A 56,405-nucleotide genomic window follows, 5' to 3' on the forward strand; every position below is an offset into this window, starting at 1 on the left:
GCGCGGGAGTGCGCGTCGTTGAAGCCCCACACATCCGTTACCGGCCCGCGGGCAAAGACGACCGGATCGATGCCCGCACCGCCGCGACCGCGGTTCTCCCGATGGATATTGAACGCCTCGCGGACCGCAAAGCCGGGCCGGAGCGCGACGCGATCCAGATCCTCCTCACTGCCCGCACCGACATGACCCGGGAACGCACCCAAGCAATCAACGCACTCAACGCGCTGACGCGCCGCTTCGATCTCGGCATCGACACCCGCCGCGCCCTGACCGCCACCCAAATCACCCGCATCGCGGCCTGGCGCACCCGCAGCAGCGACGCGATCGATACCCGCACCGCCCGCGCGGAAGCCATCCGTCTCGCGACCCGCATCCGCGCACTCACCACCGACATCAACCGGAACAAGACCGAGCTCGCTGGCTGGACCACGACCCTCGCCCCGCAACTGATCGCCGAACCCGGCATCGGACCCGTCAGCGCGGCCCAGTTCCTCGCGTCCTGGTCACACCCCGGCCGCATCCACTCCGAAGCCGCGTTCGCCCGCCTCGCCGGAGTCGCCCCGAAACCCGCATCCAGCGGCAACAAAACCCAACACCGCCTCGACCGCGGCGGCGACAGACGCCTCAACGCGGCCCTGCACCGCGTCATCATCACCCGATGGCGATCACACCCCGAAACCCTCACCTACGCCGCCCGCCGCCGAGCAGACGGAGACACCGACCGCAACATCCGACGCAGCCTCAAACGACTCCTCGCCCGACACATCTACCGCCTCCTCGAAAACGGTTGACAAACATAGAAGCTTCGGGCGAAACCGGGCACCAAAAATACCTAGAAGCGAACCATCGCCTGCATGACGATCCAACCGATGATGGCGATCGCGACGATGAGAACAGACGCCCAATTGACGCCACGACGCAGACGACGACCACCAGAGGCGACACCCTTCGGCCCGAGATAAGGGTTCGGCGGACGAGAACCAGAAGGAACGGCATGCGCTGCCTGCGCGACCGTCACGCCCATCGCGGCACCGACGTTCGGCTGGTACCCCGCACCACCCGAGGCATCGCCCGGCACCGCACCAGAACCAGGCACCCCGGCAAACGAAGCCGGACCCGTGATTCCTTCCAGACGCAACCGATCATCACGCCAGCGCTCCCACTGATCGACCTTCGTCAGGAACGAATCGATCACCGAATACATCCACGCCCACATGCGCGGTTCGAGCGTCACGAGATTGCGCTTCGAATAGAAATACACCCAGTCATCGATGATCTCGACATCAAGCTCGGCGGCATTGTCAATGAAGCGCACCATGACATCCGGCGTGAACAGATACAGCGCATCACGCTCGTACCCCGACGGGCAGTACAGCCGGAAATACCGGTTGAAATCACCCTCGAGACTGAGACTCTGATCCTTGTCGAAATGAATCGGGAGATTGGAACCAAAGAATCCGTTGTTGCCCTCGGCATCAAGCACGATATGCGGTAGTAGATTCTCCAAACGCACCGCGATGTAACCCCAGTGGTGCGTTTGCTGCGACTTACCCGACCCGGTCGTGTACTGATAGTTGCCGAACTCCACGGGCCGCACCGCCGTCGTACGTAACACACTCGTGTGTAAGCGACCACTGCCGACATCGAACAGCATGCCGTTGTACTTACTCGTGTGCTTGCCGACGAAAGCCAGGCCATTCGCCTTCGCGAACGCCCACAGATGCAACGACTGGTTAAAGTTTGCGCTGTAGACGAGCCACGAAATCGTGCCCACGACCACCGCGCCGACCAACGCGAACACAATCATCGAAACCACGGCACCGCCGCCATGGCTCATCACACCGCCGAGCATGAGGCCCGCGAAGCCACCGAACAACAGCCCGCCAACACCCCACAGCAGCGCATTATTCGTCGGTGCTTCCGGCGTCTTACGGAATTCTGCGGTCCATTCCGGGCTGATCGGGCCGGTCAAAAGTTCTGGATGCAACGGGCCGCGAGCCCAGCGTTGATCACGTGTCATGTGTGTCCCCCTACGATCCGATCGTAGTCACCCACCTGAAAATCAGCCGTTGATTGTGTCCGCGTCGGCCGTCAATAAAGCCCCGGCCGGCAACTCCCACGCTTCCAACCGCTCATCGGCAAGGAGCGCCGCAATCAGCTCAGCACTGCCCCCGACGACCGTCGAATCCCAATCAATTTCACTCACCACGATCCACGCCTCATCGGCCGGCCACAGCAGCGCCGGGCTGTGCGTGCGCGACGTGTGATGCGGATCCTGCCAGAGCACCGACTCCTGCCACGTCGGGTACGCAAACACTCCGGGGGACGCAGAAAACAACACGTACTCCCGGCCCGGCAACTCCAGCCGTGGCCCCCGCGACACATCGTCGGCGACGATTCCCGGTTGCCACACCTCCTTGCCGTACGGATTGTTCATCATCGACTTGCGAATGCGCGACAAAAACGACGCGTGCGGCGTCTCACCACCCGAAGCGCTATCGATCGGACGCAAAGACCCGACCAAATCGCCCCACCCCGCCCACACCGCCGCGAAACCCGAACGCGGAGTCGAGGTGTGCTCGACCGCCGTCTGCACGATCGCCGCGAGCAGTTCCGGCTCCAAGAATCCTTGTTCGCCACCCGTGTATTCGGCCCCATTCGGCCCCAACGCGTCCTGATACGGTTCCGCAGCCGTCGTCAACGCATGCCACTGCGCCAAAGCGTGCATCGTGGTTCCGAACGCCTCGGCCGTCTTCTCCCACGAAACGCGAGAGTCAACAAATTGCGCAATCACGCGGCGAGAGTCGTCATCCGACATCCGAGCGATGTCGTCGGCAGACGGAACCACGCCACCGGGCAGCGTACGCCGGGTGGCGGGATGAAAAATGCGGGCGTACGCCTCGAAATCCCGGGGAACGACCATGTGCATGGAGTGATCCTGCGTCCAGTCATCGCTGAGACGCGCCGCGATCCAGTCGGCCACCGCAACATCACTCTGCCAGTGCATGGCAACACTCTAGTGATGCAGGATGCGCAAAAAGATATCGCTTCGGCGTCTTTGCTAGCCATGCGCCCGAGCGACCGGTAGGTTCAGTAGTCACTCGAGAAGGTGCGTGAAAAGGCGCATCAGGAGGGATTCACAGCAGAATGCAAAAATCACGAGGACGCCTAGCGGCGGTCATCGCGGGCGTAGCTGTCATGACTCTCGCACTGGGCGCATGTGCCCAGTCTGAGCGCGATGACACGGGTGGCTCGAACGGTGACGGCGGCGACAGCGGCATTGACAGCACGTTTGTTTTCGGTGCATCGAGCGACCCGGCCACCCTGGACCCGGCGTTCGCACAGGACGGCGAAACCTTCCGTGTCGCACGTCAGATCTTCGAAGGTCTTGTCGGCACCAAGCCCGGCACGGCAGACGCCGCCCCCCTGCTCGCAGAGAGCTGGGAGACCGCAGAAGACGGTCTGAGCACCACGTTCAAGCTGAAGGAGGGCGTCAAGTTCCACGACGGCGAACCCTTCAACGCAGAAGCCGTGTGTGCAAACTTTGACCGCTGGTACAACTGGGAGGGCTTGGCAGCGTCCGAGGCTCTCGGCTACTACTACAACAAGCTCTACAAGGGCTACGCATCCGACCCGTCGACCGCGGTCTACGAGTCGTGCGAACCCGATGGTGACTACTCGGTGACCGTGAACCTGGCGAAGCCCTTCGCCGGATTCGTGCCGTCGCTGAGCCTGCCCGCCTTCTCGATGCAGTCGCCGAAGGCGCTGGAAGAGTTCGGCGCTGACGACGTGGGAGGCACCGCTGAGGCGCCGACGATGTCGGAATACGGCAAGGGACACCCGGTCGGAACCGGTCCGTTCAAGTTCGAATCGTGGTCGCCGGGTGAGAACGTCACCCTGACCGCTAACGAGGACTACTGGGGCGACAAGGGTCAGATCGAAGAGATCATCTTCCGCGTGATCGACGACCCGACGGCTCGCCGTCAGGCACTCGAGTCGGGTTCCATCGACGGTTACGACCTCGTTGGCCCCGCAGACTCGAAGGCTCTCGAAGACGCCGGCTACAAGATGGTTTCGCGCCCGCCATTCACCATCCTCTACCTGGCGTTCAACCAGGCGATTCCTGAGCTGCAGAACCCGAAGGTTCGCGAGGCTATCTCCTACGCGATCGACAAGGACGCCCTGATCTCGCAGGTTCTGCCTGAGGGAACACAGAAGGCAACGCAGTTCATGCCGCCGGTTGTCAACGGCTACAACGAAGACATCACGACGTACGACTACGACCCCGAGAAGGCGAAGGCGCTGCTGGCAGAGGCCGGCTACACCGAAGCCAACCCGCTGAAGCTTGACTTCAACTACCCGGTCAACATCTCGCGTCCGTACATGCCAGACCCCGAGCAGATCTTCACGGTTCTGTCGACGCAGCTGAACGAGGTCGGAATCCAGACCACGCCGATTTCGAACGAGTGGGTTGACTACCTCGACCTCACCACCGGAACCAGCAACCACGGAATCCACCTCCTCGGTTGGACGGGTGACTACAACGACACCGACAACTTCGTCGGCGTCTTCTTCGGTCAGAAGGGTAACGAGTGGGGCTTCGACAACCCCGAGCTGTTCGCTGCCCTCGACAAGGCACGTGGCATCGCTGACCTTGACGAGCAGACCGCTCTGTACAAGGACATCAACGAGCAGGTTGCTCTGTTCATCCCGGGTGTGCCGCTGGCTCACCCCGCTCCGACGCTCGCATTCAGCGACCGTGTTGAGAGCTTCCCGGCAAGCCCGGTCAACGACGAGGTCTTCAACGAAATCGTCCTGACCAAGTAAGTCGGAGTGGTGGGGAGGTTCACGCCTCCCCACCACTAATCTCACAACACGGGAGTTTGCGTGCTGCGAACCATTGGAAAGAGGATCCTTCTCCTCGTCCCCACTCTTTTCGGATTAAGCCTTCTATTGTTTTTCTGGGTCCGCGCCCTTCCGGGCGGACCAGCCGTTGCCCTTCTCGGTGAGAAGGCAACACCCGAAGCTGTTGAGCGGATTAACGCGCTGTACGGCTTCGACCGCCCCATTTACGAGCAGTACTTCACGTGGATGGGTCGCCTCCTGCAGGGAGACTTCGGTAACTCCATCAAGACCGGTCGCCCGGTGCTTGAAGAGTTCTTCAACCGCTTCCCCGCCACCATTGAACTTTCCATCCTTGCCCTGATCTTCGCGGTCGGCATCGGTGTTCCGCTCGGTTACTGGGCTGCACGCCGCCACGGCAAGTGGAGCGACCACGCTGCTGTGGTCTTCAGCCTCATCGGCATCACCATTCCAGTGTTCTTCCTCGCGTTCATGCTGAAGTACGTTTTCGCTGTTCAGCTGGGTTGGCTGCCGAGTGACGGCCGCCAGAACCCGCGTATTGACGCGACACACGTCACCGGCTTCTACGTGTGGGACGGCATAATCACCGCGGAGTTTGACGCCGCGTGGGATGCGTTTGCGCACCTGATCCTGCCGGCTGTCGCCCTCGGAACCATTCCGCTCGCCATCATCGTGCGCATCACCCGCGCTTCGGTGCTGGAAGTGCAGAACGCCGATTACGTTCGCACGGGTCGCGCGAAGGGTATCTCGACGTCGACGCTGCGCGGACGCTTCATCATGCGCAACGCGATGCTCCCGGTCGTCACCACGATCGGTCTGCAGACGGGTCTACTGATCTCCGGCGCTGTCTTGACGGAGACGGTGTTTGCCTTCCCTGGTATTGGTTCCTTCCTCGCCACGGCCATCTTCACCAGAGACTTCCCCGTGCTCCAGGGCTTCATCATCTTCATCGCCATCGCTTACGCGCTCATCAACCTGCTTGTTGATATCTCGTACAGCCTGATCGACCCGCGCGTGCGCGTTCAGTAAGGAGGCTGACATGACTAACGCACTCCCCCCGCACCCGCAGCCTGAAGCGTCGACCGGCCTGCCCGAAACGGCCGTTGTTTCCACGACCGACAAGGAACGCACGGGCGGCTTCTGGCAAGACACCTTCCGTCGCTTGCGTCGCAACCCGGTCGCCTGGATCGGCGCCGCGATCGTCTTGATCTTCGTGATCATTGCGGCGCTCGCGCCGTGGATAGCGCCCTACCCCGAGACGGCACTACCCGGCGCGAAGCACATCACGCCGACGCACATCCCGGGTCCGGGCGAGCTCCCCGAGTTCCCGCTCGGCCTCGACCGCTTCGGTGGCGACGTGCTCTCCAAACTCATTTGGGGTGCACGAGCATCGCTCATGATCGGTGTCATCTCGACCGCATTCGGTCTGCTCGGCGGCCTGCTGCTCGGCTTCTTGGCCGGCATGTTCGGTGGCTGGGTCGACAACGTGCTGATGCGCTTCGTCGACATTCTGCTGTCGGTTCCGAACCTGCTGCTCGCTGTCTCGATCGCCGCTATCCTCGGCCAGAGCCAGTTCGCGGTCATGATCGCTATCGGTGCCAGCCAGGTGCCGATCTTCGCGCGCCTGCTTCGTGCGTCGATGCTGCAACAGCGTTCGAGTGACTACGTGCTGTCGGCACAGACGCTCGGTCTCGGCCGGGGCCGCATCACGATGAGCCACGTGCTGCCGAACTCGATCGGACCGGTCATCGTGCAGGGCACCCTGTCGCTGGCCACCGCCGTTATCGACGCCGCAGCGCTGAGCTTTCTCGGTCTTGGTGGCGGTCGCCCGGAGACGGCTGAATGGGGTCGCATGCTGACCTACGCTCAGGCCGAACTCGCGATCGCACCGCAGCTCGCGTTCTTGCCCGGTATCTGTATCGCCGTCACGGCGCTCGGCTTCACCCTGTTCGGTGAATCCCTGCGTGAGGCCATGGACCCCCGCACCCGCGCGCGATAGAAAGTACTCACATGACTACCAATGAAGAATCGCGCACGCCGCTGTTGACGGTGCGAGACCTCGCGGTTGATTTCCAGACCACCGACGGCGTCGTGCACGCGGTCGAAGGTGTCGACATCGACGTGTATCCCGGTGAGACGGTCGCCATCGTGGGCGAGTCCGGCTCGGGTAAGTCGACGACGGCGATGGCCGTCATCGGCTTGCTCGCGAAGGGCGGAACCGTTGCCAAGGGCAGCATTACGTTCGACGGTCGTGAGCTGGTCGGGTTGAGCGAAAACGAGCTCCGCAAGGTGCGCGGCAATCAGATCGGCATGGTTCCGCAAGACCCGATGTCGAACCTGAATCCGGTCGCCAAGATTGGCACACAGATCGCTGAGACCCTGCTCGCGCACGGTCAGGCGACGCGCCAGAACGTGAACCAGCGTGTTGTCGAAACGCTCACCGCCGCGGGCCTGCCCGACGCCGAGCGCCGTGCAAAGCAGTACCCGCACGAGTTCTCCGGCGGTATGCGCCAGCGCGCGCTCATCGCGATCGGCCTGGCCTGCCAGCCGCGTTTGCTCATTGCCGATGAGCCGACGAGCGCGCTGGATGTGACCGTGCAGCGCACGATTCTGGATCAGATTGCGACGATGACGCAGGAGATCGGAACCAGTGTGCTGCTGATTACGCACGACCTCGGGTTGGCAGCAGAACGCGCCGCCCGCGTCGTCGTGATGCACCGCGGACGCGTTGTCGAGCAGGGACCGGCGCAGGAGATTCTGAACAACCCGCAGCACCCGTACACGCAGGCGCTTGTGAAGGCCGCGCCGTCGGTCGCCGCGGCGCGGTTGCAACCGCAGGCGTTCGTTACCGAGCGTGCCGCTGATGAAACAGGTGCACCAGTCGACAACATTGTCGAGATCGAGGGCCTCACGAAGGTCTACCCGAAGCGCGGCAGCAAGGAAGACTTCTACGCCGTTAAGGACGTATCGCTATCGATTCCGCGCGGCGAGACCGTCGCGATCGTGGGCGAGTCGGGGTCGGGCAAGACCACGACCGCACGCATGCTGCTCAAGGTGATCGAACCGACCGCCGGTGTGATGCGCTTCGACGGCCAGGACGTCGCTCACCTGAGGGGCAAGGAGCTGCGGTCGTTTAGGCAGAAGGTGCAGCCGATCTTCCAGGATCCGTACTCAAGCCTGAACCCGATGTTCACGATTGAGCGCATCATCGCTGAGCCGCTGGAGTTCTACAAGCGCGGCAACTCGTCACAGCGCCGGGCCAAGGTACGCGAGCTCATGGACGCGGTGGCGCTGCCGACCTCGATGCTGCACCGCTATCCGTCGGAGCTTTCCGGTGGTCAGCGTCAGCGCGTCGCGATCGCGCGGTCGCTTGCCCTCGACCCCGAACTCATCGTGTGTGATGAGCCGGTGTCAGCGCTTGACGTGCTCGTGCAAGACCAAATTCTGCGACTGCTCGGCGACCTGCAGCGCGAACGCGGACTCAGCTACCTGTTCATTTCGCACGACCTCGCCGTCGTGCGCCTGATCAGTGACTACGTGTGCGTCATGAAGGACGGCGAACTGGTTGAAGCGGCCTCGTCGGAGGAGATCTTCACCAACCCGCGCGATCCCTACACGCGTCGCCTGCTCGCATCGATCCCCGGCAACGAGCTCAAGATCGCGTAGTGCACTCGCCCCGACCCCTCCGGTCGGGGCGTTTCACTAAACCAGTCGAAAACCCGCGCCCCGCACGGTCTCAATGCGGTCGGTGCCGATCTTCTGGCGCAAGTACCCGACATACACATCGGCGACGTTCGAGCCCGGGTCAAAGTCGTAGCCCCACACGCGGCTCAGCAGCTGTTCGCGGCTGAGCACTTGCCCTGCGTGCCGAATGAACTCCTCGGCGAGCGCGAATTCGCGCGCCGACAGTTCGACCGACGTCTCCCCCACGTGCACGCGGCGGGTGCGAACGTCGAGCGACAAATCTCGGTGCGAGAGCTCTTGCGAGACGACCTGATCCTGGTTCCGCATGCGCAGTCGAATGCGTGCCAGCAGTTCGTCGAACCGGAACGGCTTGCCCAGGTAGTCGTCGGCGCCCGCCTCGAGCCCCGCGACCGTGTCGTTGAGGTCAACGCGGGCCGTCAGCATGATCACCGGAATGCGGTTGCCAGAACCACGCAGCTCGTCGAGCACCGCGAAGCCGTCTTTGCCCGGCATGTTGATGTCGAGCACGAGCAGGTCAAACTCGCCGGTCTGCGCGAGCGCGAGAGCATCGGAACCATTGGTCGCGACCTGCGTCGCGAAGCCTGCGGCCCGCAGGCCCTTGCTGATGAAGCCAGAAATTCGCTCTTCGTCATCGGCGATGAGAATCGACGCCATGGGCGGGAGTCCTTTCGGGGTGGGTGAGGCGAGGCAGGGAGAGGTAAAAGAGGGAGCCGGGTCCGTTCGGTGGGTCGGTCACGCCCGCCGTGCCGCCATGGGCACGCGCGATGACATCGACAATGTTGAGGCCGAGGCCACTGCCGCCAGCCTCCGAGCGGTAGAAGCGCTCAAAGATCGTCTCGCGGTTCTCGAGAGGCACACCGGAACCATGGTCACGCACCCAGAGATAGACGGTGTCATCCTGCACGGTGCTGCCCATTTCGAGCTGGCCGCCGCCGTGCGTCACGCCATTTTGTGCGAGCTGGAGCAGCGCCTGCGTAATGCGTGCCGGGTCGACCGGGAAGACGACGTCGGCGATGGGGCCCGCCGTCACGGTTGCGCCCTCGATGCCCTCGGCCTTGCGGATGATCTGGTGCATGAGGTCGCTGGCGTCCACCGCAACGGGTGAAATCGGGGCGGGGCCATGCAAGCGCGCAGCCGACGCGAGATCCTGCACGAGCTGCGCCATGCGGTCGAGCTCGTCGATCGCGAGGTCTTGCGTGTCACGCACGTCGGCCGGGTCGAGGGGATCCATCACTTCGAGATACCCGCGCACGATCGTCATCGGGGTTTTCAGCTCATGACCAACGTCGCTCACGAGCTGCCGCTGCGAGTCCATCGCAGCGTCCAGCCGATCGAGCATCGCGTTCATGGTTCCGGCCAGTTCTGACACATCATCCCGGCCGTGCACCGGCAGTCGCTCGCTCAGCGACCGCGCTGAAATGCGCTCCGCGGTGCGGCGCATGTGACGCAATGGTCGCAGCAGTCGCCCGGCGACGACCCACGCGGTGACCGCCGTCAGCGCCAACACGATGCTCGCAGTCACGACGTAGAGCACGGCCAGTTCGTTGAGCTCTTCGAGCTCGGCATTCACGTCGTACACCATCGTGAACAGCACGGTTTCGGGCGGAGGTGAGCCGGCCAGCGTGATCGGAATACCGACATACCGCCACGTGACTCCCTCTTCGGCGTACGTGCCACGGCGGGGTTCGCTATTGATCGTGGTTGTCAGGTGGTCGACGAATCCCGGGGCGTCGAGTAGGTCAACATCGAGCGGAACACCCGGAACCAGCGCAATACGGTCATTAACAATGCCCGCGGCACCCGTGTTGTCGTCGGGGCTCATCCGCTGCACGACGGCTTCGAGAGCCGCCGTCGCACTTGCCCAGGTTCCGTTCGGACCCTGCTCAACGATGAAGCGCGCCGACTCGAGATTCGCCTCGAGACGTTCGTCAATCTGCGTGAGAACCTTGCCGTGCTCGACAATGTAGAGCGTCGCGCCGACAGCCATGAGCCCGACAGCTGCGACGAGGGTGATCGTCGCGACGATGCGGGTGCGCACCGAGACGATGCGCCGGCGCTTGGCTGTCGTGCTCACACAGCCAGTATGGCGACTTTGCCGAGGTCAGTGTTGGGGAGCATAAGAGAGTTCTTATTCTTATGCCGCGCTTATTCGGGCGTGGTCAACTGGTGTCATGACACATGTGAGTGCCGAAGCCGCGTTGTTGCGCGACGCGCTGGAGACTGACTCCGAAGAGGAGTTCTCGCGCGAACCACTGGGCAACGGAACCGTGGCGGGCTTTCGCGTGACTGAGGGCGACCGCACGTTGGCCGTTTATGTCGATACCTCCGGCATTGCCGTGGAGGCAGAAACGGGGCTCGCGCAAGAGGGCGTCGGCCGTATCTGGACGCACCCCGCCGACCCACACCTGCCAGCCCTCGCAGCCGCAGCTTTTGGTTCCGCCGCGCAAACGTTGCTGGCACGCCTCGACATTGCAGGCGTTGAAGCGCCGGAAATGGTGGCGTATCGCCCCGGGCGCCGAGCGGTGCTGAAGGTTCAGACCGCCGAGGGCATGCTGTGGATCAAGATCGTGCGGCCACGCCACGTGGAACGAATCGTCGCGGCGCATCGCGCCCTGCGTGATTCAGGTGTGGCCGTGCCGAAGGTGCGGGCGTGGTCGCCGACTGGGCTGTTGGTGATTGACCAGGCCGAGGGCACTCCCGCGACGCATGCTGACTGGACTCCCGCCGGGCTGGTTGACGCCGTTGAGCGCGTGCGTGTGGCCATCGGCGCGACCCCGACCGATCAGCGCACCCGCAGTGCCGCGCTGACGCGAGTTGATTGGTATGCCGATCGGCTGGCATCGTTGGACGCTGTGTTTGGTGAACGGGCGTCAGCGCTGCGCGCGGTGTTGGCGACGACGCCAGCGTCTCGCGAGACCACGGTGCATGGCGACCTGCACTTCGGACAGCTGTTTATGAACGCGGATGCTTCGGAGATCACCGGTCTCATCGACGTCGACACCCTCGGCCGCGGCGATGCGGCGGAAGACCCGGCAGCATTCGTGTCGCACGCGGTGGCGTCGTGGGCGCTCGCGGTAGATTCTGCGCCGAGTGCCGTGCGGCGTCTGGCCGATCTGGTTGCCACGGCGGGTGAGCGCTGGGGCCGTGACCCCGCGGTGGCCGGGCGCACGGCTGCCCAACTGCTCGGACACACCACGATTGCCCTCGAGAGCGGGCATCGTGAGCGCGCCGAACGGTTGCTGGTCGAGGCCGAGGCGTGGACGAGTCGCGTAGGAATATAAGAACACTCTCAAGAATGACTTTTGCGCGGCTTACACCGGGCGGGCATGCTGGGTACAGCTCGAACAAGGGGATGAAACGATGGCAGCGAAAAAGTGGGTCATGTACGGCGTGAGCGGTGTGCTCGGGCTGGGCGTGCTCGCCGGCGCTGCGTCGCTCGCGGCATCCGCGATGGAACTCCACACCAACGACGGCAACGTCCTTGATGGCGGTGGCGTCGACGCCGGAACCATTGTCACGGTTGATAAGAATGGTTCGACGCAGTCTCCGAAGCCGACGCCTTCTGTAACGCCGTCGCCGTCCGTGACACCGGCGCCCGGCGCGGGCACGGGCGGTCCGGCCCCCGCTCCCCCCGCACCAGCGCCCCCGGCACCGGCACCCGCGCCCCCGGCACCGGCGCCCGCGCCCCCGGCACCCGCGCCGGTTCCAGTCGACCCGGCCAGCCCGATTTCGGTACCGTCCGCCGACAGCGTCGACTAGGTGACAAGACCCCGGTTCGCCGGGGTCTTTTCTTTTGCCGCGAAGCTCCACAGGGGTGGATTTCGATGAATCTCACAGTTTCTTGCATAAGTTTTCACGCCCGTGGGATGTGATAGATCCCCGTGATTCCGCGGAATTTCGGGCCCGATACGCGTCTACCTAAGGTCTCAGATGGAAACATAAGGCGCGTCTCACGATCACCTATGATCGCGCTTAGACCCAGCGGGGAGAGTGGAATCACACAGCAAGGGACAGGGCTGAAAAGCCCGCAAGCAAGGAGATAGACAATGAACAAGAAGAAGTGGATCGCCTACGGCGTCACGGGCATCATCGGACTCGGCCTGATCGCCGGCGGCGCCAGCGCAACGGCAGCATCGATGAGCCTGAACGACGATGACGGTCAGCAGATTCCTGGCGTTGACGTTCCCCAGGGCAAGTCAGTTCTCGATGGCGCGGTTTCCCTGCGCGTCACCGACGGTGCGGCTTCGGTTGTCACCGCGATCAGCGCATCGGTATCGGCCACCGTCTCGGCCGCAACGGCCGCATCGGTTGCAACGCCGTCGCCCGTGACCGCCGTTTCGGCCCCGCAGGTTTCCGCCCCGACGGTTGCCTCGCAGGTTTCGGCTCCGACCGTAGCGTCAGCACCGGCGCCGTCGCCCGTTTCGGCCCCCACGGTTGCTTCGGTCGCGTCCGCACCCGCACCGTCGACCGTTTCGGCGCCGTCGCCCGTTTCGGCACCGTCGCCCGTTTCGGCACCGTCGCCCGTTTCGGCACCGTCGGTAGCAACCCCGGCATCGGCCCCGTCGGTTCCGTCGGCTGCTTCCAACTGAAACGTCAAAACCGTCACCTTCGGGTGGCGGTTTTGTCGTTAACGCTACAAACCGAAAACCCCGCCGGTATCGATGGCCATCATCACAAGGCCAAACAGCGCATAGGCGAAAAGAGTCGAACCACCAACCACAGCCACCACGGATACCGCGCCTTCAGGCGGCGTCCCTCGTACGCGACGACGCGACGGTCGGGCGCGAGGGAACTCTCGACTGTCGAAGCGCCACGCGATCGCGCCAATGCTCCCACTGATCGAGCTTCTCCCCCAGCGCGTTGATCGTGGTTCCGACGGCCTGCCAGCGTTCCGGATCAGCCTCCAACGAGCGCTTCGGTGAGTACAGATAGATCTCGTCGTCGATGATCTCGACGTCCCAATCGTTCGGGCAGTACAGCGAACGTCTCATTGAAGTCGCCCTCGAGGCGCAGCTGCTGTTCGCGATCGAACTGTGCGCCGAGCCGGCCGTTCAAACCGAGGCCATCGTTGCTCTTCGCGTCGAGCACGATGTGCGGCAAGCGCCGATTGAGGCTCAGCGTCACGAAGTCGGTCATCGTGACCGAGCGGTTGGCTCATCGTCCATCATCACGACGCCGATCACGATGCCCAGAGAGCTCGCGATCAGCGCTGATCCGGCATGCAGAACGTGATGCCAACCCGCACCCGGCAATACCTCGCGCGGCACGGTGCGCTTCGCCACCGTCGCGTACGCCCGCACATCACGCCGGTTCAGCCGCGCCGTCAGCGGTGTCGTATCAAACGGAATCTTCAACAACCCCACGATTACCGCCTGCCCCACACGCTACTCAAGTTCCGCTCCGTGCACCTTCCCATGGCTCCGGATAGCCGTCACGAGAGGAGGTAGGTAACGCGAGAGGAGGTGATTTCTCGCATAATCACCTCCCCCGGCGACAGATACCTCCCCCGTGACACAAACCCCGTGGTTCCGTCCCCAGAAACACCAAAAAATGGTTCCGGAACCATGGGCTGTGACCGGGGGAAAGTTACGCTCCGAGAGTTTGCTAGACTGTACAGGTTGTCTGGGCACTTCTGCGCCCGGGCACGTGCAACACACCCTCCTGCTGTGGGGAAAGTCCTCATAGCCGTTCAAGTCCGAAGGAGGTGGGATAGTGACGCACCAGTACGAACTCATGGTGATCCTTCACCCGGAGATCGACGAGCGCACGGTAGCCCCCAACCTCGACAAGTTCCTCAAGGTCATCACCGAAGCCGGTGGCACCATCGAGAACGTCGACATCTGGGGCAAGCGCCGTTTCGCATACGAGATCCAGAAGAAGAACGAGGGCATCTACGCCGTCGTCAACTTCACCGCTACGAGCGAAGCAACCAACGAGCTCGACCGCCAGCTGAAGCTGAGCGAACTCATCATGCGCACGAAGGTTCTGCGCGCTGAAGAGGCCATTGCACTCGTTGCTGCCGAGGCAAAGCGCGCCGAAGAGAAGGCCGCTCGCAAGCCCAAGGCCGCTAAGAAGGACGCGTAACGACGATGGCCGGCGAAACCGTCATCACCGTCGTGGGCAACCTCACGGCAGACCCCGAACTGCGTTACACGCAGAACGGCCTGCCCGTGGCAAACTTCACGATCGCCTCAACTCCGCGTACTTTCGATCGCCAGGCGAACGAATGGAAGGACGGCGATGCGCTGTTCTTGCGCGCGAGTGTATGGCGTGAATTCGCCGAGCACGTTGCCGGATCGCTGACCAAGGGCATGCGCGTTATCGCGTCTGGCCGTCTGCGTCAGCGTTCGTACCAGGACAAAGAAGGCAACAACCGCACCGCTATTGAGCTTGAGGTCGATGAAATCGGCCCCTCGCTGCGCTACGCAACGGCACAGGTAACCCGTGCTGCCAGCGGCGGCGCAGGCTCTAACTTCGGCGGCGGCGCACCCCGTCAGCAGGTAGCAGAGGAGCCGTGGGCAACCCCGGGCTCTGCCGGAGCTGACGCATGGAGCGCACCTGGCGCCTACGGCGACGACACCCCGTTCTGATCTACGCGATCATCACAAACTGACTAAGGATAACCATGGCTGGAAAGTCGAGCGGCGACCGCCGCAAGCCGCGGAAGGGCGCTAAGAACGCCGCTCCCGCGAAGGCAATCCGCGTTGGCGTCATTGACTACAAGGACGTTGCAACGCTTCGCAAGTTCATCTCGGAACGCGGCAAGATCCGCGCCCGTCGTATCACCGGTGTTTCGGTACAGGAGCAGCGTCTGATTGCTAAGGCAATCAAGAACGCACGCGAAATGGCGCTCCTGCCCTACGCTGGCGCTGGCCGGTAAGGGGTACGAAGATGGCAAAGCTGATTCTGACGCATGAAGTCACCGGGCTCGGAAGCGCCGGCGACGTAATCGAGGTTAAGAACGGGTACGCCCGTAACTACCTCGTTCCCCAGGGCTTCGCCGTGGCATGGACCAAGGGTGGCGAGAAGCAGGTCGCATCGATCCGTGCTGCTCGTGACGCTCGTGCGATCCACAACCACGAAGAGGCTGTCGCACTGAAGAACGGTCTTGAGGGCACGAAGGTTCGCCTCACCGTCAAGACGGGCGGCGAAGGCCGCCTCTTCGGTTCGGTTAAGCCGGCCGATGTTGCCGACGCAGTCAAGGCTGCTGGTCTCGGTGACCTCGACAAGCGCAAGATCACCATCCCGGTGGCCATCAAGGTCGTCGGCGAGCACGAGGCTATCGTCCGCCTTCAGGACGAGCTCTCGGCAACGATCAAGCTCCAGGTTGTCGCAGCCAAGTAAGGCTCGATAATCAGGCCGCTCTCCTTCGGGAGGGCGGCCTTTTGCTTTTGGTGGTAACTTTCCTTCGCGTACTGAACCATGGGTGCGAGAGTCTGGGAGGGTGGACGCGTCGACATCGCACCTCGGCATGAATAGCGCTCGCAACGCACGCAGCACACATCACCAAACGCAGCACGCATCATTCAAGGGGACAAATTGACTCGCACCAGCTTCATTCGTAATCTGCTCAGCGTCGTGGCGGTGACGGCTACGGCGGTGCTCGCGCTGAGTGCCTGCACCGCGAGCACCCCAGAGCCGAAGCCGACGACCTCGAAGACGACAGATGCCGCTCCCCCGGCAACAATTCCATCCACGCCCGTGGGTGAACGCATGCAGACGATCGTCGACCTGCTCAACCAGGAGGCGGATCTCGCCGAGGCTGACCTCGAGGGCCTGTTCGACAGCACGTTCACCGACGCGGTGCCGCTACCCGACGTCGTGCAACTGCTCAACGTGCAGATTCGCCCGGCGCAACCCATCGTCATCACCGCATATGAAGGTTCCGAGACGCAGGCCGTCGCACAAGCGAGCGGATCCGTCGGTGAGCCGTTCGCGATCCAACTCTCCCTCACGAGCGAGGGTCTCATCGATGGGTTTGCGCTGACGCCAGCGACCATGCCCGACCCCGCACAGAGCCTCGGCGAGGTGCAGGAGCGCCTCGATGCCCTCGACTTGCAGTACACCGTCACCCGTACCGACCCTGATGGCACCAGCGCCGTGCTGCTCGAAAAGGACGCTGACAAGGCTGCCCCGATGGCATCGATGTTCAAGCTCTACGTGCTGCTCGCGGTGCACCAGCAGGTTGCGGCGCAGAAGCTCTCGTGGGACAACACGCTCGGCGTCACCGACGAGCTGCGGAGCCTCCCCAGCGGCGAACTCCAGAACGAACCGACCGGCACCGAGGTCACCGTGCGCGACGCCGCGATCAAGATGATCTCGATCAGCGACAACACCGCGACCGACATGCTCATCGATCGTGTGAGCCGCGGCGCGGTCGAAGCTGCCGTTGTGAAGGCCGGACACCACGACCCCGACGCGCTGCGCCCCTTCCTCATGACGCGTGAGATGTTCATGCTCGCGTTCGGGTCTGACGATGCCGTGCAACAGCAGTGGGCCGCGGCGTCGGTTGACGAGCGCCGCGCCATACTTGAGAACCTCACGATCGATCTCGACTCGATTGACCTTGCGAACATCTCAACTGACCCGTTCTGGCAGGAGGGCCTCGACTGGTTCGCGACGCCCAACGACGTGGCGGCAGTTCACGCCGCGCTCGCCAAGATTGACGACCCCGCCGTCGTCGAGGCTCTCACCACGAACCCCGGCGTCATGGTTGACGCTGCAACGTGGCCGCAGGTCGCTTTCAAGGGCGGATCATCGATGGGTGTGGTGTCTGGAAGTTGGCACGCTGTCGCAGACGACGGAACCACGCTGACGGTGGTCGTGATGGCCTCGGGTGACGACGCTGAAGCGGTGGCGATGGGACAGATCGAGCTGTTTTCCCTGGTGACCGATATTTTCACCCTCGTCGGCACTGAGTAACACCCGAACCGCGAACAGACAACGCGTTAACAAACAACGACAGACGCGTGATTGGGAAAGAAATTGTAGGGGCTCGACAGAGTCTTCGTACAGAGGTTTTGAACCACACTTTGTGAGATTTGTCCACCGAATTGTGCACACCCGGGCGCGTCGCTCCACAACCTTAAATGTGAAGTTGAAGGGGATAGATTTCAGGGGCTGTGGATTCATTAAATCCCAGGTCGCAAAGAATAAATAGGGAAACGTTAGAAAAGTTATCCCCAGTTATCCCCAGGGGTTATCAACAAAATCGCCCGAGTTCTTCCCAACCTCTCCACAGAGTTATCCACAGGTGGACATGCGGGCCTTTTGACGGGTCGCCGCGGGAGACATAGCGTGGAGGCTCAGCCCCCTCACCCGTGCGCGCGTGATGCTCTCAGAGCCGCAATGTCGGAGGTTCGTGGTGGACTGCGATCCAGAGAAATCAGCGGCACATCTCTGGGTCATTGCGTTGTTGTGCCGCAATGAAAGGGGAGTGCTCCGTGTCGATTGCAGACATCTCAGACGAGCGCATGGGCGGTCGTCGAGAGGCTGAACGCACACCCCCGCACGACCTTCTGGCCGAGCAGTCGACCCTCGGTGGCATGCTCCTGTCCAAAGATGCCGTGGCCGACGTTATCGAGTCGCTGCGAGGCACCGACTTCTACGTGCCTAAGCACGAGGTCATTTACGAAGCGATCCTCTCGCTGTACTCGCACGGCGAGCCGACCGACGTTGTCGCCGTCACCGATGAGCTCATCAAGACGGGTTCGCTCCAGCGCGCCGGCGGTGCTGACTACCTGCACACGCTGACCTCGATTGTTCCGACCGCCGCCAACGCCGGGTACTACGCCGGCATCGTGAGCGAGCGCGCGCAGCTGCGCCGCCTCGTCGACGCGGGCACGCGCATCGTGCAGTTGGGTTACCAGGGTGAGGGCGACGTCACCGAGCTGGTGAACTCCGCACAGGCCGAGATCTACAACGTCACCGGCGCGCAGACCGCCGAAGACTACGTACAGCTTGAAGTTGCCGTTGACGCCGCGCTTGAAGAGATTGAGGCCGCCCGCGGCCGAGATGGCTCGATGACGGGTGTGCCGACGGGCTTCCGCGGCCTCGATGAGCTCACGAACGGCCTGCACGGCGGTCAGATGATCGTAGTCGCGGCTCGTCCGGCTATGGGTAAGTCGACGCTCGCGCTCGACTTCGCCCGTGCCGCGTCGATCAAGCACAACATGCCGTCGATCTTCTTCTCGCTCGAAATGGGTCGCGCCGAGATCGCGATGCGCCTGCTGAGTGCCGAGGGTGGCATTCCGCTGCAGTCGATTCGTAAGGGTCAGCTCGACCAGCGCGACTGGACGACCGTTGCGGCGACCCGTGGCCGCATTAGCGAAGCTCCGCTCTACATTGATGACAGCCCCAACATGTCGCTCGTTGAGATTCGCGCGAAATGCCGTCGACTCAAGCAGCGCGAGGGTCTGCGCATGGTCATCATCGACTACCTCCAGCTCATGTCGAGCGGTAAGCGCGTCGAGTCGCGTCAGCAAGAGGTCTCGGAGTTCTCGCGTGCCCTCAAGCTCCTCGCGAAGGAGCTGCAGGTTCCGGTGATCGCGCTTTCGCAGCTAAACCGTGGCCCGGAGCAGCGTCAAGACAAGAAGCCCGCGATCAGCGACCTGCGTGAATCGGGCTCGATTGAGCAGGACGCCGACATGGTCATCCTGCTGCACCGTGAAAACGCGTACGACAAGGATGTTCGTCCGGGCGAGGCTGACCTCATCGTGGCCAAGCACCGTAACGGTCCGACGGCGACGATCGAGGTCGCGTTCCAGGGTCACTACTCGCGCTTCACCGATATGGCCGGCGGCGACCCCGGCTACGGCGGTGGGGGAGCACCAGCACCCTATGGTTCCGACGCTCCGCCGCCCTACGACGCTCCGCCTCCGTACGACGCCCCGCCGCCTTACGGCGCATAACGACGAAACCGCCCACCGGTGTGTGGGCGGTTTCGCGTTTTGTGGGGGCGGAACCAGGGGAGCGGAACCAGGGGCAGAGGAGCTCCGCCGGGGGCTTTGACAGCATCGTTGTCGAGGGCTGCCGGTGTCCGGCCTGGCCGCCCGTGGCACTCTTGGTACGGTCGAGTATGCGCAACCGTACGCCCTGGAGCTCGCTGCCCTCGACCGTCACACGGTGGGTCGAAACGGAGCTGGGAGGGAGAGTCGTCGCGACCAAGGCGCAGACGAACGGGTTCTCCTCGGGGTCCGCCGACCGAGTGGTGACCGACAACGGGCGCCGGGTCTTCGTGAAGACGATGTCACGCAGTCGCAATGCGGACACATTGGAGCTTCACCGAAGAGAAGCGACAATCATGCGGATTCTCCCGACTGAGGTTCGGGCGCCGGCCCTGCTCGGAGTCTTCGATGACGGCGAGTGGATCGCCCTGATGCTGCAGGACATTGAAGGCGTGCATCCCGGCGGGAAGCACGGTGCAGACATACCCGCGGTGCTCGACGCGATCGCGGAGCTTCCGGAGGATACGGGCCGGCTGGGCACCCTCCCGCGGCTTCGTGACGAGCTGGCCGAAGACTTCAGCGGCTGGAGTCGCATCGTCGCCGACGGTGCGGATGCGACCCTGCCGTCGCTTGCCATCACGCTGCGCGACCGCATGGTTGAGGCCGCGGTCGGAGCGGCCGACGCTGTGGTCGGCGATCATCTGGTTCACCTGGATTGCCGCGCTGACAACATCCTGATTGATGGAGCGGGTGCGGTATGGCTCATCGATTGGCCGTGGGCGTCGATCGGTGCGCGGTGGTTCGACGGCGTCACCTACCTCCTCGATGTCGTGATGCGAGGAGAGCCCGTCGACGTCGACGAGTACCTGTGCCACTCGCTCTTCGAGACCCTGCGGGACGAGCAATTGGATGCCGTCCTCGCCGCCCTCGTAGGCACCTTCTATAACAACGCCCGACAGCCAGCACCCCCAAGCATGCCTACGCTCCGCGCGTTCCAGCGAGCCGAAGCGGACGCCGCCGTGGCCTGGCTCGCCCGCCGCTGGGCATAGCGTGGACAACAAGCCTCGCTTTCCAGCGGGGCGCCTGTGGACATGTCTCGTTTGAGATCGCAGTCCAGGCCTCGCCCGCGTGGACATCTCAGAGCGGTCGCTGCACCGAGCGATGAGCGCTTAGGATTTGGCTCAACGAGGGTTGCACCTGCGGAGGTTCGCGATGACGCAGGATGCCGAGTGGACGATCGAGCGTCATCGCGACCGCCGCTGACCTGGATGACGAGTTCATCGGCTGGCTCGGTGAAGCATATGCCGTCGGTGAAGGCCTACACTTGCGCTGACGATCGCATTCCAGCGGATACCGCAATACTCTCGTCTGGAGTGCCCGGGTGCGAGCGAGCTGCGGCGCCGAGCGCGTCGAAGACTTCTCGAGGTGAGACATGATGACACTGATCGATAACGCTGTCTACGTGAATGGGCAGCGCACGCCGAATCCAGCTGACCTGGACGAAACGTTCGAGCTGATGCGCGAACGCCAGGGCATGGCGTGGATCGGCCTGTACCGACCCACCCATGACGAGATTCGCCAACTTTCCACCGAGTTTTCGCTGCACGCGCTGGCCGTTGAAGATGCTCTCGCTGGACACCAGCGCGCCAAGCTTGAACGCTATGGCGATACGCAGTTCGTGGTGCTGCGCCCGGCCCGCTACCTCGACGATGTCGAAGAGGTCGAGTTCGGTGAACTGCACGTTTTCGTGGGCCCCGACTTTGTCGTGACGATCCGTCACGCTGAATCGCCGAATCTCGCGAAGGTGCGCAAGCGCCTCGAAGCGACGCCCGACCTACTCGCGATGGGCCCTGACGCCGTGCTGTACGCGATTCTCGATGAGGTCGTCGACGAGTACGCGCCCGTCATCGCGGGCCTCGAGAACGACATCGACGAAATTGAAGACGAACTCTTCGCCGGTGACGCCAACGTCTCGCTGCGTATCTACAAGCTGCTGCGTGAGGTCATCAATTTTCAACGCGCCACCCAGCCGCTCGTGCTGATGCTCGAAAACCTGCTCCGTGGTTCCGACCGGTATCAAGGGCGCGTCGAACTGCATCGCTCACTGCGCGACGTGCTCGACCACGTACTACGCATTGTGGAGCGCGCAGATGCGTTCCGCGCAATTCTCGAAAATGGACTGACCGTGCAGGCCGCGCTCGTTGCACAGCGGCAGAACGAGGAGATGCAGCGCCTCACTGAGCACAGTGTTGCGCAGGCCGAAGACATGAAGCGCATTTCGTCGTGGGCAGCCATCCTGTTCGCGCCGACGCTAATCGGCGGCATCTACGGTATGAACTTTGATGAGATGCCCGAACTGCACTGGGCGTGGGGCTATCCGTTCGCGATCGGGCTGATGGCCGCGCTCGGCGTCGGCCTCTACGTCGTTTTCAAGAAGAAGCGCTGGTTGTAAGACGAAACCGCCCGCCGCTCTCAGAGCTCGCGGGCGGTTCGCAATAAACGTCAGTGCTTGGCGTTCGCCTCGATGAACGCGCGCAGCGCGGCTTCGTCGTTGGGAATGTCGGTCGTGTGCTGGGGGAGTGCCAGCAGGGCCTGGTGCTCGGGCGACACAACGGGTGCCTCGCCGAGGGCCTCGGTGACGGTCGCGGCGAACTTCTCCGGCAGGGCGGTCTCGAGCACGAGCATCGGCACGTCCGGCTCGACGAAGGGGGCGGCAACGTAAACGCCGTCGGCGGTGTGCGGGTCGATCACGACGCCGGTGCCTTCGTGCGTCGCACGCATCGTGTGCAGACGGTTCTGGTGCGTCGAGGTTCCGCTGATGATTCCGTACTCCGCGCTGAAGCGAGCCAACTCGCTCGACAGGTCGAAGGTTCCGGTCTCGTCCAGTTCGCGCCACAGCGCAGCGGTGCGCTCCGGGTCGCGGTCGACGACTTCGTAGATGAAGCGCTCGAGGTTGGAGGCCTTCGAAACGTCCATCGACGGGCTCGACGTTGCGGGCGTCTGGTCGGCCGAACGCGGGCGGTAAACGCCGGTCGAGAAGAACTCGTGCAGCACGTTGTTTTCGTTCGTCGCGAGCACGAGCTTGCGGATCGGAACGCCCATGCTGCGCGCGTAGTGGCCCGAGAGGATGTTGCCAAAGTTGCCAGACGGAACCGCGAACGACACTTCGAAACCGCCGGGATCAGCAACGTCGTCGGTCGCACGCAGCCACGCCCACACGTAGTACGCGATCTGCGCCGAGATGCGGCCGAAGTTGATCGAGTTCACGGCGCCGATGTGGTGCGTGCGCTTGAAGTCGAGGTCTTGATTGACGAGCTTCACGAGGTGCTGGCAGTCGTCGAAGTTGCCCTCGACGGCCAGGTTGTGGATGTTGTCGTCGAGCAGCGAGTACATCTGCGCACGCTGGAAGTCGCTCATGCGCCCCTGCGGCGACAGGATGATGGCCGACAGCGTCGAGCGGCCACGAATCGCGTATTCGGCGGCGGATCCGGTGTCACCCGACGTCGCGCCAACGATGTTGAGCACGTCGGAGCGCTCCGTCAGCACGTAGTCAAGCGCGCCACCCAAGAACTGCATCGCGAGGTCTTTGAACGCGAGCGTCGGGCCCTCAGAGAGTCCGACCAGCGTCATTCCGCCGTTGATCGGCTTGAGCGGCACAATCTCCGCGGTGCGGAACTTTTCGTCGTTGTACGACTCGTGCGCAATGCGTGAGAGCTCGGCGGCCGGCACGTCGGTCGCGAACAGGCCGATAATCGTCGCAGCAAGCTCCGGGTAGGTGAGGGCGCGCAACTCTTCGAGACGCTCGCCAATCTGGGGCAGCGTCTCGGGCACCGCGAGTCCGCCGTCTGATGCCAGACCCTCCACAATGACGTCTTGGTACTGGCCCATGGCCGTTCCGCGTGTCGATACGTACTGCACAGCGCCGCCTTACTTTGACCGATTTCGGTGAAATCAGCCTACCGAGTGCCGGTGAGTGTGGTGAGCCAGGTTTCAGAGGGTGACACGGGGGAGTGGAACCAGGAGTGCGGGATCTTGGGGCGGTACCTGGGGGATGGTTCCGACGTGGGAGTGCCGCCCGGGTAGTCTGTTCGCACGATGAATCGCCTCGACCGCAACCCCAACGATCCGCCGACGCCGCGGGAGATTCGCGCTCGCCGCATTGGAGCGGTGGCGCTCGTGTTCAGCACCGTGGGCATGGTGATTGCGGTCCTGTTGCTCGCGTTCGCCCGATGGATCATCGCGGTTGACGGCCCGAATGCCGAAGTTTTCCGCGGACTCGGCATCGCCCTCATCTCGCTGGCCGTGCTGATGGTGTCGTTCGTTGCGATCGTGCTCGCCGTCGCACTCGACAACGTCGTTGTTCGTCGCATCGGCACAGTCATCGCCGTGGTCGCGACCATCAGCGGCGCCGCAGCCCTCCTCGGCTACTGAGCTGCTGGTTCCGCTCTCAGAAGCGGAACCACTGGTTCCGTCGCCTACGAAATGGTGCCGACGAGCCCCGTGAGAAGCGAAATCACCATGGCGATCACGAAGGCGTTGAAGAAAAAGCTGACGATCGTGTGCGTGCGCACGGCGGCGAGGCTCGCGGAGGTTTTTGGGGTCGCCGCGGTCATCGCGCCGACAGACGAAATCATGACTGCCATCGAGGTGAAGTCGACGAAGCGCGGCTCTTCGTCGATGTCGAACTTGAGGGTTTGACCGGCGGCGTGCAGGCGCAGGTAGCGGAGTGCGAACGTGATGACGATCGACATCCATGCGGCGCCGACCGTGACGAGCACGAGCGGAACCGTCCACCACGCGCCGTCGATGAGAACCGTCGCGCCGGCGGCGACGGCAAGAGACGTGACGGCGCTCGCGAGAGCCCAGTCACCCGGGCTACCGAAGCCGAGCATGCGCGACATGAGCGTGACGCCCGACCTCTCCTGACGGTGGGCGATGCGCATCAGCACTCTTTGTGGGGTGCTGGCGTAGAGGCGATACGTCCAGATCGAGTAGCTCGCGATGAAAATTGTGAGGCCGATGCACATGAGCGTGAAGCTGTAGCGCGTCGTGAACTCGCCGCCGGTTGCGAACTGCCAAATGACGGCCGCGCCGACCACGACGAGCGCGAGAACGAGCGACACATTGCCGCGGAACGTGTCGCTATAGGAGCGGGAGCGCAGCTTGAGGCGTGACGCGAGGCTCATGCGACGCGAAACGCAATGGTTCCGACGCCGGCGATGCTGCCGATGACCGTCTCGCCGCGCTCGACGGGGCCGACGCCCGCGGGGGTGCCGGTGAGGATGATGTCACCCGGCAACAGCGTAATGGCGTGCGAGAGGGCGGAGATCACCTCGGCGACGTTCCAGATTTGCTGGTTGAGGTCGCCGTCTTGACGGGTTGTGCCGTCGACTGCGACGGTGATGCGGCCTTCGCTTGGGTGGCCAATGTCGGAGACCGGTGCGATGGTAGAAATCGGGGCGGATTCGTCGAAACCCTTCGACATATCCCACGGGCGACGTAGCGCCTTCGCGTCATCCTGCATATCGCGGCGGGTGAGGTCGACGGCGACGCCATACCCGTAGACGCGGTTGAGGGCTTCGTCGGGGGTGACGGCGGCGGCGCTCGTGCCGATGGCGACCGCGAGTTCGATCTCGTGGTGCAGGTTCGCGGTCTGCGCCGGGTAGGCGACGACGGCTGTGGAACCATCGGGGCACGCGACAACAGCTTCTGCGGGTTTCATAAAGAAGAAGGGCGGTTCGCGATCGGGGTCATGACCCATTTCACGTGCGTGATCAGCGTAGTTGCGCCCCACGCAGTACACCCGGCGCACCGGAAAACGGTCGCTCGTTCCGGCAACGGGCAGCGAGCGCGGCTCGGGCGCGTCAATCACGTAAGCCATGCGTCTATCTTGGCACCGCGCGCCTAGGAAACCAGCCCCGTGGTTCCGGTGCCTACTTACTGACCCAGCCCGTGGTTCCGGAGCCTAGCGACCGAACGTGAACTCAACCATGAGTTCGTCGGCGAGGTCTTCGAGCTTGGCCTGGAGGCCGTCGGCCTCGGCGTCGTCGAGGAGTACCGTCGCGGTGGCGGTGAAGAGGTTGCCGCCAGCCATCGGAGCCTCGACGACGTCGCTCGAGAGGGTCTCGATGCTCGCGCCAGCGCTACTGATGACGTCGGTGATTTGGCGCACGATGCCGGGGCGGTCGGTACCGACGAAGTCGATTGTGAGGCGGCTGGTCGACGGGATGGTCGTCGTGACGCCACGCTGCACGGTGATTGCGAGCTGATTGCTTTCGAGAGCCGTGGTGAGGCCATCAGCCTTGTCGTCAGCGACATCGACGAGCACGATGCCGGCGAATTTGCCGCCGAGCTGCGCCATCTCCGACGTCGCCCAGTTGCCGCCGTGGTTCGCGATGATTTCCGACAGGTCGGCCACCAGGCCCGAGCGGTCGTCGCCGATTACAGTCAAAACAAGTGTCGTCACATTCGTGAGTCTAGGAGCGCCCGCGGCAAATAGACACCCCCATTTTGGGTGTCGGTGGCGCGTGTTAGCGTGAATTCTCCGATCGACGATGACCCAGGAGCACTCTGTGACGCAGACGCCGCAAGAACAGTTCGATAACGCCCTCCGCGCGGGTGGTCTTGATGCCGCGGCGGTTGCGGCTCTGGCAACGCGTGGGTTGGAGTTGCGGCTCATTCCGACGCCTGCTCGTGCTGGCGATGTGCCTGCTGAGAGCGCCGATATTGAGAAGCTGCCTGATTTTCCCGCGGTTTCTGACTGGTATCGCAGTGTTTCGCGAGGATTCCTCGACCCCGAGCCCGATGAGAAGGGCCTGTCCGCGCGCTTCGCCGCCGCGGTTTCCCGCCGCAATATCGGAGTCTTCGATGCCGCGACAGCGCAGCCGCAGTTGCCGATCGGAACCTTCGGCTCGTTTGTGACGGAGCTGACGGTTCCGGGTGAGGTTACGATTCCGGCATTCGCGATCACGGCAGTGACGGTGGCGGCAACGCACCGGCGGCGCGGCATTGCGCGGGCCATGATGGAGGGAGAACTGCGTGCCGCGGTGGCTGTTGGGCTACCGGTGGCGGTGCTGACGGTGAGCGAATCGTCGATCTATCAGCGATACGGGTTTGCGCCGTCGGCGCCGGCCGCGACGTGGGTCATTGACCGCAAGCGCGCCGGATTCACGGGGCCCGCGACGCTGGGGCGCGTTGACTATGTTTCGCGCGAGCAGTTTCGTGAGCTGGCGCCGAAGTTGCACGACCGCATCCGGTTGTCGTCGCCGGGCGAGATCATTCCGACGCCGATGCACTGGGACCGATTCGCGGGCACGTTGCCGGGCTCGAAGAACGCCGATGCGTTGCGCTTCGTGCAGTATCGCGATGCCGCTGGCGACGTGCAAGGTCTCGTCGTTTACTCGTTGCGCGAGCACGATACTGACTACTCGAAGACCGGGTTCGACGTGTCATTGATGATGACGGCGAACGACGAAGCGTACGCCGCCATGTGGCGGTACATTTTCGAGCACGACCTCATCGGCGATATCACGATGCCACTGCGCAGCGTTGATGAGCCGGTGCGGTGGATGCTTGCCGACCAGCGCGCCGCAACCGTCACGGTTGTCGATCACCAGTACGTACGCATTTTGGATGTTGCCGCGGCCCTCGAATCGCGAGCCTATGGTTCCGCTGGCCGTGTGGTGTTTGAAGTGACCGATCCGCTGGGTATTGACGCCGGGCGCTTCGCGCTCGCGGTAGACGAGTCAGGGCGCGGTGTGGTGACGCGCGATGTGTCGGATGAGGCCGATGCGACGCTGTCGGCCGTTGAGCTGTCGGCACTGTTGATCGGTGGCACCTCGGCTCAGACCCTCGTGTCGGCGGGGCGTCTGTCGGTGACTTCGGTCGGTGTTGCGGCGCAGCTTGACGCGATGTTCCTTACGGCCACCGAGCCGCGGTTGAGTTTCTGGTACTGACGCGGTTGAGCTTCTGGTACTGATTTGTTCGTCCGTCTTCGTCGTTTGTTTTTCAGTGTGCGCGCATGCGCCACAATGAGACATGGCTACCTATACCCACGGGCATCACGAATCGGTACTGCGTTCGCACAACAACCGCAACATCGCGAACTCGGCCGTCTATCTCAAGCCATACCTTGACCCTGGTGCCCGACTTCTCGATGTTGGGGCGGGTCCCGGAACCATCACGATCGACTTCGCGGCGCACGTTGAGCACGTGACGGCAACGGAGGTTGGCGAGGCAGAACTCGCGCTTTCGAAGGGGCTCGCTGAGCACCAGGGCGTGCGGAACATCGACTTCGCCGTCGAAGACGTGCACGCGTTGAGCTTTGCCGATGACACGTTCGACATCGTGCACACGCACCAAGTGCTGCAGCATGTGGCTGATCCGGTCCAGGCGCTCCGCGAAATGCGGCGCGTGACGAAGCCGGGCGGTGTCGTTGCCGCGCGGGACGCTGACTATGCCGGGTTCATTTGGTTTCCGCTCGCGCCGGAGCTCGACGACTGGTTGCACCTGTACCGCGAGGCGGCTCTGGCGAACGGTGGCGCGCCCGACGCCGGGCGTCGACTCCTGTCGTGGGCGCGCGCCGCCGGGTTCGAAGAGGTGAAAGCGACGGCTTCGACCTGGTGTTATGCGACTCCGGAAGAGCGCGAATGGTGGGGCGGCATGTGGGCCGACCGGATTCTTGAATCCGCCCTCGCCCGCCAACTCGTCGACAGCGGACTTGCCGATCGCGCGCGCCTCGAGTCGATCAGTGCGGCCTGGCTGCGGTGGTCGGAGGCCAGCGACGGCTGGTACCTCATTCCCCACGGCGAGATCATCTGCCGGGCGTAGGTTTCGGGAGCGCCTGTTGAGCGGGGTCGCGACGACCCGAGACGAAACGGGTTGACGCTGCCGAATCGGCCGGGGATGGACGGCCATTAGATCGGGTTTCAAACACCCAGGAAACATCCAGGTAAATGGCCTCAGACCGGCCATTTTTCGGGTCTGAATGTCGGTGGTTGGTGAGATGCTTTGGGCATGAACACGACAGGGCAGTCACCGGTATCGCGAGTCCGCGATGCCATCGGTGCGCTGTCGAATGTTGTGAAGGATTTTCACGCATCTGAGTGCGTTTCCCTTGTCGATGATGCGGAGCTTATTGGGTTGTTGACGGCGGCGGGCGAGGCATTGCGCAGCGCCGAGTCGCTCGTCGTCGTCGGCGAGTGTGAGGTGCAGCAGCGGTCGGCCACGGCCGACGTCGCCGAGCGTTTGTCGACCCGGCTTGGGTGTGCGTCGGCGAGCGAGGTCGTGCAACAAACCACGCGGGTGAGCTCGGCGATTGCGCGGTCGATGTTGCGGGTGGCGGAAGCGACGAAGCGAGCACGGTCGATCACGACCGGTGCACTCCTCGAAGCACCATTGCCGGCACTGCGTCAGACGATTCTCGATGGGGAGATCGGAGCCGGTGCGGCCGCCAGTATTGTTGGCGCGATTCGCCCGCCGGGCCGCTCATTTGACGCTGAGCTTGTTGCGCTCGCTGACACGGCTCTCGCGGCGGCCGCCCGCGGATACGAATTTGACCCGGAAACGGGGGAGACGTCGACCGAAGCAACGATGCCGGCGACCGCTGACACGTTGCGGATGCACGCGAATGTCTGGGCAAACGTGATCGACGCCGACGGCGCTGAACCCGTTGAGCACGCGGCACTTCGTAAGCGCGGCGTCACGCTCGGGGCGGTGAAAGACGGACTCGTGGAACTCCGCGGACACCTCCTGCCCGAAGGGGCCGAGCAGATCCAACGTTTCTTCGACGCGATGGGTACGCCCCGTGACACGAAAGCGTCTCGCGTGATTTTCCGACCCAGCGACGAACTCACCCGCGACGAACGGGCCGGCGACGAACTAACCCGTGATGAACGCGCGGGCATGGGCGGAAGCGCTGGGGCTGATGGGAGCGTTAACGGCGCAGACCGGCTGGGTGCCGCAGGCGGTCCTGGCGGCTCGGATGCGCCGGGTGGGCCAGGCGATGCCGCTGCCGCGGCTGAGCAGCGTGCGCGTGATGCGTATTGCGGTTGTGAAGACCCGTCCCGGTGTTCGTGTGCGCCGCTCGAGGTGGCCGATTCCCGCACCGCGGCGCAAAAACGACATGACGCGTTCGTTACCGCGTTCATGGTCGCCGCGGCGAGTGAAGATGCGCCCACGATCGGCGGCGCCGCGCCCACGCTCGTCGTGATGGTTGATGATGAATCCCTCGCATCCGGCACCGGAACCGCGTTTCTGCCATCGACGGCAGCGAGCGTTCCGCTGGAAGCGGCTCACCACGCTGGTTGTGCGGGCACGACGCAGCGCGTGAGCATCACCGGTGACGGCCGCATTACCCATATCTCCACCGAGAACCGTATTTTCAACGCCCATCAGCGTCGCGCGATCGCGCTGCGTGATGGTGGATGCGTGATTCCGGGCTGTACAACCCCGGCGGCGTGGTGTGAAATCCACCACGTCAACGAACACGCCAACGGTGGCGCCACGCACACTGACAACGGGGTCATGCTGTGCTGGTTCCATCATCGGTATCTCGCGATATCCGGGTGGACGATCCGCATGACCTCCGGAATCCCCGAAGTACGCGCCCCCAACTGGATCGACCCCACCGGCCGCTGGCGACGAAGCACATCCTCCTCCCTCCGCCTCACCCGGCGGGCAAAACGCCGCGGCTCCCCACCACCCGGAGTGAAACCCCCAGGCGTAAAACCGCCGCCACCAATCTCGCCCTAGTGAATCCGCTCCCAGACGTTTCGGTGCGGAATGCCTACGCGCTGAAACTCAACCCCGAGGGGTCGATGTCGCAGCGATACGAGTCGATGGTGCGAGCTCCCCCGTCGCGCAGTGCGCTTCCCGCGAGGCCACCTCGACGCGAGGCCCGCGCCTGTCAGGTGCAATTCGAGATCACATCGAACCCACGCCACGCTTTTGTCAACCAACTATTGACAACCGATGATTGTCAAGATTATGTTGACAACATGAACCGCAAAACCATCTCTCCATCAGCAGCGCTGATTGCCGCTGTCGTGCTTGGTATCGCTGGCATCGCTGTCTTCCTTCTCGCGATCGGGTTCGAATGGGGCGGCTTCGGTGGCGGCATGGCCATGGGCGCCGGCATCGGACTCGCTCTCGCAGCCACCTTTTTCTGGGGCTACGCCACCGGACTCCGCGCACCCGGCATACGCGCCCAGTGGCGCCCGAGCGACGACCCCACCGCATGAGCGACCTCGCCGACGCCGTCTCACGCGCCGTCTTCGAACACGCCGGACTCGCGCCCGCCGCGCCCACCGCAACTGACGAAACAGCGCACCAGCTCACCGCCGACGAGAGCCTCGCACTCATCGGCGCCAGCGCCGCAGCCGAGCGCCAAGCCGCAACCGTGTTCCACGGGGCCGTCACGGCAGCCCGTGCAGCCAACGTCAGCTGGGCCCGCATCGGCGGCGAACTCGGCATGACACGACAGGCCGCACAACAGCGATTCGGCATCGCACCCGAAAACGCCACCACCGACCACACCACCAACGACAACACAGCCGCCGATCACACCACGCACGCATTCGAAGACACCGAGCGCTGGCTCGGCCCCGTCACCGCCTTCGATGAAATGAAAGAACTCGAACTCGCTGGCCGAGCCGGCTGGCACACCGTCGAAGCCGGCGCCTTCAAGCACCGCATGGTGCGCACCGAAACGCAGTGGCAACACCGCCGCGTGCTTTGGCGCGGATCTCTGGCCCGCGACGAAGCCGACGGCTGGCAGATCGGCTGCCGCGCCTTCCCGTGGATCTACCTGATCCGCGACACCGGAATCCCCATCGAGGCATAACCCACGCGCCGCCGTGAAAAGATCAGAGGGTGAAGATCATTGCGGCGGCAGACGGTTCGGCACTCGGCAATCCGGGCCCGGCCGGCTGGGGATGGTACGTCGACGACCAGCACTGGGCGAGCGGCGGGTGGCCGCACGGCACCAACAACATGGGCGAACTCATGGCCGTGCTCGACCTCCTGCAGCAAACCGCACACCTCGATGCACCGCTGCACATCCTCTGCGACTCGCAATACGTCATCAACTCCATCACCAAGTGGATGCCCGGCTGGAAGCGCAACGGCTGGAAGAAAAAAGACGGCAAACCCGTCCTCAACGTCGACCTCATGAAGGCGATCGACGAAGCCATCACCGGCCGCCCCGTCACCTTCGAATGGGTCAAGGGCCACGCCGGCCACCACCTCAACGAAAAAGCCGACGACCTCGCCAACGCCGCCGCCACCGCCTATCAAGCCGGCCGCATCGCGAAGCCTGGCCCCGGATTCCTCGACACCGCACCCGCCACCGGCGCCGCCGTCCTCACCGACAGCAGCACGCAGAAAGCGGTACCACGAAAAACGGAACCGCAGCAGCAGCCGCAACCAGCAGCACCAGCTGCAGAGATGGTTCCGCCCGCCGACAACGACCTGTTCTCACTCTTCGACGACCTCGACACCGCGCCCCCGGCGAAACCAGCAGAACAAGCGCCGCATCCAGTAACCCCGATCGACACCGTCATCGCCGGTGAACGCGCACTTCTCACTGCCGAAGTCCGAAGCGACCCGAACCGCGTTGCCGCACTGCTGCACACGCAATTTCGCGAGATCGGCGCATCGGGCCACCTCTACACGCGCGCCGACGTGCTCGAACACATCGCTCCGCTCGACCCGCCTGTCGAACTCGAGGTCGTCAGCGCCGAGCAGATCGACGCCAATACGATCATGCTGCTGTGGCGATCCGTCGGCCTGAAGCCCGCGCTACGCTCCTCCACCTGGGTGCGCACCACGACCGGGTGGGCGCTGCGGTTTCACCAGGGAACCCCCGAAGCCTAGCTCCGGCCCGCGTTCAACCGCTCCGCAGCCGCGCGCACGTCGTCGATCACGCTGAGATCTTCGATCGTCGCGGGAATCAGCACATCGGCCTTGCCGTCAACGATCTCGCGGATCGTCTTGCGCAGCACCTTGCCCGAGCGGGTCTTCGGCAGACGCGGAACCACGACAACGTCACGGAAAGCGGCCACGGCGCCGATGTCGGCACGCACCTGGGCGACGAGTTCCTTCTTGAGGTCCTCTTCGCTCATGTCAACGCCCGCCTTCGTTACGACGAACCCGACCGGCACCTGACCCTTCAGTTCATCCGCCGCACCAACCACCGCGCACTCGGCGAGAGCGTCGTGCTCCAGCAGCGATTGCTCCATGGTTCCGGTCGACAGGCGGTGACCCGCAACGTTAATGACGTCGTCGGCGCGACCCATGACGTAGAGGTAGCCCTCGTCATCCAGGTAGCCGCTGTCGCCGGTCGCGTAGTAACCGGGGAAGGCGTTCGTGTACGACGACGCGAAGCGCTCGGCACCCGCTTCGCCCGAACCCCACAGCGACGGCAGCGCGCCCGGAGGCAACGGCAGCTTGATCGCAATGTTGCCCTCTTCGCCCGCAGCCACCGGCTTGCCATCAGAGTCGAGAACCTCAACAAAGAAGCCCGGAACCGGAACCGAGGGAGACCCCGGCTTGAGCGGCATGGGGTCAAGACCCTGGTGGTTCGCGCAGATCGGCCACCCCGTCTCGGTCTGCCACCAGTTGTCGACAACGGGAGCCCCGACGAGGTCGGAGGCCCACTGCCAGGTCTCCGGGTCGAGACGCTCACCCGCGAGGAAGAACGTGCGCAAGCTCGACAGATCGCGTTCGCCAGCAAGCGTAGCATCCGGGTCAACGCGACGAATCGCACGCAGCGCGGTCGGTGCCGTGAAGAGCGCGGCAACCTTGTGCTGCTCAACCACGCGCCAGAACGCACCCGCATCGGGCGTGCCGACGGGCTTTCCTTCGTACATGATCGTCGTCGCGCCCGCCAGCAGCGGGGCGTAAACGATGTAGCTGTGGCCTACGACCCAGCCCACGTCACTCGCCGTGAACATGACGTCACCGGGCTGAATGTTGAAGATGTTCTTCATCGACCACGTCAGCGCGACCGCGTGGCCACCGTTGTCACGCACGACACCCTTCGGAATGCCCGTCGTGCCCGACGTGTACAAAACGTAGAGCGGGTCAGTCGCCCGCACCGGAATCGCGGGATACGGCGTCGTCGGAATCGAGCGGCTCGCCCAGTCCCACCATTGCGTGCCCGGCGTGGTTCCGTCGTACTCCGCGGCAGAGCCGGGAATCTCGGGACGATCCTTCACGACGACGGTCTCAACGCGGTGCGCCGACATCTCGACAGCGTCGCGAATCGTCGGCAGGTATTCGACCACGCGGTTCGGTTCGATGCCGCCTGACGCGGTGATGATGACCTTCGGCTTCGCATCGTCAATGCGCACCGCAAGCTCTTTCGCGGCAAAGCCGCCGAACACAACCGAGTGCACTGCACCGAGGCGAGCACACGCCAGCATCGCGACAACGGCCTGCGGAATCATCGGCATGTAGATGATGACGCGGTCGCCCTTGGCAACGCCGGCGTCAGCGAGCACGTGGCTGAAGCGCGCGACGCGGCTCAACAGGTTCTCGTACGTGTACTCACGCACCTTGCCGACAACGGGGGAGTCGTATATGAGCGCAACGCGGTCACCGTGCCCGGCAAGCACGTGCCGGTCGAGCGCGTTGTAGCTCGTGTTGAGCTCGCCATCCGGAAACCAGCGGCCATACAGACCCGACGATGCATCGAAAGCCTGGGTGGGCTCGCGGTACCAGTCAATGGCTTGCGCTGCCTCCAGCCAGTAGGCCTCCGGATCCTGCACGCTGCGCTCAAAGGCGGCGCGGTAGGTGGCTCCTGGTGTCTGCGTTGAACTCATGTCGTTCTCCATCGAACTTCCCGTCACGGTTGCAGAGAGTGTCGCACGCTACCCGGTCTAGCACGAAGACGAGAGTGGCGAAACTGCTAACTTTCGGCAGTAATCAACGTCGGTGCGAGAGCGCCGAAAACACGCGGAAGAACGGAGCCAGCAAGCGCCGGAGAGCGGAACCAGCGAGCACGAAAGAGCGGAACCAGTGGGCTCCGAAAAGCGGAACCAGAAGGCTCCGCAAAAGCGTGCGTGGCTACGCGGGTGCGCCGACTGTCGGCACCTCGAGGGTGCGCACGATCGGTGCATAGTGCGCGGTGACCGCGGTGCGGAAAGCTTCGACGTTGCCCGACTCGGCAGCATCGAGCATTTCGCCGTGCGCACGAGCGGTCGCTTCGAGGTCGGCGGCGACCTGCAGGCCGAGCTTCGGTACGACGGCGGTGTGCACATCCCAGAATGCCGCGACCAGCTGGCCAACGAGCGAGTTGTCGAGACGTGCCAGCAAACCCACGTGGAAAGCGCGGTCCTGCTTGGGGAACGGCTTGCCTTCGGCTGCCAAATCTTCCATCTCGCTGACGAGGAGATGCAGGGTGCGGTTCTTGGTTCCGCTCAGCGCCTGAATGATCTGCTCCGCCATCGAAACATCGAGGGCCTGACGAACTTCAACAATTTCACGCAGTGCGTGACGATCGTCACCGGGGCTCAAAACGCCGCGGAAAACGAGAGCCTGAACGAGAGCGTCGAGCGACATTTTGCCGACGAACGTGCCGTGGCCGTGGCGAACTTCGACGATGTCGAGCGCAGCCAGGGTGCGGATAGCCTCACGCACGCTGGAGCGGGAAACGCCCAGGTGGTCACACAATTCCGCTTCGGTCGGCAGAACGTCGCCGGGCTTGAGGCCCTCGGAGAGGATGAAGTCTTTAATGCGATCGGCCGTCGCCACCCGCAGCGGCGACTGCTCGGGCATGGCAGACAGAGACGAAAAATTCCGTCGATGTGAAGTCGCCATCTTGACTGATCCCCTTTGTTCAACTTATCCTCATCGTAACACGTCAGACATCTGACACAGAAGATCTGATGTCCTACCCAATCACCAGAGTATGGAGTTGTAATGAGGCAGCACACTCAGGCGCGTACCCGGCGCATTGCCGGCGCGATTCTCGCCACCTCGCTCGCGGTTTCCCTTGCCGCCTGCACGCCGAGCGCCGAGAAGCCGACCACCGAGGGTCCCGAAGAAACGGCACCCGCATCGGCCATCGACAGCGAAGCCATCATCGAAGCGGGAATCTCGTACGGCCTGTCGGGCGGTTTCGACCCGATGGTGACCACGGGTGCCGTGACGGTTGCCGCTAACTGGCACGTCTTCGAGGGTCTCACCGAGCTCGACCCGGCAACGCGTGAGGTTTACGCAGCCCTCGGTGCTGAGCTTCCCACCAAGATCGACGACCTCACGTACGAAGTCACACTGCGTGACGGCGCTGTCTTCCACGACGGCACGCCGGTCACCACCGACGACGTCGTTTACAGCTTCGAGCGCGTTCTCGACCCGGCCAACAAGTCGCTCTACGCCGGCTTCATTGGCTTCATCGACACCGTGACGGCAAAGGACGACACCACCGTCACGATCACGCTGAAGTACCCGTTCAGCCTCGTTAACGAGCGCCTCTCGACCGTCAAGGTGGTTCCGAAGGCTCTCGTCGAGTCGAACTACGAAGCGTTCAACGCGCTGCCCGTCGGCACCGGCCCGTACAAGATGACGCAGGCAACGCCTGACGACAAGATCACGTTCGAGCGCTTCGACGACTACACCGGCACCCGTCCGGCACTCGCGGCAGGCCTCAACTGGAACCTCCTCGGCGACGCGGCAGCACGCGTTACCGCCATGAGCTCGGGCACGATCTCGGCGATGGAAGACGTTCCGTACATTGACGTTCCGACCCTCGAGGGCACGGTTGACGTTGAATCGGTGCAGTCGTTCGGCACGCTGTTCATGATGTTCAATACCGACGAGGCTCCGTTCAACGACCCGAAGGTGCGCCAGGCATTCTTCTACGCGCTGGACATGGACAAGATCGTCGAAACCGGCATGCTCGGTCAGGCTGCTCCCGCAACGAGCTTCCTGCCGGAGACGCACCCGAACTACCACGAGGCATCGACGGTCTACTCGTACGACCCCGAGCTCGCCAAGAAGCTCCTCAGCGAGGCTGGCGTTGCTGAGGGCACCAAGGTCACGGTCATGACGACCGACACCGGTTGGGTGCAGGACGTGGCCCCGCTCATCAAGGAGAACCTTGACGCTGTGGGCCTCGACATCACGCTCGACATCGGTCAGTCCGGTGGCCAATACACCAAGGTTGACGCTGGCGACATGCAGGTCATGGTTGCCCCCGGTGACCCGTCGGTGTTCGGTAACGACCCCGACCTGCTGATGCGCTGGTGGTTCGGTGACAACGTGTGGTCGCAGTCGCGCTACCGCTGGGCTGACACGCCGGAGTTCGCTGAGCTGCAGAAGACCCTCGACGCCGCCGTTCAGGCAACGGGCGACGAGCAGCAGGAGCTGTGGAACCAGGCGTTCGACACGCTGAGCGACAACGCTGTGCTGTACCCGCTGCTGCACCGCAAGCTTCCCACCGCATGGAACTCGGACGAACTGAGCGGCTTCAAGCCGCTGCCCATCACGGGTCTGTCCTTCCTCGACGTCGGAATGCTTAAGTAGCCTTCCGTCACCCTTTCGGGCGCCGCGTTCCACACATGCGCGGCGCCCGAACCCCTAGTTTTTCTCAGAGAGGCCAGAGAAGATGAGCGCGCTGTTGCGACTCCTCGGTCGCCGGCTCTTGCAGCTGCCGATCATGATCCTCGGAATCACCTTCCTGGTGTTCTTTGTCATGTCCTTCTCCCACATCGACCCCGCCATTGCGGCGCTCGGTGAGGGAGCATCCATCGAGGCCCGTGAGGCCTACCGCGAAGCCAACGGTCTCAACGACCCGCTCTTCGTGCGCTACTGGAACTTCCTCGTCGGCATGTTCCAGGGAAACCTCGGCACCTACAGCGCGCGCCAGACTCCGGTGCTGGAAGCTGTCGGCAACGCCCTGCCGATCACCCTGCAGCTCACGTTCATGGGCCTGATTCTCGCGGTCGTTTTCGCCCTCGTGCTCGGTGTTCTTGCCGCCCTGTACCGCGACCGCTGGCCTGACAAGGTCATCCGCGTGTTCTCGGTTGGTTTCCTCGCGACGCCCTCGTTCTGGCTCGCCGTCTTGCTCATCCAGGTGGTCACCCTGGGCGCGGGCCTCCTGCCCGCATCGGGCAAGCTCCCCGACCCGGCTGAAGACTTCGGCGGCTACCTCGCCCGCATGGCCCTTCCTGCTATCGCTCTCGCGGTTCCGGTCATCGGCCAGCTCACCCGCGTGGTGCGCACGTCGATGGTCGAAGAGCTCGACAAAGACTACGTTCGCACCGCGATTGGCGCCGGTATTCCGCGCCCCGTGGTCATTGGCCGCAACGTTTTGCGCAACGCTCTCATCACGCCTATCACGGTTCTCGGCCTCCGAGTCGGCTACCTCATCGGTGGCGCCGTCATCATCGAGGTCATCTTCGCGCTGCCCGGCATGGGAACGCTGATTCTCAACGGCGTGACCAACAACGAACCCAACCTCGTGCAGGGTGTCACCCTCACGGTGGCTCTCGCGTTCGTGATCGTAAACATCATCGTTGACATGCTCTACGTGCTCGTCAACCCGCGGATTAGGACGGTCTGACATGCGCCGCCGACTTACCGAACGACTGTCCACCCCGGGCATGCGCCTCGCCGCGCTGCCGCTGGGTGCGAAGATCAGCCTCACGTTTGTCATCATCGTGATCCTGGGCGCGATTTTTGCGCCGCTGCTGACACCTTTCGACCCGCTGACGACTGGAACCCCGGTGCAGCCGCCGAGCGGCGAGCACCTGATGGGAACGGACCGCCAGGGCCGCGACATCTTCTCGCGCGTCCTGCACGGTGCCCGCTACTCGCTCGCGATCGGTCTCGGTGCGACGCTGATCGCCCTCGTGGCTGCCGCGATTCTCGGCGCGATCACCGCGACGGCGAACAAGTACGTCTCGGAGACGGTGATGCGCATTCTCGACATCATCATGGCGTTCCCCGGCATCGCGCTTGCTGCCGTCTTCGTCGCTGTCTTCGGGCAATCGTTGCCGGTCATCATCCTGACGATCGCCTTCCTCTACACTCCGCAGCTCACTCGTGTGGTGCGCGCCAACATCCTTGACCAGTACGGCGAAGACTACGTGTCGGCCGCCCGCGTCATGGGTGCGAAGACCGCGTGGATTTTGCTCAAGCACGTTGCCCGCAATAGCGCGGCACCGGTGCTCGTGTTCACGACCGTCCTCGTCGCTGACGCGATCGTGTTTGAAGCGTCGTTGAGCTTCATCCAGGGTGGCGTGCCCGACCCCGAACCCAGCTGGGGCAACATCATCGCCGCCGGCCGTGACCTCGTCATGGGCGGCTACTGGTGGGCAACGTTCTTCCCCGGTATGGCGATCTTCCTCACCGTGCTGTGCCTCAACATCCTGTCCGAGGGCATGACCGACGCCATGGTCGCCGCACCCCGCGTGCGCAAGCCGGCCGTCACCGCGAACGCTGACGCGACCGCAAAGACGGTTGGTATCGCGACGCTCTCCAAGTCGATGGGGGCGGAAGAGCCGCACCTGACCGAAGCCGAAGAGCGTGACATGGACGCCCTCGACGTGGCCTTCGCCGCGAACAAGGATGAGGCGATGAAGGCACTCGAAGAGCGTCTTGCCGAGCTGCGTCGCATCGAGTCCACCCGCACCGACCGCCTGGTCTACACCGCCGACGAGGCACCGCTGCTCGAGGTGAAGGATCTCTCCATTCGCTTCCCCGAGCGCCACGGCGGCGTTGCGGTTGTCGACAACGTGTCGTTCACGGTGCGCCCCGGCGAGACGATGGCCCTGGTGGGCGAGTCTGGCTGCGGCAAGTCGATCACGTCGCTCGCCATCATGGGCCTGCTTGACCCCGCCGCCGTCATCACGGGCGAGGTCATCTACAAGGGTCAAGACCTGCTGAAGATGTCGGCGAAGGAGCGCAACAAGCTCCGCGGCGTCGAGACTGCGATGATCTACCAAGACGCGCTGAGCTCGCTCAACCCGTCGATGCTGATCCGTGCACAGATGAAGCAGCTCACGAGCCGCGGCGGTACCCGCACGGCGGAAGAGCTTCTCGAACTCGTGGGCCTCGACCCCGAGCGCACCCTGAAGAGCTACCCGCACGAGCTTTCCGGTGGCCAGCGCCAGCGTGTGCTCATCGCGATGGCACTGACCCGCGACCCGAGCCTCATCATCGCCGACGAGCCCACCACGGCTCTCGACGTGACGGTGCAGAAGCAGGTCGTTGACCTCCTCACCGACCTGCGCGAAAAGCTCGGCTTCGCGATGGTGTTCGTGAGCCACGACCTGGCTCTCGTCGCCGAACTCAGCCACGCGATCACCGTCATGTACGCCGGTCAGGTTGTGGAGCAAGCGCCGACGACGGAGCTGCTCACCAACCCGCAGCACGAGTACACCCGCGGACTCCTCGGTGCCGTGCTCTCCATCGAAGCCCGCGCAGAGCGCCTGCACCAGGTTCCGGGAACCGTGCCTTCGCCCCGAGACTTCCCGAAGGGTGACCGCTTCGCTCCCCGTTCGTCGACCCCCACCGAGGGCCTCGACGAACGCCCGGAGCTGCGCCCCGAACCCAATGCCCCCGACCACCTCGTGGCGCGAGCACCCCTCACGAGCGGAGCAGCACGATGAGCCTCGACACCCCTGTCATCGAATTGAAGAACGTTCACGTCGTCTTCAATTCGCGCACCGGCACGATGTTCAAGGCCAACAAGGTGCACGCCGTCAACGACATCTCCATCGCGGTGCGCCAGGGCCACACCCTCGGCATCGTGGGCGAGTCTGGCTCCGGCAAGTCGACGATGGCGAAGGTTCTCGTCGGCTTGCAGAAGCCGACGTCGGGCGAAATCACCTTCAACGGTGAGATCGTCAAGTCGTATTCGTCGTCGGTGCGCAAGCGCGTCGGCCGTGTTGTCTCGGTTGTCTTCCAGGACCCGGCGACGGCCCTCAACGCCCGCATGCGTATTTCCGAGGCACTGCAAGATCCGATGGAAGTGCACGGCATCGGAACCAAGCAGTCGCGGGTTGCGCGCGCCAAGGAGCTGATTGGGCTGGTTGGTTTGCCCCAATCGGCGCTCGAGGCACTGCCGGGCCAGCTGTCTGGTGGTCAGCGTCAGCGCGTTGCGATCGCTCGCGCCCTGGCACTGGAGCCCAAGGTGATCGTCGCCGACGAGCCGACCAGCGCGCTGGACGTCTCGGTGCGCGCGCAGATCTTGAACCTCTTGGCCGACCTCAAGAACGAACTCGGCCTCGGCATGGTCTTCATTTCGCACGACATTCAGACCGTGCGCCACGTGTCTGACGAAATCATCGTGATGAACCGTGGCCGCGTCGTCGAACAGGGCACCACCGCCCAGGTGTTCGACAACCCGACAGACGAATACACCCGCACGCTGCTGGCCGCAGCCCCCTCACTTCTCTAATTCATTAACCGCGAGCCGCGCTCGCACCTCGGAGTACTCATGAACACGAACCGGTTCCACGGAATCGTTCCCCCCGTCGTCACCCCTTTCACCGCATCGGGTGACATCGACCTGCCCGCGCTCGAAGTGCTTGGCGAACACCTCATCGCCGCCGGCGTGCACGGCCTCTTCGTACTCGGCTCCTCGGCCGAGGTCGCGTACCTCACCGATGAGCAGCGCAAGACCGTCGTCACGACCCTCGTGCGCGTTGCCGCCGGCCGCGTTCCGGTCATCGCGGGTGCCATCGACTTGACGACCGCTCGCGTTATCGAGCAGGCCAAGGTTCTCGAGGCCGCCGGTGCTGACGCGATCGTGACAACCGCGGCGATCTACGCGATCAACGACGCCACCGAGACCGAAGCGCACTTTCGCGCCGTTTCCGCCGCCATCACCGTGCCGCTGTTCGCCTACGACATTCCGGTGCGTGTGCACTCGAAGCTCTCGAGCGAACTCCTCGTGCGCCTCGGCACCGAGGGTGTCATCGTGGGCGTCAAGGACTCCTCGGGCGACGACGTTGGCTTCCGCCGCCTGGTCGCTCAGAACAAAGCCGCCGGTTCGCCGCTCGCCCTCTTCACGGGTCACGAGGTTGTCGTTGACGGCATGATCCTTCTCGGCGCCGATGGCGTGGTTCCGGGTCTCGCCAACGTCGACGCCGCCGGCTACGTACGCCTGTGGGACGCCGCGCAGGCTGGCGACTGGGTCGCCGCTCGCGCCGAGCAGGACCGCCTCGCGGCTCTCTTCGAAATCGCCTTCCTCGCGGCTGGCCGCTCGGGCGACGCCAAGGGCATCGGCTCGTTCAAGGCTGCGATGAAGCTGCAGGGCCTCATTCCGACCGCTGAAATGGCGTTCCCGGTGATCGCCCTCGGCGACGAAATCGTCGCGCAGATCGAGCCGATTGTGCGTGAAGCAGGCCTGCTGAATGCCTAACTCCGAGCGTCAACACCCACGTCTCGTCGTGGGTGTTGACGTGGGCGGAACCAAGATCACGGCCGCCGAAGTCGACAGCGTTGGGCGTTGTACCGGTCACGTCACGGTACCGACGCCGGCGGCCGCAGGGCCGGCCGCCGTGCTCGATGCGATCGCCGAAACCGTGCAAAAAGTTGCCGGAAACCGCCAAATTAACGCAATTGGTGTCGGAACTGCGGGTGCTGTCGACGCATTTCGTGGTGTGATTGTGTCAGCAACCGAGACCTTCCCTGGGTGGGTGGGAACAGACATCACGAGCGGACTTCGTGCCCGTCTCACCGATGTCTTGCTCGACGGCGGCGCCATTCGTGTGGAGAATGACGTCGACGCTCACGGCATCGGTGAATCGATTCTGGGAGCGGGGCGAGGAGCGCAGCATGCGCTCGTCGTGGCCGTCGGCACCGGAGTGGGGGCCGCCGTCATAGTCGGAGGCTCCCCGCTTCGGGGCGCTCACCACATGTCGGGTGAGATCGGGCACATGCCGATCCCCGACGCTACCGAAGACGTCTGCACCTGCGGACGCCCCGGTCACCTCGAGGCCGTCGCCGCCGGACCCGCGATCGCGGGCCGTTACGCGCGGTTGGCCGGTACCGACACCGTCACCGCCGTCGACGTTTTTGAGCGCGCTCGCGGTGGCGACGCCATCGCGTTGCGCGTCATCGCGGACTCCGCCCGCGCCACCGCGAACGCCGTGGCTGGACTCATGACCGTGCTCGACCCGAGCGTCGTCGTCGTTGGCGGCGGTGTCCTGGGCGGCGGCGATGTGTGGTGGAACACCTTCGTTGACGCCGTTCGTGCCACGACGGTCGATATTCTGCATGACACCCCGCTCGTACAGGCCGAGCTCGGCGCTGACGCCCCGCTCGTCGGCGCGACCCGCACCTTCTTCGCCTAAACACACCCCAAGGACGACACATGAACCACGCACAGATCATGGCGGCGCTTCGCGGCAACGTCACGGTGTCATGCCAGGCCTACCCCGGTGAGCCGATGCGCGACCCTCGCACCATGACGCAAATGGCTGAGGCGGTTGTGCTCGGCGGCGCAGCTGCCGTTCGTGCGCAGGGACTCGACGACATTCGTTCCATCGTTGCCGCAGTCGAGGTTCCGGTTATCGGACTCGTCAAAGATGGTGCCGACGGCGTCTTCATCACGCCCACCCTCGAGCACGCGCTCGCGGTGGCCGAAGCCGGCGCGCACGTTGTCGCACTCGATGGCACGCGCCGCCCACGCCCGGATGGCCGCACGCTCGCCGAGACCATTCAGGGCCTCAAGGCGCAGTACGACGTGCTCGTGATGGCCGATTGTGGCTCGCTCGACGACGCGAAGGCGGCTGAGGCTGCTGGTGCAGACTTCATCGGAACCACGCTGGCGGGTTACACGCGGGAGCGCGAGAAGACCGAGGGTGTCGACTTCGAGCTCGTCGCCGAGGTTGTTGCTGCGTGCGAGCGTCCCGTCGTTGTTGAGGGGCGTATTCGCACGCCGCACGACGTCACGCGGGCGTTCGAACTGGGCGCGTTCAACGTGTGCGTCGGCACGGCCATCACGCACCCGACGTCGATCACCGGGTGGTTCGTTAACCGAGGTGCTTGAGCGCTTCGCGCTTCGAAAGCCCACTGAGTTCGGGGTGCGCGACAACAAACGCCTGCACCCAGTCGGCGTCGGTCTTCGCATATTCGCGCAAGGCCCACCCAATCGCTTTGCGAATGAAGAACTCGGTGTCTTCGCTATTGGATTCGATCGCGATCGTGAGCAGTTCGGTGTCCGTACCTGCGCGCCGCTTGAGTTGGCTGATGATGCTGGCGCGGCGAATCCACATATCGTCGTCGGCGCTCCACAGCAGCATGAGCTGCGTAACTTCGACGGGGTGCGCGATGAGCACTTCGCCGAGACGGGCCGAAACCTCGTCAACGAAGTCCCACCACGCGCCGGTGCGGATCATCTCTTCGTAAAGGTCGAGCATGTCGAGGCGCGCTCGCAGCGGTCGCAGCGCCAGCAGCGTCAGCGCCGCATACCGTTCTTCGCGGTGCGTTGCGTCTCGCCACAGCGTTTCGGCTGCATCGCGCAACTCGTCGGCATCGTGCTCGCCCTTCGCCAGCTGTTTCGTGAGGGCGCGAACTTCGGGAACCTTCACACCGAAAAACGGCATCGCCGACTTCATGTACGCCTGCTGCCCTGGCGCGAGTGCCGGGTTTGCGCTCTGCCGAAGTGACAGGCGAATGGCATCGACAAGTTCGGCGGCGGTCACGGGCCGAGTCTAGCTGTGCCACGGCGGGCGGGGCTATTAACGGTTATCCCGGTCACAGGGGAGAATGGAGCCGTGTGTGCCATGCGCTTGATTCCGATTGAGAACGATGTTCAGCCCTACGCCTGGGGAATACCCGGCGGCGTTTCGCGAGCACTCGGCTGGCCCGACACCGCGGATGTTCAAGCGGAGCTGTGGCTCGGCGCCCACCCATCGCTACCGTCCCGCACTCCCGACGCTGAGTTCGCAACTCTCGAGGAGTGGGAGAAGCAGAGCGGAACCACGCTCCCGTACCTCCTGAAGGTGCTGACGGCATCGAAGCCGTTGTCGTTGCAGGCACACCCCAACCCCGCTCAGGCGGCCGAGGGCTACGCCCGCGAAGAGGCGGCCGGCATCGAGCGCTCGGCCTTTAACCGCAACTACAAAGATCCCTACGCAAAGCCCGAGCTCATCGTCGCGCTCACCGACGGCTTCCAAGCGCTGTGCGGGTTCCGCCCGATTACGCAGACGACCGACGTGCTGTCGCGCCTCGCTGGGGTTGCCGTGGTTCCGAAACCAATCCTCGCGTTCCTCGATCGACTCACGGCTGAGGGGCTGCGTGAGACGGTAGCGTTCACGCTGTCGCGTACCCCCGAGGTGCAGGCTCTTGTCGAGGCGCTGATTGCCGCCCACGAGGCCGATGCGACGATCGCCCCGGTGATCGGATACGCGCACGAGGCCTTCCCAAACGACGATGGCATCGCATTCGCCCTTCTGCTCAACCACATCACGCTGCAGCGCGGCGAAAGCCTGTGGTTGCCGGCGGGCAACGTGCACGCCTACCTGCAGGGCAGTGGCATGGAGCTCATGGGCCCGAGCGACAACGTGTTGCGTGGCGGACTCACCCCCAAGCACGTCGACGAAGCCGAACTCATGAAGACCCTCGTCTTTGAAGAGTCCGAGGATCCGAGACTCGAGCCGGTCGTGGTCGCTGACAACGTGGTTTCGTATCGCCCCGCGACCGTGCCGAGCGGCGACGGCGTGCCGTTCGAAATGTGGGAGGTCACCGGCGACGCCGATGTTTCTCTGCCGTCTGCCGCGATCTTCGTCGTCACCGACGGCGAATTCTCGGTGACGCTCGATGGTTCCGCTCAGCTCCTGGCCCGCGGCACCACCCACTTCCTCCCCTCGGCCACCGATCTCGCCATCACCGGTTCCGGCCGTCTCTGGATCGCCACCGCTCAGTGACTCAGTTGCCTAGCACCTGCCCAGCACACCCCCGATAAACTAGGCGCAGAAAGCGGGAGCCCGGACGACCGGGTCGCCCTTCATCGCCAGCGGACGGCCGCACGGAAGATTCATCATGTCTGTGCTGCGCCACACCCTCACGCCCGCCGCGATCTCGAGTCTTCTGCTCGGCTGGCTCGGCGTTATTGCTCTCGCGGCCTTCGCCGACACGATCGAGGCCGCATCTCCGCTCGTGACGTGGCTCGCGCTCGCGGCAGTCGTCGCCGTCATCCTCGTCGCCGCGTTCGGCGTTGTCGCGCAGGCTGAAGCGCTCGCGCATCGCCTCGGCGACCCGTATGGCTCGCTCATCCTGACGATCTCGATCGTGCTCGTCGAAGTGATCCTGATCGCCTCCGTGCTCCTCGGCCCGGGTGAACACGCCACGATCGCTCGTGACTCGGTGATGGCGGTCACCATGATCATTCTGGGCCTCGTCGTTGGCCTCTCGCTGCTGATCGCACCAAACCGCAGCGCGTTCGTCAATCGCCGCGGCACCACGAGCTACATCGTCATGATCATTGCCCTCGCAGCCGTCGCTTTCGTGGTTCCGTTCTTCCTCCCCGAAGGTACCTACACCGGCCCGCTCGCCTTCATCGTCGCGGGCGTTGCGATCATCGGCTACGGCCTGTTTCTTGCCCGTCAAATGGGCCCGCGCGCGGCCGACTACCGCGAATATGACGAGGCGGCCGAAGAGCACCGCGACGTTCGCGAAGTACTGCGGAACCACGGGGCTGAGGTGGTGGCGCGCACGCTGCTGCTGATCGCGACGGCCGTGCCGATCATCATCATGAGCCACGACATGTCGACGCTCATGGATACCGCTTTCACCGAGGCTGGCGCCCCGCTCGCCCTGTCGGGCGTCGTCATCGCCTTCATCGTGTTCACGCCCGAAACCATCACGACGCTGCGGGCGGCCCGCGCGGGCGAACTCCAACGCGTCGTGAACCTCTGCCTGGGTGCTCTCGTCTCAACCGTGGGCCTCACGATTCCGGTCGTGCTCGTGATTGGCGAAATCACCGGTTCCACGATCACGCTCGCCCCCGATGCGACGCAGCTGCTCCTCATGATCGCCATGGTGCTCGCGACGATTCTCGCGTTCTGGGGTGGCAAAACCACCCGCGCTCGTGGCGTGGTTCCGGTGCTCCTCTTCGCGGCTTATTTCACCCTCATCGCCATCTAAGGAACATCCCTTCCGCGAGACACACTCTGGTCGGTGAAACGCACGCGGGGTGCATGTGTCTCGCCGACCAAACTGTGTTTCGCGGGGCTAGTTCGCGCGAAGCGCCTCGACGGGTTCGATCTTTGCGGCGCGACGGGCCGGATACCAGCCAGACGCCCAGCCGACGACGGCACCGAGCAGCGCGCCGACAATCGCGACGATCGGGTCGACCACCGGGGTCCAGCCCTGCGTCACCGCGACAATCACGACCCCGATCACACCGAGCGCGGCGCCGATGAGGCCGCCCAGCAGACCGATCACGATCGACTCCACCAAGAACTGGCCCGCGATCTGCCTGCGCGTCGCACCGAGGGCGCGACGCAAGCCAATCTCGCCGGTGCGTTCGAGCACGCTCAGCAGCGTGACGTTCGCGATACCGAGACCACCCGCGAGTAGCGAGATCGCACCGAGAATCAAGAACACGATGTTGATATCGGCCTGCACGTTGCTGCTGAGGTCACTGGCACCCTGCGGTGCCTTCACTTCAAACGAGTCCGGTTTCTCCGGTGCCAGTGCGATCGGCGCCTGTTCGGCCACCACGGGCCCGGCGCCGTAGTCGATCTTGATCTGCAGTTGCGTCGGCGCGGGCAGACGGAAGTCTTCGCGTGCGGCACCCATCGGAATCCACACAGTATCGAGCAGTGATGCCCGAGAGTCGAGGGAATCGACGATGCCAATCACGCTGTACGCGATGCCATCGATAAAGATCGACGGCTGCGTTTCAACGCGGGAGACCCCGAGACGTTTGGCGGCATTCTTGCCCAGCACGGCGACGCGATCACCGCGGGCGTCGTGGCCGTCGTCAAACATGCGACCGGTCTGCAGCTTGCCGCCGAGCACCGTGATGAGGTCGCTCGACGCCGCGGTGAGCCCCGGTGGGGTCTTCGCCGCAACGGACGGGTCGTTGATCGGCACCGCCGTGATTTCGGTGATGCCTTCAACATCGGCCGTCAGTGCCGCTCCCGTGACACCCACGAGCGTTTCGACGCGCGACGGCGAATCCCAAGGCAACGTACCCGTCGCGACCTTTGAGTCGCCGCGATTGGCTTCACCGGGCGACACAATGACCTGCGTCGCCGCGGCCGCATTGAACTGCGTTGCGATCTGGTTTGCCGCCGTTTGCGCAAACGCGAGCGTCGCGACGAGCGACCCAATGCCCAGCACCGTACCCAGCGTCGTCATGAACAGACGGGCCGGGCGCGAACCAATGTCGGTCGTTGCTTCAACGACGAGGTCTTGGAAGTTAAAGCGATCCGCTCGCTTCATCGGCTCGAGAAGCTGCTTCGTCGTCTCCAACTCAGCCACTGGTTCCGCGCCGTCGCCCTTCTTGCCGCGCTTCTTGCCCTTAAACGGCCACATCAGTCCAGCTCCGTGAGTCGGCCATCGCGAATCTCAATGCGGCGGCGGGCACGGTCAGCGACGTGCTGGTCGTGCGTGATGATGACGAGCGTGAGGCCCTCGGCGTTGAGCTCTTCGAACAGCTCCATGACTTCACCGGAGGTGCGCTGGTCGAGGTTTCCGGTCGGCTCATCGGCCAGCAACAGCTTCGGCCGCGACACCACGGCTCGAGCGACAGCAACGCGCTGGCGCTCACCACCGGAGAGGGAACCGGGCAGAAAGTCGACGCGGTGACTGAGGCCGACGCGGTTCAGTGCTTCGCGCGCCCGTTCGTCGCGCTCGCGACGAGGAACGCCGCTGTAGAGCATCGGCATCAGCACGTTATCGAGCACCGTACGCCTCGGCATCAGGTGAAATGACTGAAACACGAAGCCGATGAAGCGCGCGCGTGCGGCGGCACGGTCATCGTCCGACAGGTTGCTCGTGAGAGCACCCGAGAGTTTGTACTCACCGACCGTCGGCCGGTCAAGCAAGCCCAAGATGTTCAGCATCGTGGACTTACCGGAACCACTCGGGCCCACGATGCCGACATAGTCGCCCGGCTCAATCGTGAGGTTGATTCCCTTCAGTGCCTGAACTTCAGGCGGCCCGGGAAACGACCGGGTGACGTCGCGAATCTCGACGACGGGATCGGTCATGAACCCACCACAACGAGGTCGCCCTTTTCGAGCTCACCCTTGATCGGCTTCACCTCGACGTAGCCGCCAGCAGCCAGCCCCGTCTCAACGGTCACGAGACGCGTTTCCGCCTTCTCACCGTCGCGCGGGTCACCGACCACAACCTCAACGCGGCTTTCGCCACCGGGGCCAGCCGTGAGAGCCGACGGCGGCACCGAAAGCACATCGCCTTCGGTCGCGCCAACCGGAATCTGCACGCGCACGTTCGATCCCTGTACCTGCTGAATCTGCTCGGCGGTGAATGGCGCGGGCTCGAGCGTGACCGACCAGCGGTCCGTTGCGTTCTTGCCCGGCTCAATCTTCGTGATCGTCGCGGTGTGCTCGGTGTCATCCGGCATCGCAAACGTGGCTACGGTTCCGACGGCCAACAGCTTGCCATCAGCGGCAGCGACAGAACCGGCAAGCTCAAGCGTCGCGCCGGAGACCGACATGGCGACGCCCTCGGGGGCGGAACCACGAGCAATGTTCACCTCGTTGACGAGACGGGGGAGCTGGGTCAAGTAGAGAACTTCACTCGATGGCAAGTACGGCTGGATGGCCTCACGAGCATCGGCGAGTGACTCTTGCGCCGACGTCAGGCCAGCACGCGCCGACTCGAGGGCCGACCACTCGCCTGACGTGTCGGGGTCAGCGAAGAGCTGGTCGCGTTCCAACTGCGCGAGAGCAAGGTCATCGCGCAGGCCCTGCAGGTCGCCCTCGAAGTCGGGGTCGTTTTCCGCGGCGGTGACGGCGCGTTGGGCAGCCGAAACGCGGTTGTCGGCCTGCTTCAGCGCAACCGGGTCAACGCTGCCATTCGCCGCGTTGTCGTACGCGGCCTGCGCCTGGTTAACGTTGGTCTGCGCGTCAGTCACCGACTGCTGTGCGGCACGGAAGGCTTCGTCCGCACCCTCCGGGCTCGGCGGCAGCGGGTAGCCGACCTGCGCGTACAGGGTGGCGATGCCATCGGCGAGCGCCTGGTCGAACACGTTGTTCGCGACGTCGCCCGCAGCAATGCCAACAGACGCGAGTGCCTGCTTGAGCTGGAGCACATCGGGGCCGGAAACGCCCATGCGCAGCGTGCGGTATGACGGCAGGTCGCCAGGCAGGACGAACACCGGGCGGCCCGAAATCTCGGCCACGATTGAGAGCGCCTTGAGTTCGGTGCCGACGGCCGGTACCTGGCCGGTGACGATGGCGCCACCGCTGAACGATGACGTGTCCAGCTTCACCTCAACGGAGTCAGCAAAGCTGATGTCAGAGCGAATTGTGACGTCGTTGGAGAGCTTGCCGTACTCCACCGGAACCGTGATGAGTCCGGGGTCTGGTGCTTTCGCGTTGTTCGCCGCATCAGCGGGTGATGTGATGAAGTGGCCGATCAACAGGCCGCCGATGAGGGCGACGATCGCCACGACGGCGCTGATCCACAGGCCCTTGTTGCCGCGGAAGACGCGGCTCCAGCCGGTGCCCTTTTTGCTCCCGCCCGCACCGTCGGCGTCAACGAGTTCATCGAACTCGAGAACCTCCTGGCCGGGTGAATCGTCTTCCAGTTCGGCGATAACCGTCGTGTCGTCGTCGGACGGGTTGCCGGAGACGGGTTCAGAACTGTCTGATCGGCCCTTCAAAGTCATCCCTTAGCAGCCTGTTCCTGAGCAGCCTTGAACTCGTCGAGTTCTTTCTTGTTCTCCTTGATGAACTGCTCTTCGAGCTTGAACTGGATCGTCAGACGCGTGTCGTTGTAGTTCGTCTTGTTGCGGCACTCGAGGTCTGCGAGCGCGGTCTTGATTTCACGCTTGCCGATTTCTTGAGCTTCTTCGCTCTGCATCGGGTCTTTGCCGTCCGCCCAGTCTTCTTCGGTCATGTTTTCGTAGATCTTGTTGACCTCTTCGTAGAAGCCCTCGGCGGCTTCGGGCTGCTTCTGGAAGTCAAAGCCAGCGTCTGCCATGCAGCTCGACCACTTGGCTTCCAGCTCGATGAGCTCGGGCGACTCTTCGGCCTTGGTATACAGATCGCTCATGCGCGTGGCGAGGTCTTCGAACTGCGTGTATACGTTGTCCGCACCGCCATTGACCTCGTTGTCTGCCCATCCCTGGCAGCCGTACTGGGTCCAGTCGTACTCGTAGACCTCTTCTCCGTCTTCCGTAACGGTTCCGGCTTCGGTCATTTCCGTCTGATCGCCGTACAGGGCGATCCAGTACGCCTCCTGCTCAGAAGCCGAGAGGGAGTCGAGGTACTCCTGGTTGGGGTCAACCCACTCGGATTCCTCTGGCTGCGGCTCGTTCGCCATCTGCTCGTTGTACGGGTTGTTGATGATGCCGTAGCCGTACTTCTCGACCCATTCCTTCTTCTCTGGCTCCCACTCAATGTCTTCGCCAAATGAAATGGTGGTGCCCGACATGTCGGCGGGCTTGTACTCGAAGCCCTCGTCGACCATGCACTGTGCGATCAGCTCTTCGCGCTCGGTGTTCTGTGCGTCCCACTGCGCCTGCTGCTCTTCTTCGGTCAGGTTGGGGTCGTAGCCCGCGTTCCAATACTCGGCGAGCGGGGAGTCTTCCCAGTCCAGCGCGGCTCCGCCTTCGCCGCCACCCGAGCAGGCGGCAAGCGGAAAGATGAGGCCAGCCGTTGCGGCGGCGGCAAGCAGAAGTCGTGTGGTGCGCATCATTGTGTCCTTGGCTCCGGAGTTGGCGTGCGGCGAGGTCGCACGAGTCCATCTAACAGCAGGGTGTCAGCGGAAATGAAAAAGTCTCAGCAATGTGGGGGATATCTCGGGGATACCCCTGACTGTTCGCGCCACACCGCAGAAAAACAGCCAGTAACGGACTGACGCGGTGCCCAGCCCGAAGGCCGGGACACCGCGTCGGTTGATCCCCCACAATCAAATCTAGGGAGAACACCACCCGGTGTCTGTCCCCCTTTCGGAGGACATTTCGCGGAGTTGTGCGTCAATGTCACTCATTGGGCCACAGGCGAGCGTTCAGAGAGGCGCGGGTAGACTGGAACCACCGCGAAATCGTGAGGACGACATGCCTGCCGCCAAAACCCCGACGTTCACTGTGCGTCACCTTCAGCTCGCGCGCGCTCTTTTTGCCGCGATGGCCGCTGTCATGATTACGTTCACGAGCGACCACTCGGCCGCCATTGGCCTCGCCGCGTTTAGTGGTTTTGCTGTCGCATCGGGCCTTGTCTGGGGCCTGTCAGCCTGGCTCATCTACCCTGCCGGTCGCCGCGCGGTTCCGGTTCTGCTGGCGCTTGTTAACGGCGCCGCTGGCATCATTGCCTCTTCGCCGATGAATCGCACCACCACGATGTTCTTTGTCATCGTCATCACGTGGGCGGCCATCACCACCATCGTTGAGGGCTGGTGGGCGCTGTACGAGCGCCGCGGCGCACACGCTGCCGAAGCGAAAGATTCGCTCGGTGTGGCGATCATCACCGCCGTGCTGTTGCTCGCCATCGCCCTCATTCAGCCGACGTTCGCGCTGGAGTACTTCAACGAGACCATCAATGAGGGTGGCACTCTGACCGGCATCACGATTGCCGTTGGTGTTTTCGGTGGCTATGCGGCCATCATTGCTGTGTATCTCGGCATTGCCGGGTTCTCACCTAAGAACGACGTAGTCGCGCCCGATACGGCAACTACGCAGGAGGTTTCGTCATGACCGATAAGAAGACTGCGCGCCGCGAGCTGATGCGTCCGGTGCAGCTGCTGACCATCGCCTTTGGTGCCGCCCTTTTTGCTGGCTTTATCACCGCGATGTCTTCCGGCATGTTCCAGGGCGAGAACGTGTGGACCCTCACCCTGGTGATGACTGGTTCCACGTTCATCGTCGTACTTCTCGTGCTGTCAATGCTGCTGCTGGCGGTCAACCCCGACGACGTGAAGAAGCAGATCGACCGCCCCGTCTTGCTTCCTGACGAAGACGACAAGTAAGCCTCATACAGAACGGGCCGTGTGCTGATGCACACGGCCCGTTCTGTATGTTGCAAAGCTGGAGTACACCCCGGCGTAACCCATCGTCAGTGACATGCGGCCCAGCGTGCACTCGGTGTCCATGATCGGGCGCACGATGTCTTCGGCAACGCGAGCGCCGCGGCGGCGGCGGCCGTGATATCGCTCTTCACGCCGAGGCCGGGAAGCATGAGGAAGGCAATCTTCGCGTGCTTGGCCGTCTCAGCAGCGGACGTTAGTGTGCTCAATTCCACTCCACATCGTTGGGGTCCTGTTGCCAGTTTGCTGGAGACCCAACCAAGCGACCGCTTTGTGTCTCAGTGAATGGAATGGCAAAGCCCTCAGGCTCGTAATTGAGAGCCCGAGGGCTTTTGGCGGCAGAGCGCGTTACGGCTTCGTCACCGTGGGGTCGAGGTGTGCCGTCTCGACCGTCGGTTTCTCCTTGGCCTGAGCGCGGGCCCAGACGAAGAAGCCGATCGCGGTGAAGACGCCGTAGAACAGGTACATGAACGCGGTCGCGTAGTACCCGGCGCTGAACAGCAGCGGCACTCCGACGATGTCGACGGCGACCCACACGAGCCAGAACTCCGTCCAGCCCTTCGCCATTGCGAAGGTGGCGAGTAGCGAGCCGACAAAGGTCCAGGCGTCAGCCCATACCGGCTCGTGCGAACCGAGTGCGCTGAACAACGGGGTCAGAGCCACGGTTCCGATCACCATGAAGGCGATCATGCCGATGCGCACCGGCCAACCCGCCCAGCGCGGCACGATCGCGGTGTCACCCGAACCGCCGTCACCTTCGCGCTTCGACTGGCGCCAGCGCACCCAGCCGTAGATCGAAACGGTGATGAACATGATCTGTCGGCCGGCTTGGCCAAGCAGGTTGGGTGTCGATGCGGCCGGGTCGATGATCGTCGCGATAAACACCGTGAACAGGAGGACGTTGCCGATGATGCCGACCGGCCACGCCCACATCTTGCGGCGCATCGCGCCGAGGGCGGAGAGGAGGCCGAAGATGTTGCCGACGACCTCTCGAGTGTTGAGCGATTGCCCACCGGGCAACGCAATCTGTGAGTTGAATAGGTCAATGAACCATTGCAGGACAGTCACTGTCTTTCCCTTTCGGATAGCCAGGCGTCCGGGGGAAATACGAGTGCTGTCGCGGTTCTAGAAAGGACCGTACGGCAAACGCATTCGTGCTTCTCTCATCCAGACTTTAACTGTCGGTCTCGGAATTTCACCGAGTCAACCTCAGCCTCGAAAGGCCTCGGGTCGCGGACTATCACCGCCGGTTCGGAATTACACCGACCCCGGAGCACGTTTGTTTGTACGCGACTATTGTCGCACCAAATTCTGCACCCTCAGCCCGCGATGCCATTCTTCGGAACATTCCGTCTGCGGCCGCAGCGGTGGTTCCGTCGCCGCTTGATGGTTCCGGAACCACGGTGAAACGAAACGTCCCCCGCTGGCGGAACCAGCGGGGGACGTCGTGAAAGAGGTTTAGATCTCTGAGACGAGCTTCTGCGCGAGACCCGTGTAGGTCGCGGGGGTCAGCTCGATGAGGCGTGCCTTGGCCTCGTCGCCGATCTCGAGGCCCTGTACGAATGCGCGGAGTTCGGTGCCGCCGACCTTGTGGCCGCGGGTGAGCTCCTTGAGTAGTGCATACGGGTCGCTGATCGTCGAACGGCCGGCGACGACCTCGGCGCGAACCACCGTCTGGATGGCTTCGCCGAGCACCTCCCAGTTGACGTCGAGGTCAGCCAGCAGCACGTCGCGAGCCAGCAGAATCTCACCCAGGCCGCGGCGCAGGTTGTCGATCGCGAGCAGCGAGTGACCGTAGGCGACGCCGATGTTGCGCTGCGTCGACGAGTCGGTCAGGTCGCGCTGCAGGCGGCTCGTGACGAGCGTCTGCGACAGCGAGTTCAGCAGGGCACCCGAGATTTCGAGGTTCGCCTCAGCGTTCTCGAAACGGATCGGGTTGATCTTGTGCGGCATCGTTGACGAACCGGTCGCACCAGCAACGGGGATCTGCGCGAAGTAGCCGAGCGAGATGTAGGTCCAGATGTCGGTCGCGAGGTTGTGCAGGATGCCGCCGACGTGACGAATCTGGTCGTACAGCTCAACCTGCCAGTCGTGCGACTCGATCTGCGTGGTCAGGGTGTTGAAGTCCAGACCCAGCGACTCGACGAATTCGCGGGCGACGGTCGGCCAGTCAAGCTCCGGGTCGGCTGCGAGGTGCGCCGACCAGGTGCCGGTCGCGCCGGAGAACTTGCCGAGGAACTCGTTCTTCTCGATCTTGTTCGCGACGCGCTCGAGGCGCCACACGAAGACGGCGAGCTCCTTACCCATGGTCGTCGGCGTTGCCGGCTGACCGTGGGTGCGCGACAGCATCGGGGCGTCGGCCTGCTCGCGGGCGAGGTCGGAAAGCTTCGCCATGACCTGACGCAGTGCCGGCAGCCACACGTCGAGCGTTGCACGCTTGACGGTGAGGGCGTACGACAGCGAGTTGATGTCTTCACTCGTGCACGCGAAGTGTGTGAGCTCGGCGATTGCGTCGAGTCCGAGCTGTGCGAGGCGGTCGCGTACGAGGTACTCGACAGCCTTTACGTCGTGACGGGTGACGGCTTCTTTCGCGCCGAGCCAGTCGATCTCGGCCTGGCCGAATTCGAGGTAAAGGGCGCGCAACTGCGCCTTGTGGTCGTCGCTCAGCGGCGACGTACCGAACACGGAGCGGTCGGTGAGGGCGATGAGCCACTCAACTTCGACCTCAACGCGTGCACGGTTGAGACCTGCCTCAGAGAGGAAGTCAGACAGGGGTGCGACGGCTGCGCGGTAGCGTCCGTCGAGTGGGCTAAGCGGCTGTGCCGGCAGGGAAGTCAGGGCAATTCTCCCGTTCAAGACCTAGGGTCGGATGGCTGGTTCAAGCTGTTGAAACAACGCTTTCACCGCACGTTCAATCATACCCAGCACGTCGTTAAACATTTCTTGCCCGGCGTAGTACGGGTCTGGCACGTCGGTGGCGCCGTCGGCGCGAGGGTCGAATCCGAGCAGGAGTGCGACTTTATCTTTGTCGCTTTCGTCGGTTGCCCAGTTGCGGAGCACGCGTTCATGGGTGCGATCCATCGCGACGATGAGGTCGCTGTCTTGCAGTTGCGCGGTGGTGAATTGGCGGGCACGGTGGGCGGCGCCGTCGAATCCGCGGGCTTCGAGCGCTACGAGGGTGCGCTTATCTGCACGTTCTCCGACGTGCCAATCACCGGTTCCGGCGCTCGTCGACACAATGCGATGCGCCAGGCCCGCCCGCTGCGCGTAATGTCGAAAAACGACCTCGGCCATGGGGGAGCGGCAAATATTGCCGGTACACACGAAGACAACGCGAAAGCGAGTGTCGTGCGGGGCCATTCCCCCATTCTGTCGGTGCCGCGCCGGGATGCAAGTCCCAATTTCGGTTGTGCGTTGCGGGGCGGAACCACGGGGCTGGGTGTCGGGGTTTGCGCGGCGGGGTTTGAGGTTCCTCCCCGATTGCGTTTGTTGACGGGTTTTCCCCAGTCGAGTGCATTTTTCTGTTGGCGTGGCGGTGGGCGCGCACGATGGCGGCATGACTTTCAATCTTGATCTTTACAACGCCAACAGTGGCTATGTCGCGGCCGCTGCCGATCACCTTGATGTTGCGGCCGGTGAGGTGGGGCTCGCGGCCCAGGGCCTCAACACGCTTTTCGATGACACCCGGTGGGATGCGCCGTCGTTTGTGGC

55 protein-coding genes, 1 pseudogene and 1 riboswitch (1 of these 57 running past the window's edge) are annotated in these 56,405 nt (G+C 63.7%); of the genes and pseudogenes, 35 read left to right on the forward strand and 21 right to left on the reverse strand.

Annotation, left to right across the window (positions count from 1 at the left end):
* Window positions 1-791 (forward strand): transposase (locus ACQUSY_RS09925; RefSeq protein WP_428904322.1); only part of this gene is annotated, 791 nt, incomplete at its 5' end.
* Window positions 792-832: 41 nt separating this feature from the next.
* Here the strand turns inward: ACQUSY_RS09925 and ACQUSY_RS09930 are convergent.
* Window positions 833-2,020, reverse strand: a complete 1,188-nt coding sequence (locus ACQUSY_RS09930; protein WP_428904323.1) for a hypothetical protein — start codon at window positions 2,018-2,020, stop codon at window positions 833-835.
* A gap of 42 nt (window positions 2,021-2,062) precedes the next feature.
* On the reverse strand, window positions 2,063-3,007 hold the full coding sequence (locus ACQUSY_RS09935; protein ID WP_428904324.1) for a hypothetical protein: 945 nt from the start codon (window positions 3,005-3,007) through the stop codon (window positions 2,063-2,065).
* A 191-nt stretch (window positions 3,008-3,198) separates the two neighbouring features.
* Here ACQUSY_RS09935 and ACQUSY_RS09940 point away from each other — a divergent pair, with 191 nt between their 5' ends.
* From ACQUSY_RS09940 to ACQUSY_RS09955, 4 genes are read left to right on the forward strand one after another with little or no spacing between them, the layout of a single operon-like run.
* Window positions 3,199-4,827, forward strand: a complete 1,629-nt coding sequence (locus ACQUSY_RS09940; protein WP_428904325.1) for an ABC transporter substrate-binding protein — start codon at window positions 3,199-3,201, stop codon at window positions 4,825-4,827.
* Window positions 4,828-4,887: 60 nt separating this feature from the next.
* Complete coding sequence (locus ACQUSY_RS09945) at window positions 4,888-5,892, forward strand: ABC transporter permease (RefSeq protein ID WP_428904326.1); 1,005 nt, start codon at window positions 4,888-4,890, stop codon at window positions 5,890-5,892.
* Window positions 5,893-5,902: 10 nt separating this feature from the next.
* Window positions 5,903-6,862 carry an ABC transporter permease gene (locus ACQUSY_RS09950; RefSeq protein WP_428904327.1) on the forward strand — a complete coding sequence of 320 codons (960 nt, stop codon included), beginning with the start codon at window positions 5,903-5,905 and terminating at the stop codon, window positions 6,860-6,862.
* A gap of 11 nt (window positions 6,863-6,873) precedes the next feature.
* Window positions 6,874-8,529 carry an ABC transporter ATP-binding protein gene (locus ACQUSY_RS09955; RefSeq protein WP_428904328.1) on the forward strand — a complete coding sequence of 552 codons (1,656 nt, stop codon included), beginning with the start codon at window positions 6,874-6,876 and terminating at the stop codon, window positions 8,527-8,529.
* Window positions 8,530-8,565: 36 nt separating this feature from the next.
* Here ACQUSY_RS09955 and ACQUSY_RS09960 read toward each other — a convergent pair whose 3' ends face one another.
* Window positions 8,566-9,222: a response regulator transcription factor gene (locus tag ACQUSY_RS09960; protein ID WP_428904329.1), complete on the reverse strand. Its 657-nt coding sequence runs from the start codon at window positions 9,220-9,222 to the stop codon at window positions 8,566-8,568.
* Entirely contained in the window at window positions 9,197-10,642 is a 1,446-nt protein-coding gene (locus ACQUSY_RS09965) for a sensor histidine kinase (protein ID WP_428904330.1), read from the reverse strand. The genes ACQUSY_RS09960 and ACQUSY_RS09965 overlap by 26 nt, the downstream gene beginning before the upstream one ends.
* Before the next feature lie 97 nt (window positions 10,643-10,739).
* Here ACQUSY_RS09965 and ACQUSY_RS09970 point away from each other — a divergent pair, with 97 nt between their 5' ends.
* The 3 genes from ACQUSY_RS09970 to ACQUSY_RS09980 all read left to right on the forward strand — a co-directional run bounded on the left by ACQUSY_RS09970 (window position 10,740) and on the right by ACQUSY_RS09980 (window position 13,157).
* Window positions 10,740-11,849, forward strand: coding sequence for a phosphotransferase family protein (locus ACQUSY_RS09970; protein WP_428904331.1), 1,110 nt, complete (start codon window positions 10,740-10,742; stop codon window positions 11,847-11,849).
* A 79-nt stretch (window positions 11,850-11,928) separates the two neighbouring features.
* The gene (locus ACQUSY_RS09975) at window positions 11,929-12,327 is read left to right on the forward strand and encodes a hypothetical protein (RefSeq protein ID WP_428904332.1); all 399 of its coding nucleotides are present in this window, start codon (window positions 11,929-11,931) and stop codon (window positions 12,325-12,327) included.
* Between the two features lie 287 nt (window positions 12,328-12,614).
* Entirely contained in the window at window positions 12,615-13,157 is a 543-nt protein-coding gene (locus ACQUSY_RS09980) for a hypothetical protein (RefSeq protein ID WP_428904333.1), read from the forward strand.
* 153 nt (window positions 13,158-13,310) lie between these two features.
* On the opposite strand, the gene ACQUSY_RS09985 is transcribed toward ACQUSY_RS09980, so the two are convergent.
* Both ACQUSY_RS09985 and ACQUSY_RS09990 read right to left on the reverse strand, forming a co-directional pair.
* The gene (locus ACQUSY_RS09985; RefSeq protein WP_428904334.1) at window positions 13,311-13,559 is read right to left on the reverse strand and encodes a hypothetical protein; all 249 of its coding nucleotides are present in this window, start codon (window positions 13,557-13,559) and stop codon (window positions 13,311-13,313) included.
* Between the two features lie 141 nt (window positions 13,560-13,700).
* Entirely contained in the window at window positions 13,701-13,931 is a 231-nt protein-coding gene (locus ACQUSY_RS09990; RefSeq protein ID WP_428904335.1) for a hypothetical protein, read from the reverse strand.
* A gap of 349 nt (window positions 13,932-14,280) precedes the next feature.
* On the opposite strand from ACQUSY_RS09990, the gene rpsF reads away from it, so the two are divergent.
* The 8 genes and pseudogenes from rpsF (at window position 14,281) to corA (ending at window position 21,966) form a co-directional block, all read left to right on the forward strand.
* Complete coding sequence (rpsF, locus tag ACQUSY_RS09995) at window positions 14,281-14,652, forward strand: 30S ribosomal protein S6 (protein WP_428904336.1); 372 nt, start codon at window positions 14,281-14,283, stop codon at window positions 14,650-14,652.
* Window positions 14,653-14,657: 5 nt separating this feature from the next.
* A complete protein-coding gene (locus ACQUSY_RS10000; protein ID WP_428904337.1) occupies window positions 14,658-15,158 on the forward strand; it encodes a single-stranded DNA-binding protein in 501 nt (166 codons plus the stop codon).
* A 35-nt stretch (window positions 15,159-15,193) separates the two neighbouring features.
* Window positions 15,194-15,448 (forward strand): 30S ribosomal protein S18, encoded by a 255-nt coding sequence (gene rpsR / locus ACQUSY_RS10005; RefSeq protein WP_133541417.1) that lies wholly within the window; start codon window positions 15,194-15,196, stop codon window positions 15,446-15,448.
* A gap of 11 nt (window positions 15,449-15,459) precedes the next feature.
* The gene (rplI, locus tag ACQUSY_RS10010) at window positions 15,460-15,912 is read left to right on the forward strand and encodes a 50S ribosomal protein L9 (protein WP_428904338.1); all 453 of its coding nucleotides are present in this window, start codon (window positions 15,460-15,462) and stop codon (window positions 15,910-15,912) included.
* 195 nt (window positions 15,913-16,107) lie between these two features.
* The gene (locus ACQUSY_RS10015; RefSeq protein ID WP_428904339.1) at window positions 16,108-17,490 is read left to right on the forward strand and encodes a serine hydrolase; all 1,383 of its coding nucleotides are present in this window, start codon (window positions 16,108-16,110) and stop codon (window positions 17,488-17,490) included.
* Window positions 17,491-18,041: 551 nt separating this feature from the next.
* Window positions 18,042-19,364: pseudogene (gene dnaB, locus ACQUSY_RS10020) on the forward strand (replicative DNA helicase); the annotation flags it as partial.
* Window positions 19,365-19,645: 281 nt separating this feature from the next.
* A complete protein-coding gene (locus tag ACQUSY_RS10025; protein WP_428904340.1) occupies window positions 19,646-20,563 on the forward strand; it encodes an aminoglycoside phosphotransferase family protein in 918 nt (305 codons plus the stop codon).
* 386 nt (window positions 20,564-20,949) lie between these two features.
* Window positions 20,950-21,966: a magnesium/cobalt transporter CorA gene (gene corA, locus ACQUSY_RS10030; protein WP_428904375.1), complete on the forward strand. Its 1,017-nt coding sequence runs from the start codon at window positions 20,950-20,952 to the stop codon at window positions 21,964-21,966.
* Window positions 21,967-22,016: 50 nt separating this feature from the next.
* On the opposite strand, the gene thrC is transcribed toward corA, so the two are convergent.
* A complete protein-coding gene (thrC, locus tag ACQUSY_RS10035) occupies window positions 22,017-23,432 on the reverse strand; it encodes a threonine synthase (RefSeq protein WP_428904341.1) in 1,416 nt (471 codons plus the stop codon).
* Window positions 23,433-23,609: 177 nt separating this feature from the next.
* Between thrC and ACQUSY_RS10040 the strand changes: the two genes are divergently transcribed.
* A complete protein-coding gene (locus ACQUSY_RS10040) occupies window positions 23,610-23,945 on the forward strand; it encodes a hypothetical protein (RefSeq protein WP_428904342.1) in 336 nt (111 codons plus the stop codon).
* 44 nt (window positions 23,946-23,989) lie between these two features.
* On the opposite strand, the gene ACQUSY_RS10045 is transcribed toward ACQUSY_RS10040, so the two are convergent.
* The 3 genes from ACQUSY_RS10045 to ACQUSY_RS10055 form a co-directional block, all read right to left on the reverse strand.
* Window positions 23,990-24,700, reverse strand: coding sequence for a DUF1345 domain-containing protein (locus ACQUSY_RS10045; RefSeq protein ID WP_428904343.1), 711 nt, complete (start codon window positions 24,698-24,700; stop codon window positions 23,990-23,992).
* The gene (locus ACQUSY_RS10050; RefSeq protein ID WP_428904344.1) at window positions 24,697-25,395 is read right to left on the reverse strand and encodes a fumarylacetoacetate hydrolase family protein; all 699 of its coding nucleotides are present in this window, start codon (window positions 25,393-25,395) and stop codon (window positions 24,697-24,699) included. Before ACQUSY_RS10050 ends, ACQUSY_RS10045 begins: the two co-directional genes overlap by 4 nt.
* An 84-nt stretch (window positions 25,396-25,479) precedes the next feature.
* Window positions 25,480-25,980: a glycine cleavage system transcriptional repressor gene (locus ACQUSY_RS10055; RefSeq protein ID WP_428904345.1), complete on the reverse strand. Its 501-nt coding sequence runs from the start codon at window positions 25,978-25,980 to the stop codon at window positions 25,480-25,482.
* 106 nt (window positions 25,981-26,086) lie between these two features.
* Here ACQUSY_RS10055 and ACQUSY_RS10060 point away from each other — a divergent pair, with 106 nt between their 5' ends.
* The 6 genes from ACQUSY_RS10060 to ACQUSY_RS10085 all read left to right on the forward strand — a co-directional run bounded on the left by ACQUSY_RS10060 (window position 26,087) and on the right by ACQUSY_RS10085 (window position 32,387).
* Window positions 26,087-27,469: a GNAT family N-acetyltransferase gene (locus ACQUSY_RS10060; RefSeq protein ID WP_428904346.1), complete on the forward strand. Its 1,383-nt coding sequence runs from the start codon at window positions 26,087-26,089 to the stop codon at window positions 27,467-27,469.
* Between the two features lie 82 nt (window positions 27,470-27,551).
* Window positions 27,552-28,343, forward strand: a complete 792-nt coding sequence (locus tag ACQUSY_RS10065) for a class I SAM-dependent methyltransferase (protein WP_428904347.1) — start codon at window positions 27,552-27,554, stop codon at window positions 28,341-28,343.
* 186 nt (window positions 28,344-28,529) lie between these two features.
* Entirely contained in the window at window positions 28,530-30,266 is a 1,737-nt protein-coding gene (locus ACQUSY_RS10070) for an HNH endonuclease signature motif containing protein (RefSeq protein WP_428904348.1), read from the forward strand.
* Window positions 30,267-30,511: 245 nt separating this feature from the next.
* Window positions 30,512-30,754 (forward strand): hypothetical protein, encoded by a 243-nt coding sequence (locus ACQUSY_RS10075; protein WP_428904349.1) that lies wholly within the window; start codon window positions 30,512-30,514, stop codon window positions 30,752-30,754.
* Window positions 30,751-31,356, forward strand: coding sequence for a hypothetical protein (locus ACQUSY_RS10080; protein WP_428904350.1), 606 nt, complete (start codon window positions 30,751-30,753; stop codon window positions 31,354-31,356). The genes ACQUSY_RS10075 and ACQUSY_RS10080 overlap by 4 nt, the downstream gene beginning before the upstream one ends.
* 29 nt (window positions 31,357-31,385) lie before the next feature.
* Window positions 31,386-32,387 carry an RNase H family protein gene (locus ACQUSY_RS10085; RefSeq protein ID WP_428904351.1) on the forward strand — a complete coding sequence of 334 codons (1,002 nt, stop codon included), beginning with the start codon at window positions 31,386-31,388 and terminating at the stop codon, window positions 32,385-32,387.
* Here the strand turns inward: ACQUSY_RS10085 and ACQUSY_RS10090 are convergent.
* Complete coding sequence (locus ACQUSY_RS10090) at window positions 32,384-34,336, reverse strand: AMP-binding protein (RefSeq protein WP_428904352.1); 1,953 nt, start codon at window positions 34,334-34,336, stop codon at window positions 32,384-32,386. The genes ACQUSY_RS10085 and ACQUSY_RS10090 overlap by 4 nt on opposite strands.
* A 244-nt stretch (window positions 34,337-34,580) precedes the next feature.
* Entirely contained in the window at window positions 34,581-35,291 is a 711-nt protein-coding gene (locus ACQUSY_RS10095; protein WP_428904353.1) for a FadR/GntR family transcriptional regulator, read from the reverse strand.
* A 144-nt stretch (window positions 35,292-35,435) separates the two neighbouring features.
* Between ACQUSY_RS10095 and ACQUSY_RS10100 the strand changes: the two genes are divergently transcribed.
* The 7 genes from ACQUSY_RS10100 to ACQUSY_RS10130 all read left to right on the forward strand — a co-directional run bounded on the left by ACQUSY_RS10100 (window position 35,436) and on the right by ACQUSY_RS10130 (window position 43,518).
* Entirely contained in the window at window positions 35,436-37,040 is a 1,605-nt protein-coding gene (locus ACQUSY_RS10100) for an ABC transporter substrate-binding protein (protein ID WP_428904354.1), read from the forward strand.
* A gap of 82 nt (window positions 37,041-37,122) precedes the next feature.
* Window positions 37,123-38,079: an ABC transporter permease gene (locus ACQUSY_RS10105; RefSeq protein ID WP_428904355.1), complete on the forward strand. Its 957-nt coding sequence runs from the start codon at window positions 37,123-37,125 to the stop codon at window positions 38,077-38,079.
* 1 nt (window position 38,080) lies between these two features.
* On the forward strand, window positions 38,081-40,129 hold the full coding sequence (locus ACQUSY_RS10110; protein WP_428904356.1) for a dipeptide/oligopeptide/nickel ABC transporter permease/ATP-binding protein: 2,049 nt from the start codon (window positions 38,081-38,083) through the stop codon (window positions 40,127-40,129).
* A complete protein-coding gene (locus ACQUSY_RS10115; RefSeq protein ID WP_428904357.1) occupies window positions 40,126-40,920 on the forward strand; it encodes an ABC transporter ATP-binding protein in 795 nt (264 codons plus the stop codon). Before ACQUSY_RS10110 ends, ACQUSY_RS10115 begins: the two co-directional genes overlap by 4 nt.
* A gap of 39 nt (window positions 40,921-40,959) precedes the next feature.
* The gene (locus tag ACQUSY_RS10120; protein WP_428904358.1) at window positions 40,960-41,886 is read left to right on the forward strand and encodes a dihydrodipicolinate synthase family protein; all 927 of its coding nucleotides are present in this window, start codon (window positions 40,960-40,962) and stop codon (window positions 41,884-41,886) included.
* Window positions 41,879-42,820 (forward strand): ROK family protein, encoded by a 942-nt coding sequence (locus ACQUSY_RS10125; protein WP_428904359.1) that lies wholly within the window; start codon window positions 41,879-41,881, stop codon window positions 42,818-42,820. The genes ACQUSY_RS10120 and ACQUSY_RS10125 overlap by 8 nt, the downstream gene beginning before the upstream one ends.
* A gap of 20 nt (window positions 42,821-42,840) precedes the next feature.
* Complete coding sequence (locus ACQUSY_RS10130; protein ID WP_428904360.1) at window positions 42,841-43,518, forward strand: N-acetylmannosamine-6-phosphate 2-epimerase; 678 nt, start codon at window positions 42,841-42,843, stop codon at window positions 43,516-43,518.
* On the opposite strand, the gene ACQUSY_RS10135 is transcribed toward ACQUSY_RS10130, so the two are convergent.
* Window positions 43,502-44,173 (reverse strand): DNA alkylation repair protein, encoded by a 672-nt coding sequence (locus tag ACQUSY_RS10135; RefSeq protein WP_428904361.1) that lies wholly within the window; start codon window positions 44,171-44,173, stop codon window positions 43,502-43,504. The genes ACQUSY_RS10130 and ACQUSY_RS10135 overlap by 17 nt on opposite strands.
* 81 nt (window positions 44,174-44,254) lie before the next feature.
* Here ACQUSY_RS10135 and manA point away from each other — a divergent pair, with 81 nt between their 5' ends.
* Together manA and ACQUSY_RS10145 are read left to right on the forward strand one after the other, a co-directional pair.
* Window positions 44,255-45,397, forward strand: a complete 1,143-nt coding sequence (gene manA, locus ACQUSY_RS10140; protein ID WP_428904362.1) for a mannose-6-phosphate isomerase, class I — start codon at window positions 44,255-44,257, stop codon at window positions 45,395-45,397.
* Window positions 45,398-45,512: 115 nt separating this feature from the next.
* A complete protein-coding gene (locus ACQUSY_RS10145) occupies window positions 45,513-46,616 on the forward strand; it encodes a calcium:cation antiporter (protein ID WP_428904363.1) in 1,104 nt (367 codons plus the stop codon).
* Window positions 46,617-46,703: 87 nt separating this feature from the next.
* Here the strand turns inward: ACQUSY_RS10145 and ACQUSY_RS10150 are convergent, their stop codons facing one another.
* From ACQUSY_RS10150 to ACQUSY_RS10165, 4 genes are read right to left on the reverse strand one after another with little or no spacing between them, the layout of a single operon-like run.
* Window positions 46,704-48,014, reverse strand: a complete 1,311-nt coding sequence (locus tag ACQUSY_RS10150) for an ABC transporter permease (protein ID WP_428904364.1) — start codon at window positions 48,012-48,014, stop codon at window positions 46,704-46,706.
* Window positions 48,014-48,691, reverse strand: coding sequence for an ABC transporter ATP-binding protein (locus ACQUSY_RS10155; protein ID WP_428904365.1), 678 nt, complete (start codon window positions 48,689-48,691; stop codon window positions 48,014-48,016). The genes ACQUSY_RS10150 and ACQUSY_RS10155 overlap by 1 nt, the downstream gene beginning before the upstream one ends.
* Window positions 48,688-50,337, reverse strand: a complete 1,650-nt coding sequence (locus ACQUSY_RS10160; protein WP_428904366.1) for an efflux RND transporter periplasmic adaptor subunit — start codon at window positions 50,335-50,337, stop codon at window positions 48,688-48,690. The genes ACQUSY_RS10155 and ACQUSY_RS10160 overlap by 4 nt, the downstream gene beginning before the upstream one ends.
* Window positions 50,334-51,365: a hypothetical protein gene (locus ACQUSY_RS10165; RefSeq protein WP_428904367.1), complete on the reverse strand. Its 1,032-nt coding sequence runs from the start codon at window positions 51,363-51,365 to the stop codon at window positions 50,334-50,336. The genes ACQUSY_RS10160 and ACQUSY_RS10165 overlap by 4 nt, the downstream gene beginning before the upstream one ends.
* Window positions 51,366-51,729: 364 nt before the next feature.
* Between ACQUSY_RS10165 and ACQUSY_RS10170 the strand changes: the two genes are divergently transcribed.
* Window positions 51,730-52,365: an acyl-CoA synthetase gene (locus ACQUSY_RS10170; protein WP_428904368.1), complete on the forward strand. Its 636-nt coding sequence runs from the start codon at window positions 51,730-51,732 to the stop codon at window positions 52,363-52,365.
* Window positions 52,362-52,637 (forward strand): amino acid transporter, encoded by a 276-nt coding sequence (locus ACQUSY_RS10175; RefSeq protein WP_428904369.1) that lies wholly within the window; start codon window positions 52,362-52,364, stop codon window positions 52,635-52,637. The genes ACQUSY_RS10170 and ACQUSY_RS10175 overlap by 4 nt, the downstream gene beginning before the upstream one ends.
* A gap of 86 nt (window positions 52,638-52,723) precedes the next feature.
* On the opposite strand, the gene ACQUSY_RS10180 is transcribed toward ACQUSY_RS10175, so the two are convergent.
* The 4 genes from ACQUSY_RS10180 to ACQUSY_RS10195 form a co-directional block, all read right to left on the reverse strand.
* Window positions 52,724-52,903: a hypothetical protein gene (locus tag ACQUSY_RS10180; RefSeq protein ID WP_428904370.1), complete on the reverse strand. Its 180-nt coding sequence runs from the start codon at window positions 52,901-52,903 to the stop codon at window positions 52,724-52,726.
* Window positions 52,904-53,042: 139 nt separating this feature from the next.
* On the reverse strand, window positions 53,043-53,762 hold the full coding sequence (gene pnuC / locus ACQUSY_RS10185; protein WP_428904371.1) for a nicotinamide riboside transporter PnuC: 720 nt from the start codon (window positions 53,760-53,762) through the stop codon (window positions 53,043-53,045).
* An 83-nt stretch (window positions 53,763-53,845) separates the two neighbouring features.
* Window positions 53,846-53,974, reverse strand: a riboswitch (FMN riboswitch).
* Between the two features lie 178 nt (window positions 53,975-54,152).
* Window positions 54,153-55,532: an adenylosuccinate lyase gene (gene purB / locus ACQUSY_RS10190; protein ID WP_428904376.1), complete on the reverse strand. Its 1,380-nt coding sequence runs from the start codon at window positions 55,530-55,532 to the stop codon at window positions 54,153-54,155.
* Window positions 55,533-55,553: 21 nt separating this feature from the next.
* Window positions 55,554-56,054: a low molecular weight protein-tyrosine-phosphatase gene (locus ACQUSY_RS10195; protein WP_428904372.1), complete on the reverse strand. Its 501-nt coding sequence runs from the start codon at window positions 56,052-56,054 to the stop codon at window positions 55,554-55,556.
* 196 nt (window positions 56,055-56,250) lie between these two features.
* Here ACQUSY_RS10195 and ACQUSY_RS10200 point away from each other — a divergent pair, with 196 nt between their 5' ends.
* On the forward strand, window positions 56,251-56,405 hold the 5' portion of the coding sequence (locus ACQUSY_RS10200; protein WP_428904373.1) for a hypothetical protein. 124 nt of this gene lie beyond the right edge of the window; only the first 155 of its 279 coding nucleotides appear in the window; the start codon lies at window positions 56,251-56,253; its stop codon lies off the right edge, out of view.

This window comes from Microbacterium daqui (assembly GCF_050408675.1).
Lineage (GTDB): Bacteria > Actinomycetota > Actinomycetes > Actinomycetales > Microbacteriaceae > Microbacterium.

Excerpts from the sequence above, each read along its gene's own strand:
- ACQUSY_RS09930 (WP_428904323.1), bottom strand. The coding sequence starts at position 2,020 with ATGACACGTGATCAACGCTGGGCTCGCGGCCCGTTGCATCCAGAACTT.
- ACQUSY_RS09935 (WP_428904324.1), bottom strand. The coding sequence starts at position 3,007 with ATGCACTGGCAGAGTGATGTTGCGGTGGCCGACTGGATCGCGGCGCGT.
- ACQUSY_RS09940 (WP_428904325.1), top strand. The coding sequence starts at position 3,199 with ATGACTCTCGCACTGGGCGCATGTGCCCAGTCTGAGCGCGATGACACG.
- ACQUSY_RS09950 (WP_428904327.1), top strand. The coding sequence starts at position 5,903 with ATGACTAACGCACTCCCCCCGCACCCGCAGCCTGAAGCGTCGACCGGC.
- ACQUSY_RS09955 (WP_428904328.1), top strand. The coding sequence starts at position 6,874 with ATGACTACCAATGAAGAATCGCGCACGCCGCTGTTGACGGTGCGAGAC.
- ACQUSY_RS09960 (WP_428904329.1), bottom strand. The coding sequence starts at position 9,222 with ATGGCGTCGATTCTCATCGCCGATGACGAAGAGCGAATTTCTGGCTTC.
- ACQUSY_RS09970 (WP_428904331.1), top strand. The coding sequence starts at position 10,740 with ATGACACATGTGAGTGCCGAAGCCGCGTTGTTGCGCGACGCGCTGGAG.
- ACQUSY_RS09975 (WP_428904332.1), top strand. The coding sequence starts at position 11,929 with ATGGCAGCGAAAAAGTGGGTCATGTACGGCGTGAGCGGTGTGCTCGGG.
- ACQUSY_RS09980 (WP_428904333.1), top strand. The coding sequence starts at position 12,615 with ATGAACAAGAAGAAGTGGATCGCCTACGGCGTCACGGGCATCATCGGA.
- ACQUSY_RS09985 (WP_428904334.1), bottom strand. The coding sequence starts at position 13,559 with ATGAGACGTTCGCTGTACTGCCCGAACGATTGGGACGTCGAGATCATC.
- ACQUSY_RS10000 (WP_428904337.1), top strand. The coding sequence starts at position 14,658 with ATGGCCGGCGAAACCGTCATCACCGTCGTGGGCAACCTCACGGCAGAC.
- rpsR (WP_133541417.1), top strand. The coding sequence starts at position 15,194 with ATGGCTGGAAAGTCGAGCGGCGACCGCCGCAAGCCGCGGAAGGGCGCT.
- rplI (WP_428904338.1), top strand. The coding sequence starts at position 15,460 with ATGGCAAAGCTGATTCTGACGCATGAAGTCACCGGGCTCGGAAGCGCC.
- ACQUSY_RS10025 (WP_428904340.1), top strand. The coding sequence starts at position 19,646 with ATGCGCAACCGTACGCCCTGGAGCTCGCTGCCCTCGACCGTCACACGG.
- corA (WP_428904375.1), top strand. The coding sequence starts at position 20,950 with ATGACACTGATCGATAACGCTGTCTACGTGAATGGGCAGCGCACGCCG.
- ACQUSY_RS10040 (WP_428904342.1), top strand. The coding sequence starts at position 23,610 with ATGAATCGCCTCGACCGCAACCCCAACGATCCGCCGACGCCGCGGGAG.
- ACQUSY_RS10045 (WP_428904343.1), bottom strand. The coding sequence starts at position 24,700 with ATGAGCCTCGCGTCACGCCTCAAGCTGCGCTCCCGCTCCTATAGCGAC.
- ACQUSY_RS10050 (WP_428904344.1), bottom strand. The coding sequence starts at position 25,395 with ATGGCTTACGTGATTGACGCGCCCGAGCCGCGCTCGCTGCCCGTTGCC.
- ACQUSY_RS10065 (WP_428904347.1), top strand. The coding sequence starts at position 27,552 with ATGGCTACCTATACCCACGGGCATCACGAATCGGTACTGCGTTCGCAC.
- ACQUSY_RS10070 (WP_428904348.1), top strand. The coding sequence starts at position 28,530 with ATGAACACGACAGGGCAGTCACCGGTATCGCGAGTCCGCGATGCCATC.
- ACQUSY_RS10075 (WP_428904349.1), top strand. The coding sequence starts at position 30,512 with ATGAACCGCAAAACCATCTCTCCATCAGCAGCGCTGATTGCCGCTGTC.
- ACQUSY_RS10080 (WP_428904350.1), top strand. The coding sequence starts at position 30,751 with ATGAGCGACCTCGCCGACGCCGTCTCACGCGCCGTCTTCGAACACGCC.
- ACQUSY_RS10090 (WP_428904352.1), bottom strand. The coding sequence starts at position 34,336 with ATGAGTTCAACGCAGACACCAGGAGCCACCTACCGCGCCGCCTTTGAG.
- ACQUSY_RS10095 (WP_428904353.1), bottom strand. The coding sequence starts at position 35,291 with ATGCCCGAGCAGTCGCCGCTGCGGGTGGCGACGGCCGATCGCATTAAA.
- ACQUSY_RS10100 (WP_428904354.1), top strand. The coding sequence starts at position 35,436 with ATGAGGCAGCACACTCAGGCGCGTACCCGGCGCATTGCCGGCGCGATT.
- ACQUSY_RS10105 (WP_428904355.1), top strand. The coding sequence starts at position 37,123 with ATGAGCGCGCTGTTGCGACTCCTCGGTCGCCGGCTCTTGCAGCTGCCG.
- ACQUSY_RS10110 (WP_428904356.1), top strand. The coding sequence starts at position 38,081 with ATGCGCCGCCGACTTACCGAACGACTGTCCACCCCGGGCATGCGCCTC.
- ACQUSY_RS10115 (WP_428904357.1), top strand. The coding sequence starts at position 40,126 with ATGAGCCTCGACACCCCTGTCATCGAATTGAAGAACGTTCACGTCGTC.
- ACQUSY_RS10120 (WP_428904358.1), top strand. The coding sequence starts at position 40,960 with ATGAACACGAACCGGTTCCACGGAATCGTTCCCCCCGTCGTCACCCCT.
- ACQUSY_RS10125 (WP_428904359.1), top strand. The coding sequence starts at position 41,879 with ATGCCTAACTCCGAGCGTCAACACCCACGTCTCGTCGTGGGTGTTGAC.
- ACQUSY_RS10130 (WP_428904360.1), top strand. The coding sequence starts at position 42,841 with ATGAACCACGCACAGATCATGGCGGCGCTTCGCGGCAACGTCACGGTG.
- manA (WP_428904362.1), top strand. The coding sequence starts at position 44,255 with ATGCGCTTGATTCCGATTGAGAACGATGTTCAGCCCTACGCCTGGGGA.
- ACQUSY_RS10145 (WP_428904363.1), top strand. The coding sequence starts at position 45,513 with ATGTCTGTGCTGCGCCACACCCTCACGCCCGCCGCGATCTCGAGTCTT.
- ACQUSY_RS10150 (WP_428904364.1), bottom strand. The coding sequence starts at position 48,014 with ATGTGGCCGTTTAAGGGCAAGAAGCGCGGCAAGAAGGGCGACGGCGCG.
- ACQUSY_RS10155 (WP_428904365.1), bottom strand. The coding sequence starts at position 48,691 with ATGACCGATCCCGTCGTCGAGATTCGCGACGTCACCCGGTCGTTTCCC.
- ACQUSY_RS10160 (WP_428904366.1), bottom strand. The coding sequence starts at position 50,337 with ATGACTTTGAAGGGCCGATCAGACAGTTCTGAACCCGTCTCCGGCAAC.
- ACQUSY_RS10165 (WP_428904367.1), bottom strand. The coding sequence starts at position 51,365 with ATGCGCACCACACGACTTCTGCTTGCCGCCGCCGCAACGGCTGGCCTC.
- ACQUSY_RS10170 (WP_428904368.1), top strand. The coding sequence starts at position 51,730 with ATGCCTGCCGCCAAAACCCCGACGTTCACTGTGCGTCACCTTCAGCTC.
- ACQUSY_RS10175 (WP_428904369.1), top strand. The coding sequence starts at position 52,362 with ATGACCGATAAGAAGACTGCGCGCCGCGAGCTGATGCGTCCGGTGCAG.
- ACQUSY_RS10195 (WP_428904372.1), bottom strand. The coding sequence starts at position 56,054 with ATGGCCCCGCACGACACTCGCTTTCGCGTTGTCTTCGTGTGTACCGGC.